The organism is Nocardiopsis sp. FR4 (assembly GCF_009830945.1).
GTDB lineage: Bacteria > Actinomycetota > Actinomycetes > Streptosporangiales > Streptosporangiaceae > Nocardiopsis.
Genome location: NZ_VWVV01000012.1, coordinates 113,957 through 171,627 on the forward strand (window position 1 = coordinate 113,957; position 57,671 = coordinate 171,627).

The following is a 57,671-nucleotide window of genomic DNA, read 5'->3' on the forward strand; positions in this document are numbered from 1 at the left end:
TTCATGGCGTCGACGACCTCCCGGGTCTGCCACGCGGTCGCCTCCAGGACGGCGCGCGCGATGTGCCCCTTGTTGACGTAGCCGGTCAGGCCCGCCATCACGCCGCGCGCGTCGCTGCGCCAGTGCGGGGCGAACAGGCCCGAGAAGGCGGGCACGATGTAGCAGCCGCCGTTGTCCTCCACGGTGCGGGCGAGCGTCTCGATCTCCGGGGCGGTGGAGATCAGGCCCAGGTTGTCGCGGAGCCACTGCACGAGGGAGCCGGTGACGGCGATGGAGCCCTCCAGGGCGTACACCGCGGGCTGGTCGCCGAGCTTGTAGCCCAGGGTGGTGAGCAGGCCGTTCTCGGAGGTCACCGGCTCGGTGCCGGTGTTCATGACGAGGAAGGTACCGGTGCCGTAGGTGCCCTTGACGTCGCCGGGGTCGAAGCAGGTCTGGCCGAACAGGGCGGCGTGCTGGTCGCCGAGGGCGGAGGCGACGGGGGTTCCGGCCAGGTGGCCGCGGGCCTCGCCGTAGACCTCCGAGGAGGAGCGGATCTCGGGCAGGACGGCGGAGGGGATGCCCATGGTGTCCAGGATCTCGGGGTCCCACTCCAGGGTGGACAGGTTCATCAGCATGGTGCGGCTGGCGTTGGTCACGTCGGTGACGTGGCGGCCGGTCAGCTTCCAGATGATCCAGGTGTCCATGGTGCCGAACAGGACCTCGCCGCGTTCGGCGCGCTCGCGCAGGCCCTCGACGTTGTCGAGCAGCCAGCGCAGCTTGGGCCCGGAGAAGTAGGTGGCCAGCGGCAGGCCGCACCGCTCGCGGAAGCGGTCCTGCCCGGCCTCGCCGCCGAGCTCGCGGACCAGTTCGTCGGTGCGGGTGTCCTGCCAGACGATGGCGTTGTGGACCGGCTCGCCCGTCTCGCGGTCCCACACCACGGTGGTCTCGCGCTGGTTGGTGATGCCGATGGCGGCGATCTGGTCGGGGGTGATGTCGTTCTTGTCCAGGGCCTCGCGGATGACCACCTCCACGTTGGCCCAGATCTCCCCGGCGTCGTGTTCGACCCAGCCGGGCCGGGGGAAGATCTGCCTGTGCTCGCGCTGGTCGACCGAGACGATGCGTCCGTCCCGGTCGAAGAGGATGCAGCGGCTCGACGTGGTGCCCTGGTCGATCGCGGCGACGTACTGCTGACTCATCGGGTGTCTCGCCTTCAGGTGGAGGGCTCGGGGCGGGGCCGGACGCACGCGAACTCGGGTTTATACCCGCACGTTGTACGACATTGACGTATGATTAGGCGTTAGTTTCATCCGTCTTTCCTGCCCATGTCAAGGCCGCGTGACGTAATCGTGTCGCGTGCGTCACGCCGTCCGGTGTCCTGGAACCGTAACCCCCGAGGACGGTGCCGGACATGGGGAAACCGCCGGGCGCCGGCGGAATCGGGGGCGCGGGGCCGGTGGGCTCCGTGCGGGGGCAGCACGGAGCGGGCGGCCCGGGAGGGCCCCGTATCCAGGAAAGCGCGTTCGGAACCCCCGGTGAAGGGGTGGCCGGTTCCTGTGGACGGCGCGGCGGAGCCCGGGGCTCAGTAGGGCGTGACGCCCAGGTCTCGGGAGATGGCCCGGGCCGCGTCGCGCACGTAGGAGACCTGCTCCATGTCGGGCTTGCCGTCGTCCCCGCGCAGGCGCTCGACCGCGCCGCGCACCCCGATGGCGCCCACGGTCGTGCCGCGCCGGTCGCGGATGGGCGCGGCGATGGAGACCTCGCCCTCCACGAGTTCCTCCACCTCCCACGCCCAGCCGTTGTCGCGGACCTCCTCCAGTTGGCGCTCCAGCGCGGCGGGGGAGGTGACGGTGCGCCTGGTGAAGGAGGCCAGTACCGCGGCCCCGCCGGCTGAGGCGGAGCCGGGGTCCTCCTCGGGTGCGGCCAGGGGGTCGAAGGCCATGAGCACCTTGCCGAGGGCGGTGGCGTGCAGCGGCAGCAGGGTGCCCACGTCCAGCGTCTGCTGGGAGGCGTCGGGGCGGAACACGTGGTGCACCACGAGTACCTGGTGCTTGTGCAGCGTGCCGATGCGCACGCTCTCACCGCTGCGCGAGGCGAGGCTGTCCGCCCAGTTCAGGGCCCGGGTGCGCAGCTCGTTGCCGTCCAGGTAACGGGTGCCCAGGCTGAGCATCCCCCCGCCCAGGCGGTAGTGCCCCGACTCGGGGTCCTGCTCGACGAAGCCGACGTGTTGCAGGGTGCGCAGGATCCCGAGCACGGTGCCCTTGGGCAGCTCCAGCGACCGGGAGATCTCCGCCAGGCTCAGTCCCCGGGCGCCGGTGGCCAGGAGCCGGAGGATGGCCGCCGCGCGTTCGATCGACTGGATTCTTCCCGGCATTGCGGTGCTACCACTCTCTAGTACGACAATGTCATACGCGAATGCTACTACGCGATGTGACCCGGGGCACGCCCGCGGTTGACCGGCACAGGGGCGATTCGGCCCAGTCTAGCCCTGTGCCCGCCGCTGACCTGGGGCGGGGACGTCACAGCTCCGCGGCGGCCTCGGCCACACCCCGGGCGGCCGCCTCGATGTCGGTGTCGGTGATCTCCAGGTGCACCACCAGGCGCACCGCGTCCCCGATGTCCAGCCCCGCGACCCCGTGCCGGGCGAAGGCCTCGGCGTGGCGCCCGCCGTCCCCGGCCGGGGTCTGGACCAGCACCATGTTGGTCTGGGCCCGCGCGGTCAGCCCGCACCGCTCGGTGATGAGCCGGGCCAGCTCCGCCGCGCGCCCGTGGTCCTCCGCCATCCGCTTCCGGTGGTGGCGCAGCGCGTACAGGGCTCCGGCGGCGATGACGCCCGCCTGGCGCATCCCCGCACCCAGCATCTTGCGCGCGCGTCTGGCCCGCAGCACCGTGTCGGCCTCCCCGGCCAGCGCCGAGCCCACCGGGGCGCCCAGCCCCTTGGAGAAGCACACCGAGACCGTGTCGAACCCCGCGGCGACCTCGGCGGGGGGCACGTCCAGCGCGGCGGCGGCGTTCCACAGGCGGGCGCCGTCCAGGTGCGCGCGCAGACCGTGCCGGTGCGCGAAGCCGGTCACCCGGCGCTGCTCGGACAGCGGAACCACCCGGCCGGTGAAGGTGTTCTCCAGCCACACCAGCGCGGGCTCGGCCCGGTGGATGTCGCCCCGGCCCGCGATCCACGACTCCAGGAGTTCGTCGGATGGCGCGACGCCGTCCGAGTACAGGCGCGGCTGCGCCCGCGCCAGCACGGCCGTGGCGCCCTGCTCGTCCCCGACGAGGTGGTGGTGCTCGTGTGCCCAGACCTCCTCGCCGCTGCGGACGGACACGTACAGGCCCAGCTGGTTGGCCATGTGACCGGAGGGCACGTACAGGGCCGCCTCCGCGCCGAGCAGGCCGGCGGTCTCCTCCTCCAGCTCCCGCACGGTCGGGTCCTCGCCCCACACGTCGTCGCCGACCTCGGCCTCGGCCATGGCCCTGCGCATGGGCGGGGTGGGGCGGGTGACGGTGTCGGAGCGCAGGTCGATCACGGCGGTTTCCTCCTCGTGCGAGCGCGTCCCGGAGCGGGACGGGGCACCGGGACCGGACCGCGGACGCGGAGTCCGGGGCCGCAACCGACGATACTGCCCGCCGCTCAGTCGCCTCCGAGCCGGTCCAGCGCACGTGAGAGCCGCCGCAGCGACTCCAGGGTCCGTTCGGCGTCCTCCTCGCCGAGTTCGGCCACCAGTGCCTTGGCCACCCGGCGGTGGTCGGGGCTGATCCGGCGCAGCGCGGCCAGCCCCGCGCCGGTGGGGGCGAGCAGCTTGGCGCGGCTGTGCGCCGGGTTGGGCCGGTACTCGGCCAGCCCCCGCTCGACCAGGAGGTCGGCGATGCGCTGCACGCTCTGCCGGGTGCTGCCGAAGCGGCGTGCGATCGCCGACACCGGCAGGGGTTCCCTGGCCACCGCGCCGAGCACCTGCCAGCGGGCGGCGGTCAGCCCGGCGATGCGGGCCAGCTCCTCGGCCACCGAAAGGAACTGTCCGTTGAGCCGGAAGACGGTGAGGGCGGCCCCGGTGAGCAGCTCGGCGTCTCTGTCCTCGGAGCGCGCCATCCTCAGGCACCCTCCAACAGGACGTGGTAGGCGTTCGGGTCGTGCTCGGCGTGCAGCCGGTACCAGGCGTCCAGGACGCGGGGGGTGTACAGGCCCAGCGCGGCGAAGATCTCGCGGGCGAACTCCAGGGGCGCGGTGGGCCCGGCGGTGATCAGCCCCTCGTCGGAGACCACGAGCTCGTCGCGGTAGCGCCCGGTGCCGGCGTAGCCGGTGGAGAGCAGGTACTCGGGCGCGGCGCTGGTGTGCTCCCGGTAGTCCAGGAGGCCCTCGCGGGCGAGCCCGGCGGTGGCGCCGCAGATGGCGGCGACGGGTACCCCGGCGTCGAGCCAGATCCCGGCGGCGGAGGCGAAGGGGGACAGGGACTCGGGGTCGGTGTCCCAGCCGTCGGCCCCGGGGAGGATCAGCATCGAGCTGGAGGAGGGCTTGAGCTGCGGAAGGGTGACGTCCGGCAGGAGGGTCAGCCCTCCGGCGGTCGTGACGGGCGCGCCGGTGAGGCCGACGGTCAGCACGTCGTAGCGGCCCGGGTCGCGCTGCCAGTCCCCGCCGCGGATCGTGGCGGTGGCGTGCCCGATCTCCCAGTCGGCGAGCTGGTCGTAGACGGCGAGGTGAACGGTCTTCCTGGTGTCGTCGTTCATGACAGCATGCTGTCAAAATGACAGGATGTTGTCAATGCTGCGGGGTGGCGGATCGCCCTCCGGGCGGGTGGGTGGCTTCTCGCGCTCCTGGGGCGGACGGGCCCTGCCCCGGAGAGGTCAGCTTCCCAGGATCCGGGTGGGGACGGGAGGGTTTTCGCGTCTTTCCAGCTCGATTTCCCGCGTCGTCCCCTTGTGGTCGGGCGTTTCCGGGCGATGGGGTCGTGCCGTAACCCAGGTCACCCTGGGTGTGTGTCCGAGAGCACAACGCAGTGAAATTCAGGAAGTGTGACCTGGATGTTCACAGAACCTCACAAATGGTATTACCATTCTCGGAGCCTGCCCCCGAGCAGGTCGGAGACGTGCTCCCGCACGACTTCAGCACCACCGCACACCGACGGAAGGCTCCGCCGTGGAGAACTTCGAACCCGTCTACGGGACGGGTCCCCTCCTCGGGATCGCTGCGGGCGCCATCGCCCTCCTGCTGTTCCTGATCATCCGCCTCAAGCTGCACGCGTTCATCGCGCTCATCCTGGTCAGCGTCCTGACCGCGCTCGCCGCGGGCATCCCGGTCGCCGGGGTGGTGCCCACCCTCCTGGACGGCTTCGGCGGCACACTGGCCAACGTCGCCCTGCTCGTGGGCCTGGGCGTGATGATCGGCCGCATGCTGGAGGTGACCGGCGGCGCCGCGGTCCTGGCCAGCGTGCTGATCAGGGCGTTCGGGGAGAGGCGGGCGCCCCTGGCGCTCGGCGTGGCCTCCCTGCTGTTCGGCTTCCCGATCTTCTTCGACGTCGGCCTCATCGTCATGCTGCCGATCGTCTTCAGCGTGGCCCGCCGCGTCGGCGGCTCCGTGCTCACGTACGCCCTGCCCACGGCGGGCGCCTTCGCGGTCATGCACGCCTTCGTGCCCCCGCACCCCGGCCCGGTCACCGCGGCCGTGGAGGTCGGCGCCGACATGGGCCTGACCCTGCTCGTCGGCCTGCTCCTGGCCATCCCCACCTGGTACCTGGCCAGCTACCTGTTCGGCCTGTGGGCCGGGCGCCGCTGGGAGCTCCCGGTCCCCGACGACATCATGTCCGACGGCACCGTCAAGCACGAGAACCCGCCGCACCTGGGCACCGTACTGGCCATCCTGCTGCTGCCGATGCTGCTCATCTTCGCCAACACCGGCGTGACCACGCTGGTCTCCACCGGCACCCTCCCCGAGGGCGCCACCTGGGTGGAGACCGCACAGCTGCTCGGCCAGACCCCGATCGCACTGCTCATCACCGTGCTCTTCGCGATGCTCGTGCTCAGCCAGGGCCGCTTCACCCGCCAGCGCGTCGAGGAGATCGTCGGCGGCGCGCTCGGCCCGGTCTGCGCCATCATCCTCATCACCGGCGCGGGCGGCATGTTCGGCGGTGTGCTGCGCACCAGCGGTATCGGCACCGCGCTGGCCGACACCCTGGAGGCCACCGGTCTGCCCGTGATCGTGGCCGCCTTCGTCATCGCCCTGGCGCTGCGCGTGGCCCAGGGCTCGGCGACCGTCGCCATCACCACGGCGGCCGGGCTCATCGCCCCGGCCGTGCAGTCCGCCGACGGCCTGTCCACGATCGACCTGTCCCTGGTCGTCATCGCGATCGCCTCGGGCGCCACCGCGCTGTCGCACGTGAACGACTCCGGGTTCTGGCTCGTCGGCCGCTTCCTGGGTATGGATGTCAAGACGACACTCAAGACCTGGACCGTCATGGAGACCCTGATCGGCTTCATCGGCTTCGGGCTCGCCTTCGGCCTCAGCCTGGTGCTGTAGGCCGCCGGGGGCGGGCGCGCGGCCGTCCGTCCCGTCAGGTCGCCGAGTGCACGCCGCTCGGTTCGTCCTCCAGGGCGACGGCCACCTCGGTCACGATGGAGCGCATCGCGGCCTCGGCGACGTCGGGGAGGCCGTCCCGGATGGCCTGGGCCACGGTCTTGTGCAGCCGCAGCGCCTCCGGACGGGGGTTGCGCGGCATCAGGTGGTAGGAGGTGCGGCCGACCAGCACCTCCGACACCACCTGGGCCAGGCCGAGGAACATCTCGTTGCCGGACAGCTCCAGGATGCGGCGGTGGAAGATGATGTCCAGTTCGAGGAAGGCCTCCAGGTCGCCCGCGCGGCCGGTACGGACCATCTGCTCGGCGACCATCACCAGCTGGGCGCGCTCCTCGGCGCCGCCCCGCTGCGCGGCCAGCGCGGCGGCGCCGGGTTCCAGCGCGGCGCGCAGCTCGTTGAGGGACCGCAGCTGCTCCATGCGCTGGGAGCCCGCCAGGCGCCAGCGGATCAGCTGGGGGTCGAAGACGCTCCAGTCCCGGCTCGGGCGCACCCGGATGCCGGTGCGGGGGCGGCTGACCACGAGCCGCATGGACTCCAGGACGCGAACGGCCTCCCGCGCGACGGTCCGGGACACGCCGAAGTCCCGCTCCAGCCCCTGGAGGGTGAAGGTGTGGCCGGTCGCGTACTCGCCTGCGGCGATGGCGGGCCCGAGCACCGCCAGCACCCGGTTGTGCAGCGTGCGGTGGTCAGTGCCCATCGTTCTCCTCGCGCTCCGGGGCCGTCGGCCGCATCCGGCCGGGGTCAGGCTGAAGCCTAGTCGGATTGATTGATATCACTATTGGTGGTGACGCTTGCGGTCGCGCAGGGGCACCACGACACGGAGAAACCATGCACTTTGTCTTCATGGGCGTCTCGGGCAGTGGCAAGACCACCGTCGCCGAGGGCGTGGCCACACGGCTGGGCCTTCCCTTCGCCGAGGCGGACGAGTTCCACCCGGGCGCCAACATCGACAAGATGGCCGCGGGCATCCCGCTGACCGACCAGGACCGCTGGCCGTGGCTGCGCGAGCTGGCCGCGTGGATCGCCGAGCACGAGGCCCGGGGGGAGTCCACGGCCATGGCGTGCTCGGCCCTGCGGCGCGAGTACCGCGACGTCCTGCGCGAGGCCGCGCCCGGGGTGTACTTCCTGCACATGCACGGCAGCCCCGAGGTGATCTGGGAGCGGCTGGAGGCCCGACAGGACCACTTCATGCCGCCCGCGCTGCTGCGGTCCCAGTTCGAGACCCTGGAGCGGCTGGCGCCGGACGAGCCGGGCCGGGAGTTCGACATCCGCCAGGACGTCGACACGCTCCTGCGCCAGGCCGGGGGGTACGCGGGCGAACTGCTGCGCCAGGCCAGGGAGCCGGTCGCCGGAGAGTGAGCGGCGGGACGGGACACGCCGACGCGCGAAGCCGTGCCGGTGTTGCGCGGGAACGGTCGGCACGCAACCCTGTTCGGCATGCAAGATCCCGTTTCGCCCCCCATTTCCCCCGCCACCCGGGCCCTGACCTCAGCCCGTAACGCCGCCGCGCCCGCGGCCTCCCGGCTCCTGGCCTCGGCCCGCGGCGCCGCGCCCGTCGCCTCCCGGGCGCTCACGTCGGCCCGGAGCGCCGCGACCGGCCTCCTCGCGGCGCGCCATCCCGGTGTGCGCCCGCCGACGGACGTGCGGCAGACCTGCGTCCTGATGTTCGCCGCGGCCCCGGCCCTCGGCCTGCTCGCCTACGTCGCCTGGGAGCGCGCGGCCTCCGGCCTGCCCGAGAGCTACGCCCTGGACCTGCGCGCCCTGGCGGCCTGGGCGGTCGCGACAGGGGTGGTCCTGGCCGCCCTGGCGGTCCCCGTGCGCCGCGGCGGCCGGGTCCCGTGGCGCGCCGCCCGGTGCGGGGCGCTGGTCGCCATGGGCGTGGCGCTGATCGCGCTGCACCAGGCCGCGAGGCTGGCGGACACGCGGCTGGTGCTCGCCGGCTTCCTCGTCGCGGTCGTCGCGATCGCGGTCAACATCGCCCTGTGGAGTACCCGGCTCCGCCGCTGGTGCGCTCCCTGACCCCGGCCGGGGTGACGGAGCCGAACGCGCGGGCGGGAGCGGTGCCGGGCGCGCCGCTCCCGCCCCTCCTACTCCTCGTCGTCCTCACCGTCGGCGATGGCGTGCAGCCTCGCCAGGTGGTCGCTGTCGTCCTCGCCGTGGCGGTCGAGGTAGAGCTCGCGCGCCTCGTCGGCGATGTCGGCCGACTCGTCCTCGAACCCGTAGTCGGCCAGGTCGTCCAGCAGGTCCAGCCCCCGGTGCAGGGCGTCCCCGTCGTCGGGCTCCCGGCCGGACTCCTGCGGGCTGTGCTCGGTGACCAGGGCCAGGAGGGCGGTGCGCGCCTGGTCCACCGCGCTCTCGTCCCCGGCCGCGGCGGTCAGCCGGATCCGGGTGATGGGGTCCTCGTCGGCGACGAGCATGAGCTGCTCGGCCAGCCAGGCGGCCTCCTGGCCTTCGAGGAACGCGGTCAGCGCCGCGTCGTCAAGGGGTGTGGTCATTCGCTGATCATAGGTCCGCCGGAGCCCCGCGCCGACCCCCCCGGACGGTCCCGGAACACGCCCGGAAACCGTTCTTCCGCCGCGCGATTCGTATCGTCCCATGATCGGATAAAGAGCACTGATGGTGTTTCGGCCCCTACGCATAAAGTTACGGGGGTGTTGCTGAAGTGGTGTCCGTGATAGGGGCGCCCGGTTCGACACGGTGTATGCGAAAAAGCGGCTATGGATCGCGGCACAGATATGAAACGGTTGTATTAACACCCAGCCGTCTACCTTCACAGTTCATCTCACGGGGGTCTAGGGTCCACTCAATCCTTCCCGGGACGGCCTACCCCCGGCCCCCACATTGAGGTGGACCATGCTCACGAAGTCTTCCCGAAAACCGCTGGCCCTCCTGGCCTCGGCCGCGGCGCTCACCATGGTGGCCACGGCGTGCGCCGAGAGCACCCGCGAGGACGGCGGAACCGACGAGTCCGAGCCGTTCGTCTTCGCCGCCGCGGGCGACATCAAGACCCTCGACCCCTTCCTCACCAGCGACGGTGAGACCTTCCGCTACAGCCGCCAGGTCTTCGAGACCCTCCTCGAACACGAGTCCGGGGGCACCGAGATCACCGGCGGGCTCGCCGAGGAGTGGGAGCAGTCCGAGGACGGCACCGAATGGACCTTCCACCTCCGCGACGGCGTCGTCTTCCACGACGGCGACGAACTCGACGCCGCGGCGGTGTGCGCCAACTTCGACCGCTGGTACAACCTCAGCGGCGGTTACCAGAGCTCGAACAACTCCTATTACTGGCAGTCGATCTTCGGCGGTTTCGCGGAGAACGAGAGCGAGGACATTCCGGAGCCCCGTTTCGTCTCCTGTGAGGCCCGGGACGACCTGACCGCGGTCATCACGATCGACGAGTACTCCTCGATCTTCCCCGGCGGTTTCAGCCTCGCCGCCTTCGGCATCATGAGCCCCAGCACGCTGGAGGCCATCGCCGACCAGGAGATCACCGGCGAGGAGGGCAACTACACCCTCCCCGAGTACAGCCAGACGGCCGGGACGGTCGCGGGCACCGGGCCCTTCACCGTCCAGGAGTGGGACCACGACCAGGCCGAGGTGACCCTCAAGCGCTTCGACGACTACTGGGGCGACCCCGCGGGCTTCGAGACGATGATCCTGCGGGCCATCCCGGACGAGACCGCCCGCCGCCAGGCGCTGGAGGCCGGGGACATCCACGGCTACGACCTGGTCGCGCCCGCCGACGTGGACCCGCTGCTCGAAGCCGGGTTCCAGGTCCCCACCCGCGACGTGTTCAACATCCTCTACATGGCCTACCAGCAGGAGGCCCACGAGGCCCTCGCCGACGTCCAGGTGCGCGAGGCCCTCGCGCACGCCGTGGACCGCCAGCGCATCGTCGACACGATCCTGCCCGAGGGCGGGGAGGTCGCCACCCAGTTCCACCCCGACACCCTCGACGGCTGGTCCCCGGACGTGCGCACCTTCGAGTACGACCCCGGGCTGGCCGAGGAGATGCTCGCCGAGGCGGGGCAGGAGGACCTCACCCTGGAGTTCTGCTACCCGACCGACGTCACCCGCCCCTACATGCCCGCGCCGCGCGACATCTTCGACGTCATCGCCGCGGACCTGGAGGCGGTCGGCGTCACCGTGGAGCCGGTCACCTACGAGTGGACCGAGTACATCCCGAGGACCAACTCCGGCGAGTGCCCGCTGTACCTGCTCGGCTGGACCGGTGACTACAACGACGCCTACAACTTCATCGGCACCTGGTTCTCCGGCTACAACAGCGAGTTCGGCTTCCGCGACGAGGACCTGTTCGAGGCGATGGAGGAGGCTAGCACCAACCCCGACCAGGAGGAGCGCGTCGCGGCCTACGAGCGGCTCAACGAGCAGATCATGGAGATCCTCCCCGGCCTGCCCATCTCCAGCTCCCCGCCCTCCATCGCCTTCGCCGCCAACGTCAACCCGCCCAACGTCAGCCCGCTGACGCAGGAGCAGTTCGCCGAGGCCTCCTGGAAGTAGGGGCCCGGCACCCTCCCCGCACCCGGGGAGGGGAGGGTCCGGCCGCTCGGCGGCCGGACCCGCGCACCGGCCCGGCGCCCCGGGCCGGTGCGCGGGCCGCGGCACGGCGGCCCGCGGGGAGTGCACGGCACCACCCGCTCCCGTTCCCCGCTCCACCCCCGCGGGGGCGCTTCGCGTCCATCGTTCCCCACCACTGGCGAAAGGCGGCGAAGGTGCTGCGATTCCTCGTCAGGCGTCTCCTCCAGCTGATCCCGACCCTGGGCGGTCTGTCGATCCTGCTGTTCGTCTGGCTGCAACGGCTGCCCGGCGGGCCGGAGTACGCCCTGCTGCCCGACGACGCGACCGCCGAACAGCGGGCGCAGCTGCGGAGGTCCCTGGGCCTGGACCAACCGATCACGGTCCAGTACCTCGCCTTCCTGCGCCGCATCCTCCAGGGCGACCTCGGCACCTCGCTCAACACCGGACGGCCGGTCACCGAGGAGTTCTTCACCCGCTTCCCGGCCACCTTCGAGCTGGCCGTCACCGCGATGCTGATCGCGGTCACCGTGGGCGTCCCCCTCGGCTACCTCGCCGCGCGCAAACGCGGCTCGGTGCTGGACTTCGCCGCCGTCGGCGGCTCCCTGCTCGGCATCTGCACGCCGGTGTTCTTCCTCGCCTTCCTCCTCAAGGTGGTCTTCGCCGAACGCCTCGGCCTGTTCCCCTCGGCCTTCCGGCTCTCACCCGGCATGAGCCGCACCGACCTCAGCGGCTTCGTCGTCCTGGACGGTCTGCGGACCGGGGAGTTCGACGTGGTCCGGGACGCCCTGCTCCACCTGGCGCTGCCCGGGCTCGCCCTGGCCTCGATCCCGCTCGCCGTGATCGTGCGCATGACCCGCGCCAGCGTCCTGGAGGTGGTCGGCGAGGACTACGTGCGCACCGCCAACGCCAAGGGGCTGCACCCCGGCACGGTGCGCACCCGCCACGTGATGCGCAACGCCATGCTCCCCGTGGTGACCGCGATCGGCCTGCTCACCGGAAGCCTCTTCGCCGGGGCGGTGCTCACCGAGAGCGTCTTCGCCTTCCCCGGCGTCGGCTCGTTCGTCTACGCGGCCACGCAGGGGCGCGACTACCCGGTCCTCACCGGGTTCATCCTGCTCATCGCCACCATGTACGTGCTGATCAACCTGCTGGTGGACATCTCCTACAGCCTCCTCGACCCGAGAGTGCGGGCCCAGTGATGCCAACGACACCGAGCTCCGCGGACCGGCCCGGGGCCGCCCGGGAGGGCACGGACGCCCCGGGCGCCCCCGAGACCCCAGGGGCCCCGGACCGGAACACACCCCTCCTCGGCCGCCGGGCGGCCAGGATCGACCGGCTGGCCGAACTCATGGGCGAGCGCGAACAGGGCGGGCACGGCGCCGGGATCTGGCGCACCGCCCTGGCGCGCCTGCGCCGCAGCCCCATGGCCATCACCGGGGCCGCCATCGTGGCGGTCTTCCTGGTCGTGGCGCTGTTCTCCCCGCTCCTGGCCCCCTACAGCCCCACGGCCCAGACCTGGGGCGCGGAGGTCTTCCCCAACCGCAACGTGTTCGTCGGCCCGCGCGCCGAGAACTGGCTGGGCCTGGACAACCTCGGCCGCGACCAGTTCTCCCGCATGGTGATCGGCGCCCGGCAGACCCTCCTGGTCGGCGTGGTCGCCACCCTGGTCGGCTTCGGCCTGGGCGCGGTCCTGGGCGGCGCCGCCGGGGCCGCCGCGGTCCTGGGCGGGCGCTGGGGGCGCCAGGTCGACAACGCCGTCATGCGCGTCATCGACATGATGCTGGCCCTGCCCACCCTGCTACTGGCGGTCACCATCGCCGCCCTCATCGGTCCCAGCCTGACCACGGTCATGATCGCGGTCGGCGTCGCGCAGATCCCGATCTTCGCCCGCCTGCTGCGCGGCGCGATGCTCTCCCAGGGCGGCCGCGACTACGTGCTGGCCGCCCGCGCGCTGGGGGTGCGCCGGCACCGGATCGCGCTGACGCACATCCTGCCGAACTCACTGGGCCCGGTGATCGTGCAGTCCACCCTGACCCTGGCCACCGCCATCATCGACGCGGCGGCCCTGTCCTACCTGGGCCTGGGCAACCCGGACCCGGCCTTCCCCGAGTGGGGGACCATGCTCGCCGACGCCCAGCGGTTCCTGTCCAGCGCACCGCAGCTGGCCGTGTACCCGGCGCTGGCCATCATCGTCACCGCCCTGGGCTTCACCCTGCTGGGCGAGGCCATGCGGGAGGCCCTCGACCCCAAGCTGAGGAGGTGACCATGGGTTCCGACGCGCCGCTGCTGACGGTGGAGGAGCTGTCCGTGGTGTTCCACGGGCGCGGCTCCGACGAGGTGCGGGCCGTGGACGGGGTGTCCTTCACCCTGGAGGAGGGACGGGTGACCGGCCTGGTCGGCGAGTCCGGCTGCGGCAAGAGCGTCACCTCGCTCGCCCTCATGGGCCTGCTCCCGGACCGGGGGGTGCGGGTCGGCGGCAGCGCCGTCATGCGCCTGCCCGAGGGGCCGGTGAACCTGCTGGGGCTGTCCGCCAGGAGGATGCGCGACCTGCGCGGCTCGCGGTTGGCGATGATCTTCCAGGACCCGCTCAGCTCCCTCAACCCCGTCGTGCCGATCGGCCGCCAGGTCACCGAGATCCTGCGGCGCCACCGGGGCATGCGCGGCTCGGCCGCCGAACGCGAGGCCGCCGACCTGCTGTACCGGGTGGGCATCCCCGACCCGCGGCGGCGCCTGCGCGAGTACCCGCACCAGCTCTCGGGAGGGATGCGCCAGCGCGCGCTCATCGCCATGGCGGTGGCCTGCCGTCCCCGGGTGATGATCGCCGACGAGCCCACCACCGCCCTCGACGTCACCATCCAGGCGCAGATCCTGGAGCTGCTCAAGGACCTGGTCACCGAGGAGGGCACCGCCCTGCTGATGATCACCCACGACCTGGGCGTGGTCGCCGGGCTGTGCGACGACATCAACGTCCTGTACGCGGGCCGCGCCGTGGAGCGGGCGCCCCGCGCCCCGCTGTTCGCCGAGCCCACCCACCCCTACACGGTCGGACTGCTGGGCTCCATCCCCCGGCTGGACGCCCCGCGCGGGGAGCCGCTCACCCCCATCCGGGGATCGGTCAACGACAACATCGCCTGGTCGCAGGGGTGTGCGTTCGCGCCCCGCTGCGACCACTACACCCTGGAGTGCCTCCAGGGGCCGCCCGTGCTGGCCCCGGTCGGCGCCGCCGCCGGGGTGGAGGGCGCCGCCGCGCGCACCGCGGCGACGGGGAGGGCGGCCGCCGCGGACGGCGGGCACGTGCACCGGTGCGTGAACCCCCTCCGGGCCGGGGGCGCGTCGGACCGGACCGCGCCGGAGGGCCCGGCCGCGGTCGGCGAGGACGAGGAGGAGCGGGGATGAGCCTGCTGCGGATCAACGACCTCAAGGTGCACTTCCCCCTGAGGCGGGGCGTGCTCTTCGACCGCACCGTCGGGCACGTGCGCGCGGTCGACGGCGTGAGCCTGGAGATCGAGAGGGGGCAGACCTACGGCCTGGTGGGGGAGTCCGGCTGCGGCAAGACCACCCTGGGGCGCGCCGTGCTGCGGCTGGTGGACATCACCGCGGGCGAGGTGCTCTTCGACGGCCGCGACCTGGCCGGGCTGGACGCCGAGTCGATGCGCCGCGAGCGCCGCAACCTGCAGATGGTCTTCCAGGACCCCCTGGGCAGCCTCAACCCCCGGCAGGACATCGGCTCCATCCTCCTGGAGGGGCTGCGGACCCACGGCATCGGCGGCCCCCCGGAGGGCGGGGAGCGCCCCTCGGGAAGGCGGCTGCGCGAACTCGTGCTGCGGGACCAGCGCCGCCGCGTGGTGGAGGCGCTGGAGAGGGTGGGCCTGTCGGACAGGGCGCTCACCCGCTACCCCCACGAGTTCTCCGGCGGGCAGCGCCAGCGCATCGGCATCGCCCGCGCGCTGGTGCTGGAGCCGGACCTGATCATCTGCGACGAGCCGGTCTCCGCGCTGGACGTGTCGATCCAGGCTCAGGTGCTCAACCTGCTGGAGGGCCTGCAGGACGAACTGGGGCTGACCTACCTGGTGATCGCGCACGACCTGGCCGTGGTCCGCCACGTCAGCGACGTGGTCGGGGTGATGTACCTGGGCGCCCTGGTGGAGGAGGCCGCCAGCGACGACCTGTACGAGACTCCGACGCACCCCTACACCCGGTCGCTGATGTCGGCGGTGCCCGTCCCCGACCCGGAGGTGGAGGACACCCGCGAGCGCATCCTGCTCGCAGGGGACCTGCCCTCACCCGCCGCGCCGCCCCCGGGGTGCCGGTTCCACACCCGCTGCCCCTGGCGCCAGGAGGACCGGTGCGACACCGAGCGGCCCGAACTGCGCCCCATCCGGGTCGGCGGGGGATCGGGTACCCACCGGGTGGCCTGCCACCACGCCGAGCGGATCCTCTCGGGTGAGCTGCGGCCCAGGGAGGAGGCGGCCGAGCGCATCGTGCCCGGCGCCGGATGAGCCGCCGCACCGGGTTGGGGACAGCGGGCGCCGCACACCCGGACAGACCGGAACGGGCACGTGTGGGGGCGCTGGTGCTGTTCCTTTCCTGACCGCAGATCGTGTCGTGTCCGTGTACACGCGCTGACCTGGTGTCGAAGATACGGGTGGCGAAAGCTGATCTTTGGTGATCTGTGATGTGTGTATCTATGCGGAAGTTGGGGAAGGAGGGTAGGTTTGACTCGCTCTTTACCCATGAGTCCGCTGCCGTCCCGCAGGCAGCATGAACCAACAGGAGTCCCCCTTGGCCCCTAACCCCGGTGCGGGTGCGCTCGGCGCCCGTCTCCTCCTCAGTGCCGCCCTGGTCGCGGGTACCGTTCTCGGCGCCACCTCTCCGGCGTTCGCCAAGCCGGACAACGCCCCCGGTGACAACGGGACGGTGAAGATCCACGACCCCTCCACCCCGGAGGACGACAACCGCAACGTCCCCAAGGTCTGCGACTTCCAGATCGTCGCGGACAACTTCGACGCGGTCCAGGAGATCTCCTGGGAGATCTTCGTCAAGGCCCAGGGCGGCTGGAGCGAGGAGCCCGTCCTGGAGGGCGAGCTCGTCCTCGACGACCAGGGCTCGGGCAGCACCGAGTTCCTCGACCTCGACAACGGCCACTACAAGCTCTACTGGACCTTCGAGGGCCAGAGGAGCAACGACGCCAAGCACAAGGTCTTCAAGGTCGCGTGCGAGGAGACCCCGGAGCCGACCCCCGGCACCCCGACCGAGGAGCCCTCCGGCGAACCCTCCGAGGAGCCCACCACGGCCCCGAGCGGGGAGCCCACGGAGAACCCGGGCGAGTCCCCGGAGCCGACCGACCCCGGGTCGACCGTCGACCCGACCGACCCGGCCAACCCGACCGACCCGGCCGGGGAGCCCGGCACGGACGCTTCCGTGCCCCCCGCGGCCGACGAGGAGAACGCCCCGGCCGACGAGGCCTCCTCGCCGGGCCTGGCCGTGACCGGTGGCGCCCTGACCGCGCTGGTGGCCGCCGGAGCCGTCGCCGTCGCCGGTGGTGGCGCCGCCGTCTACTTCACCCGCCGCCGCAAGAACGCCGACGTGCAGGAGTAGCCTCCGCGCGCTGAGGGGGGCGGTCCCGGTCGGGGGCCGCCCCCCTTTTTTCCGTGCCCGGCTCCGGAAAATCCGGGGGTGACCGGGAGAGGGCGGCCGAGCCGGGCAGGATGGGGGTATGAGGCCTTCGCTGGACACCGTCCCCGGTACCGGGGTGTTCCTCTACGACCGCGGCTGCGGGTTCTGCAGGCGCTCGGTCGTCTTCGCCCGCGACCGGTTGCGCGTACGCAGCCGCTTCGTGGCCTGGCAGGACTTCGACCTGGACTCGGCGGGCCTGACCCCGGAGCGGACCGGGGCCGCCGCCTGGTTCGTCCACGCGGACGGGCGCCGGTTCTCGGGGGGCGACGCCGTCGCCGAACTCCTGCTCCACGGGCGCCCGCTCACCCGGCCGCTGGGCCGGCTGGCCCGCCTTCCGCTGCTGCGCGTCCTCAACCGGGCCGCCTACCGCTGGGTGGCCGCCAACCGGCACCGCCTGCCCGTGCGCGCCGCCTCCTGCGACCTGCGGCCCCCCGGATCCGGGGAACGCTGACCGGGGCGCACCCGTCACCGGAGCACCGGCCGCCGGGCGCGCTCAGGCCGCGCGCAGGGCCCGGCACACCCGCAGCAGCCGCTCGCGCAGCACCGCGCCGCGCTCGGCGAAGTCCCGCTGCGCCCCCATGTAGGCGGCCTTGCCCTCGGCGGTCTCGATCCGCACCGGCGCGTACCCCCACGCGGTCAGGTCGTAGGGCGAGGCCCGCATGTCCAGCGTCCGGATCTCGCGGGACAGCTCGAAGCAGTCCGCCACCAGCTCCGAGGGCACCGCCGGGGCCAGCTTGTACGCCCACTTGTACAGGTCCATGTTCGCGTGCAGGCACCCCGGCTGGTCCAGGTCCGCCTGCCCCTCCCGGGTGGGCCGCAGCGTGTTGCGCGGGCGCGCGGCGTCGGTGAAGAACCGGAAGGCGTCGAAGTGCGAGCACTGGATCCGGTGCGACTCCACCACGCGGTCGGTACCCTCGCGGCCCAGCCGCAGCGGCACCTGCCCGTGCCGCACCTCCTCGCTCCGGTAGACCATCGCCCACTCGTGCAGACCGAAGCAGCCCAGGTGCGCGGGGCGCGCGGCCACCGACGACAGCAGCCGCTCCACGAAGTCCAGCACCGGCCGCGCCGCCAGGAAGGCCGCCGTGTCCAGGCCCACCGCGCCGCCGGGCAGCTCGGTGTAGAAGCGCTCGGCGAGGCGGGCGCGGGCGCCCCCGCCCAGCAGCACCGTTCCCACTCCCGGGTGCCAGCGGCGCAGCTGCGCGGGCTTGAGGTTGTAGTAGGTGAACAGGAAGTCCTCCACCGGGTGGCGCACGCCCTCCCGGCGGCGCCGCAGGTGGTCGGCGACCAGCGCGTCCACGCGGCGCGCGTGCTCCTCGGCGCGCTCGCGCCACTCCTCCTCGGCCAGGGCGGTCGGCGCCCGGGTGCTCGTTCCCGTCACGGCCCCAGGGTACGCAAGGTCAGTTGGTCTGCTGTACGGGCAGGTGGCGGCCCAGGTAGCCGACGTAGACCCGGTTGGTCGTACCGGGGCCCAGGTGCGGGAAGAAGTACAGCCTGGGGCAGATGCCGTACTCGGTGTCGAGCTTGATGTGCGCGTACATGGGCACCCGGCCGCTCGGCTCGACCTCCTCGGGCACCCGGAACAGGCGCTTGTCGTTGAGCTTGCCCCGGTTGCGCACGTAGTCCGACTCCTGCGAGGCCAGCCGTTTGACCGGGATCACCTGGTACCCGTCGGGGGTCTCCCGCAGGTAGGAGTGGAAGCCCAGGCCCCGGTCGGGGTTGTCGAACTGGTAGCGGGCGTAGTCGTTCAGCGCCAGCAGCGCCTCCCAGGCCCGCGTGACCCACAGCGCCTCCTTGCGGCTGTCGGACAGCTCGTACACCGTCTGGTCCTCGATGGTGAAGTACAGGTGCGGCAGCTCGGAGTCGTCGGTGATCCGCTCCAGCAGTTCGTGCACGCTCGCCGGCGGGCGCCGCTGCGGATCGCGGGGCGCTGGCGCCGCGGCCAGCCGGAACAGTCCGGCCTCGCGCGCCCGCTCGCGCAGCCAGCGGACCTCGTAGCGGGCGGCGCGCAGCTGCTGGCGCGCGGTGTCGAGCTCCTCGCCCAGGTCCGCGGTCTCGGCCAGCAGTTCGTCGCGCTCCTCGGTCAGCCCGCTGATCCGCGAACTGAGCCGGGTGACCTCCTCGCGCAGCCGCTGGGTCTGCTGCTCCAGCGCCTCGCGCTCCTGCGCCAGGGCCGCGGCGCCGTTCGACTGCTGCGCGGCGCGGTGGACGACGGCCGCGCCCCTGGCCGCGGGCACCCGCGGGGTCCCGCCCGCGCCGCCGCGACATCCGCGCCGCACGTCGTCCGCCTCCTCGGCCAGGAGGGCGTCCACCGCCTGGAGCGGTGCGGGCAGGCGCAGGTCCAGGGCGTTGTCGCGCACCCGCCGGGACAGGACGGCGCCCACCCAGTTGCGGACGCGCGCGCCGTCGCGCGCGGTGTCGAGCGTGGCGGGGCTCATCCGGGGGTGGCGGGCGGCGTCGGCCTCGTCGTCCCAGTCCACTCCGGGTAAGAAGGTGCGCACCCCTCCCGTGGGCACGTCCAGGCCCCGGGGCAGCAGCGGGGCCACGCGTTCCTGGGCGGCCGCGTCGAGCACGTACCCGGCGCACATCCCGGTGCAGCGGGACAGCGCCCCGGCCATGGCCTCGCGCCAGTCGGCGACGGTGACGTCACGGGGCGCCCCGGTGGCCACCACCGCCATGCGCCGCAGGGGATCGCGGATCGTGGCCACGAGCCGGTCGACCAGGGAGTCGTCGCGGCCCCGCACGATCCGCGGTGTGGGCGGCAGGGGGTGGTCGCCGTCGTGGGCGTCCACCGCGTCCAGGAGCATGCGGGCGGCCTCGGGCGGCATGACGTCCCAGCGGGGCGCGTCGGAGCCGCTCCCCAACGAGGCGGCCGGGTCCACGGTCATGTCGATCCACACGTACCCCCACGGGGACAGCGCGGGGTCCGCGACGGCGGTGGCCACGGTCCGCCACGTCCCGTCGGCCTTGTCGGACTCGGTGGTCAGCCGCAGGAAGGACAGCCCCTCCTCGGGGTTGTCGTGCCGCACGACCAGCGCCCGGGACCGGTTGCTGAGGTCGAAGCACCCCGACCTCGTGAAGTCCACCCGCGTGCCCGAGCTCCCACGCTTGCTGAGCCACCGGGACAGGACCGTGGAGGTGACGTCGGGGAGGTCACCGTCCCGTTCCGGGACTGAGACGAGCGTGCGGTAGACGAGCGGCAATGAGCACTCCCGGGCTTCCCGTCGGTGGCGGTGGACCCGAGGGTCCGGCCGAAACCCCTGGCAGAGCCCTCTTCACCACTGTGAACGAAGGATCCCGGCGGCGCCAGTGGGGCGCCCGAAGATCCCCGGCCGGGCCGTGGGGCGGGTGCGCGGCGCGGTCCGTTCCGCGCCCGGCCCTGGGACCGGTGGTTCTTCAAGGTACTACCCCGGTGGACGGGGCGTATTTCTCCGGCCGAGAGGTGGGATCGTTGCTCCACCGCGTCCAATACCGGGGGGCGGGTTGGCGATGGTGGACAAGCGCCCGGGGGCGTGGGGGCACTAGCGTCACGGTCATGTCTACGCGTCCGTTCTGGCTGGCCGGCACCGCCGCGACCGGCGACACCGAGATCACCGTCGTCAACCCCTACACCGGCGAGGACGCGGGTGCGGTCGCCGTGCCCACCGTCGAGCAGATCGAGCAGGCCGTGGCCGCCGCGCACGCGGTCGCCGCCGAGGCCGCCGCCCTGCCCGCCCACGTGCGGGCCACCGCCCTCGACCACGTCTCCCGGCGCATCGGCGAGCGCGCCGAGGAGATCGCCCGCACCATCACCGCCGAGAGCGGCAAGCCCCTCAAGTGGGCCCGTGCCGAGGCCGGGCGCGCCGTGTCCGTGTTCCGCTGGGCGGCCGAGGAGGCCCGCCGCGACAGAGGGGAGCTCCAGCGCCTGGACACCGACCCCGGTGGCACCGGGCGCATGGCCCTGGTCCGCCGCGTCCCCAAGGGGCCGGTCCTGGGCATCTCCCCGTTCAACTTCCCGCTGAACCTGGTCGCGCACAAGGTGGCCCCGGCCATCGCCGTCGGCGCCCCGGTGATCCTCAAGCCCGCCCCGGCCACCCCGATGACCGCCCTGATCCTGGGCGAGATCCTCGCCGAGACCGACCTGCCCGGCGGCATGGTGTCGGTGCTGCCCATGCCCAACGAGCGCGCCGCCCCCCTCATCACCGACGAGCGCCTGCCCGTCATCTCCTTCACCGGCGGCCCGTTCGGCTGGAAGCTGCCCGAGCTGGCCCCGCGCAAGCACGTCACCCTGGAGCTGGGCGGCAACGCCGCGGCCGTGGTGCTCGCCGACGCCGACCTGGACTGGGCGGCCGAGCGGATCGCCCTGTTCGGCAACAACCAGGCGGGCCAGGTGTGCATCGGCGTCCAGCGGGTCATCGTCGAGGACTCCGTCTACGACGAGTTCACGGCCCGCCTGGTGGAGCGGGTCGAGGCCCTGGGCGTGGGCGACCCCGCCGATCCGGCCACCGACGTGGGCCCGCTCGTGGACGAGGCCGCCGCCGAGCGCGTGTCCGCGTGGATCGAGGAGGCCCTCACCGACGGGGCCAAGCTGCTGACCGGCGGCACCCGCGAGGGGGTCACCGTGGCGCCGACCGTGCTGGCCGAGGTGCCCGCCGACGCCCGGGTGGTGCGCGAGGAGGTGTTCGGCCCGGTGCTCGTGCTCCAGCGCGTCGCCGACACCGACGCCGCCTTCGCCGCGGTCAACGACAGCGACTTCGGGCTCCAGGCGGGCGTGTTCACCCGTGACCTGCCCACGGCCTTCCGGGCCCACCGCGAACTGGAGGTCGGCGGCGTGGTCATCGGCGACGTGCCCACCTTCCGCGCCGACCAGGTGCCCTACGGCGGCGTCAAGGGCTCGGGCGTGGGCAAGGAGGGCGTGCGCGCGGCCATGACCGACCTGACCTACGAGCGCGTCATGGTGCTCACCGGTATCGACCTGTAACCGCGGGAGCCGGGAAGCGCGGCGCGGTGCCCGGGGGGAGGGGCACCGCGCCGCCGCGCCGTCGGGGACCGGGCCCGGGAAGCCGGCCGGGAGCCGGACCGGGCCCTCGGCGCGTGGCCGTCAGAGCCGGGCCGCGTTCTGGTACAGGTCGCGCGCCTCCTGGCCGAACCGGGGGCCGTACTGGGTGCGGCGGTCGTTGGCGTACTTGAAGCTGACCACCGAGGAGATCGTCCCCCGGCCGGTCGCGGTGTCGAAGCCGGTGAACCAGGGGCCGCCGCTGGAGCCCTGGGTCATGGAGCAGCGCACCCCGTTGGCGCTCGTGCCGCCGGCGTCCGCCTTGGTGCGGCCCGAGCAGTAGTACAGGTGCTTGCCGTTGTAGGGCGAGGCCGCCGGATATCCGAACGTGTACACCTGCGTTCCCTGGCGCACGCGCTCCTCGGTCCAGGTGTCGAACGCGATCCGCTGGGAGCCCACCCGGTCCTGCACGGCCTTGCCGCCGTCGGTGTTGACCACCACCATGGCGAAGTCGTAGCTGTCGTCGGCCCGGCCCGACCACTGGGGCGCCACCAGCAGGTCGCGGGCGGTGTACCTGCCGTACGGGCTCTTGCCGTCGGCGTGGCCGGGCACGAAGGTCCAGTTGCGGGCCCAGGAGCCCCGGCCGTCCTTGGCGCAGTGCCCGGCGGTGACCAGGGTGCTCCGGTTGGCCGCGTCCACCACCGAGGCCGAACAGGTGAAGTCGCGGCCGTCCATGGTCAGGTACACCTTGCCGGTGGTCCGGGTGACCAGCCCGCCCGCGGTCCAGCGCTCCCCGGAGCTGTCGGGGCGCGGCGCGGCCTGACGCTCCACGTCGTCGCCGGGCAGCGGCAGGTCCTGCGGCAGGGGCAGCACCCCCTCCACCGTGCTGGTGATGGGCTTGGCCGCGGCCATGCGCTCCTCGGTCCAGTAGTCCAGGACCGCCTGGTGCTCGGTGCCGGTCACCGCGGCCGCCTGGTGGGAGACCCCCTCCATCCGGGAGAGCGCCTCACGGAGCGGCGCGGCCGACCCGGCCGCGGCGGACTCCTCGGGGGAGTACGCCGTGTGGATGGCCTGGGTGACGGCGGAGGCGGGGGCGGGCAGCTTCTCGGCGAGAGCGAGGCCCCCGAGGGCGACCGCGGCGGCGGTCAGGGGGGCGAGGATCTTGTGCGCGGTGGACGAGGTCATGACCCGCATCCTTGCACACTTTCAGTGACAGCATTACTACTTTGAGTTTGTGTCGTGGTGGCCCAGGGAAAGAAGAGGGGCCGCCTCCGGTGCAGGGGTCCCACCGGAGGCGGCCGTGGTGCCCGGGCCCGCGCAGCGGGAGTCGGCGCGGACCCGGGCACCGGTCAGGCGAGCGGCACCGTGACCTGGGCGGGCGCCTCCTCGGGGGAGGTCACGCTCACCCGGTTGCCGAGGGTGCTCTCGCTCCCGTAGCGCGCGTCGCGGCTGTCCACGACCACGGCCAGGCGGTGCCCGGCGGGCACGTCCCACACCACCGGGGCCAGTTCCGTGGTCACCGTGACCGGTTCACCCGGAACGGCGTCGCGCAGGGTGTGGGGGGCGTGTGAGACCAGGGCGCCGGTTCCCCGGCTGTCCACCGCGTACAGGTACACGAACACCGACTGGTTCGCGGTGGTCGGCGTGAACGTGAACGTGGCCTCCGGGGTGCCCGCCACCCGGGCCCCGTCGGGGTAGGCGGGGCTGGTCCACACGGCCGCGCGGTAGCGGTCCACCAGGGGCAGCAGTACCCCGGTCGGGACGTCGAGGAACTGCTGGAGCGCGCCGGAGAGCAGGAGCGTGCCGCTCTCGGCGGGGGTGTTGATCCCGGTCCGGAAGCCGTACCGCCAGCCGGCGGCGGGCTCGGCGGCCATGCCGCCGCTGCTCTGCCAGCGCAGCCAGTCGGTGCTCGGCTTGTCCAGGTAGTAGCGGTCGGTGCGGGCGGTCACCGAGGGCCAGTCGGGGTGGGAGGTCCAGCCGCCGCGCCCGTTGTTGGGCTTCACGTGCACGGGGCCGCCCGCGTCCACCTCGTTCGGCTCGCCCCTGAGGTGGTGGTCGAACCAGTCGCCCAGGGCCTCCCAGACCTCGTTCGGTAGGCCGAGCGCCCCGAAGGCCTCCTGCGTGGCGTGGTCGCCGGGGGTGAGCATGAGGCGCTTGGGCCCGGTGAGCTCCTCGTAGAAGTCGGTGATGTGGCCGACCGGGAAGATGCCGTCGTTCCAGGCGTGGGCCATCATCACGGCCGTGCCGTTGGCGTTGATCGCGTCGACCTTGGTGGCCGCCGAGCGGTCGGGGGCGATGTCCAGGGCGGGCTGGATGTTGCCCCGCCGGTACTCGCGGCCGACCTCGCGCAGCTCCTCGCCCGGGGTGCCGGTGAGCTCCCCGGCCAACAGGAGCAGTTCGGCCGACTGCACGTCCACGGTCCGGTTGGGGTAGAGCGAGGCCTCCAGGTCGGCCCAGCCGCTCAGGGAGGCCACGGCGCGCACCCGGTCGTCCTCGGCGGCGGTCAGCAGGCTGATGCCGCCGCCGTAGGAGATCCCGGCCATGCCGACGCGCTCGGGGTCGGCGTCGGTGTTGGCCAGGGCCCAGTCGATGACGGCGCTGGCGTCGGCGCGGTCCTCGGGGCCGGCGACCCCGATGCCGCCGCCGGAGTCCCAGAAGCCGCGCGAGGTGTAGGCGACGACCTGGTAGCCGGACTCGTGCGCGAGTCTGGCCGCCGCGCCGACGTAGAGGAGGTGGGGGGTGCCCCATGCCGAGGGCATGACCAGCAGAGGGTGGGGGCCCTCCACGCCGGTGGGGGTGATGACCTTGGCCTTCAGGCGGGTTCCGTCGTGGCTGACGATGGTCTCGTAGCTGACGGTGGCGCCGACCGCGGCCGCCGCCGGGGCGGGGGAGAGCACCGCGGCGCCGAGCACGGCGGCCAGGACGCAGGCCAGCAGGCGGGGCAGGGGGCGGGCGGCGGCGCGCGCGGGGGAGCGGTCGGCCGCGGGCGGTGCTGGACGGGGACTGTTCTCGACAGGGCGCATCGAACGACCTCGGGGTTGCGGGAGGAGGGGGAACCGATGGGTCGTCGCGCCTTCTCGCCATCGGGGGCGGCCGGTGCCCGGGGAACCGGCGGGTCGGGGGTGCGGGGCGTGGCCCCGGGCCTGCGGGGCCTTCGGGGGTCCGCCGGGGGCTTGCTTAACCAGGGGGTAACTTACTCACCGGTTAAGTTAAGCCAGCGGACACCGGTTGTAAAGACCCGCTGACGCCGCGGATTCCGGCGGGCCCTTCCCGCTCCGACCTTCCCGCTGCGGTTCCCGGCGAGGTGGGCGACAATGGGAGCGTGCGAGAAGAACAGCAGCGAACAGTAGTGATCCTCGGCTCCACCGGCTCCATCGGGACCCAGGCCATCGACATCGTCCAGCGCAACCCCGACCGCTTCCGCGTGGTGGGGCTGGCGGCTGGCGGCGGCCGGGTCGACCTGCTCGCCAAGCAGGCCGCCGCGCTGGATGTGGCCCGCGTCGCCGTCGCCGACCCGGACCGCGCCGCGGACCTCTCGCGCTCCCTCGCCGAGAACGGCAGCCGCGCCGCCGTCCTGGCGGGCCCCGACGGGGTGGCCGAACTCGCCGGGAGCGCGTGCGACGTCGTGCTCAACGGCATCACCGGGGCCCTGGGGCTGGAGTCCACCCTCGCCGCGCTGCGGGCGGGGCGCACCCTGGCCCTGGCCAACAAGGAGTCCCTCATCATCGGCGGGCCGCTCGTGCGCGGCCTGGCCCGTCCCGGCCAGATCGTGCCGGTCGACTCCGAGCACTTCGCCATCGCCCAGTGCTTCCCCCACCTGCCCGAGGACCTGCTCGCCAGCCCCGCGCAGGGGCACGTGCACGCCCGCCGCGACGAGGTGCGCCGCCTGGTCGTCACCGCCAGCGGCGGGCCCTTCCGCGGGCGCGGCCGCGACGAGCTGGCCGCGGTCACCCCGGCCGAGGCGCTCAACCACCCCACCTGGAGCATGGGACCGGTCATCACGGTCAACTCCGCCACCCTGGTCAACAAGGGGCTGGAGGTCATCGAGGCCAACCTGCTGTTCGACGTGCCCTTCGACCGCATCGACGTGGTCGTGCACCCGCAGTCGATCGTCCACTCCATGGTCGAGTACGTGGACGGCTCCACCATCGCCAAGGCCAGTCCGCCCAGCATGATGATCCCCATCGCCTACGGCCTCGGCGCGCCCGACCGGGTGCCCGACGCCGCGCCGGGCCTGGACTGGACCCGCGCCCAGACCTGGACCTTCGAGCCCTTGGACGAGCAGGCCTTCCCCGCCGTGCGCCTGGCCGCCGAGGTCGGCGAGGCGGGCGGGACCGCGCCCGCGGTCTACAACGCGGCCAACGAGGAGGCGGTCGGCGCCTTCCTCCGGGGAAACCTCGCGTTTCCGGCGATCATGGACAACGTCTCGCAGGTAGTCTCAGAGCACCAGCGAACGGACCGCCCCTCAGGAGCGTCCCACCCCAGCGGGGAACTGAGCCTGGACGACGTGTACGCCGCTGACACCTGGGCCCGCACCCGTGCGCGCGAGCTGCTCGCGCGCCAGGCCTGACACCGCCTTGAGGAGAGATGCATGGTCGCCCTGATGACCGTGGTCGGGATCGTCCTGTTCGTCTTCGGCCTGCTGTTCTCGATCGCCTGGCACGAGCTGGGGCACCTGGCCACGGCCAAGATGTTCGGCATCAGGTGCACCCAGTTCATGGTGGGGTTCGGCCGGACCCTGTGGTCCTTCCGCGGGGGTGAGACCGAGTACGGCGTCAAGGCCGTGCCGCTGGGCGGTTTCGTGCGGATGGTGGGCATGCTCCCGCCCGCGCGCGTGGACGCCGACGGCAGCGCCCGCAAGCTCTCCCGCTGGCGGGCCATGGCCGAGGACGCCCGCGAGGCCTCCTACGTCGAGCTCGAACCCGGCGACCAGGACCGGCAGTTCTACCAGCGGGCGCCGTGGAAGCGGCTCATCGTGATGTTCGCCGGACCCGGCATGAACGTCGTGCTGGCCGCGATCCTGCTCGGCGTGCTGTTCATGGGCATCGGCGTGCCGCAGAGCACCACCCAGATCGGCCAGGTCAGCGAGTGCGTCGTGTCCGCGGGCAGCACCGCCACCGACTGCGAGGGCGCGCCGCCCACCCCGGCCGCCGAGGCGGGGATGCTCCCCGGCGACACCATCGTCTCGGTCGGCGGGGAGCCCACCCCGGACTGGAGCACCGCCAACCGGCAGATCCGCGAGGCCCTGGGCCCCACCGAGATCGTGGTCGAGCGCGACGGCGAGCGGGTGCCGCTGGACGTGAACATCGTGGAGAACGAGCTCCCGGCCCGCGACGCCGAGGGCGAGTTCGTCTACGCCACCGACGCCGACGGCGACCCCGTCTACGACGAGCAGGGCTACCGCGTCTACGAGACCGAGACCGTGGGCTTCCTCGGCATCGTCTTCGCCACCGAGCGCGCCCCGCTCACCCTCGGCGAGTCCGCCGAGGAGATGGGCGCCATGATGGTCGGCGTCTGGGAGGCGCTCATCGCGCTGCCCAGCAAGGTCCCCGACGTGTTCGCCGCGGCCTTCCTGGGCGAGCAGCGCAACCAGGACTCCCCGGTGGGCATCGTCGGCATCTCCCGCATCGGCGGCGAGATCATGGCCCAGGGGCTGCCCGTCGCGGACACCGCCACGATCATGCTGCAGATCCTGGCCGGGGTGAACCTCTTCCTCTTCGCCTTCAACATGCTGCCGATCCTGCCGCTGGACGGCGGGCACATGGCCGGGGCGCTGTGGGAGTGGGTCAAGCGCGGCTGGGCCAGGCTGACCCGCCGACCCGAGCCCGCACCGGTGGACGTGGCGATGCTGACCCCGGTGGCCTACGTCGTGGTGGCGTGCTTCCTGGTGTTCAGCGTGGTCCTGCTCGTGGCCGACCTGTTCAATCCGGTCCGGCTCTTCGGCTGATTGCGCCTGACCGGGTCGCGACGACATTCCGGGGCAGTCCATCGGGTTCCGGGCCCGATGCCGGACAACTCCCCGATACCGGGTGTTCACGCTGGTCCGCGAGGGAATCCGTGATGCGGGGCATGTCCCCCGATGCGGGTAACCTTGGGGTCGCGGTCCGGGAACGACGGTGCAGCCGAGGCCACCGAGCGCGGTGACCCCCGGACGCGTCTTCCGGGCGCTGCGTCGGACGCCCTTTTCCGCAACGGACGAATCAAGTGCCGCCCCCCTCCGGCGGCAGACGAGGTGAAACAAGCGTGACCGTCGATCTCGGTATTCCCGCCGCCCCGCCGCGCCCGCTGGCGACGCGGCGCAAGTCGAGGCAGATCATGGTCGGAAACGTTCCCGTGGGCGGGGACGCACCGGTGTCCGTGCAGTCGATGACGACAACCCGGACCTCCGACATCAACGCCACCCTCCAGCAGATCGCCGAGCTGACCGCGACCGGCTGCCAGATCGTGCGCGTGGCCGTGCCCACCAACGACGACGCCGACGCGCTGCCGATCATCGCCAAGAAGTCGCAGATCCCGGTGATCGCCGACATCCACTTCCAGCCCAAGTACGTGTTCGCGGCCATCGACGCGGGCTGTGCGGCCGTGCGGGTCAACCCGGGCAACATCAAGAAGTTCGACGACAAGGTCGCCGAGATCGCCAAGGCCGCCGGTGAGGCGGGTGTGCCGATCCGCATCGGCGTCAACGCCGGTTCGCTGGACAAGCGCCTGCTGGCCAAGTACGGCAGGGCCACCCCCGAGGCTCTGGTGGAGTCGGCGCTGTGGGAGTGCTCGCTGTTCGAGGAGCACGGCTTCCGCGACATCAAGATCTCGGTCAAGCACAACGACCCGGTGGTCATGGTCAACGCCTACCGCCAGCTGGCCGCGGCCTGCGACTACCCGCTGCACCTGGGCGTGACCGAGGCCGGGCCGGCCTTCCAGGGCACGATCAAGTCGGCGGTGGCCTTCGGCGCGCTGCTCTCGGAGGGCATCGGCGACACCATCCGCGTGTCGCTGTCGGCGCCCCCGGCCGAGGAGGTCAAGGTCGGCACCCAGATCCTGGAGTCGCTGGGCCTGCGCGAGCGCGGCCTGGAGATCGTCTCCTGCCCGAGCTGCGGCCGGGCCCAGGTGGACGTGTACACCCTCGCCGAGGAGGTCACCGCCGGGCTGGAGGGCATGGAGGTGCCGCTGCGCGTGGCCGTCATGGGCTGCGTGGTGAACGGTCCCGGTGAGGCGCGCGACGCCGACCTGGGTGTGGCCTCCGGCAACGGCAAGGGCCAGATCTTCGTCAAGGGCGAGGTGATCAAGACCGTGCCCGAGTCCAAGATCGTGGAGACCCTCATCGAGGAGGCCATGCGCATCGCCGAGGAGATGGGCGAGGCCGGGGTCGGGTCCGGCGAGCCCACCGTCTCCGTGGCGGGCTGAGCAACCGTTCCTCCGACGGCCGCGCCGGTTCCCGGCGCGGCGGTGGACGGCCCCCCGGGGGGACTGGCGGTCCCTGGAGGTCGCGCTGGCGCGGGTCCCGCCCCCGGACGGGCCCTCCTGACCGCACTGGGACAGCGCCGAGAGCAGGTGGTGGGCCCAGCCTCCGGTCAGCGCCGCCAGGAGGTATCCGGCGGTCCACACCCACCCGTCCGCGTCCCGGAGCCTGCGGTGGCGCGGAGGAGGATCCGGGATACGGGTCCCACGCGGTTTCCCGCCGCGGGTGGCCTCCACCCACGCGGGGAGCGCGCCGTGGGCCAGCCGGTACTCCACCCGGGGGTTGCCGCGCATCTGCGCCAGCAGCCGCTGTTCCCGGGTGGTCGCCCCCGGCCGGGCGAACCTGCGTCCCCGGGGCGCCTCCAGCACCCGCCGCACCCCGGGCGCCACCGCGCTCATCGGGAGCCTCCTCGGGGGTGGCGGAACTCGGCCCACAGGGCGGTGCCCAGGAGGGTGGCGCTGGCCAGGTCGACCATGCGGTAGGTGCCCCACTCACGGGCCAGGCTGTGGATGAGCAGCAGGCCCCGGCCGGACCCGGCGTTCTCCCACTCCTCGGCCGTGCGCTGGGCGGGGACCACAGGGCGGCCGTCGTGGGGTCCGTCGTCGATGACGGCCAGGCGCAGCGTGGCCTCCCGGGTGGTGACCAGGGGAGTGGAGAGCAGGCGCATGACGGTGCCGCCGCGCCTGCCCGGTTGGAGCGGCAGAAACTTCTTCAGGGGGACCTCAACGTCCAGGCCATCGTGGACGAAAGTGCGCTCCTTCGGCTGGTACATGCCCCGGAGACAGCGGTTTCCCAGCTTAGGCACCTGGTCGAGTTGGGGGAGGGGATCAACCGGATCACCTTGCAGATGCTTCCGCTCAGTGCCAGCCTTCACGCCTCGATCGGAGAGGAAGGACGGTGGCCGAGGCGTTCTTGGCGGGCCCGTATCCTCGGACCCTGACCGTTACCCCAGGTGGAAAGCGACGACGCGATGCTGGAGATGCTGCCCGGACTCGTCCGGATCTACGAGGAGTGGGCGGAGCGGTATCCCGACGTGCAGCCGCTGACCATCCAGTTCGCGGCGGACGGGAATGCGGGCGGCGGGCTCGACGGGGTGCTCGCCTACCCCCTGGACGGCCACTGGCTGCTGGTCACCTTCGGGCTGACCGAGCTGGGGGAGAAGACCAGCGGGGAACCCCGGATCTCCGGTTCGGGCTTCGAGTTCACCTGCCGTGTTCCGCGCGAGGACGGTGACGAGGCCGTCCCCGCCTGGATCCTGCGCGTGCTCCACGCGCTGGCCGACCGCTTCCTCGCGGGGACCGACCTGGACGTGGGCCACTGGATCGTCACCCCGTCCCCGCTCGGCGGCGAGCCCTCGAACGGGGACATGACCTCCCTGGCCATCGTCCCCGACGCCGAGGTCCGTGCCATGGACACCCCGAACGGCCTGGTCCTCTTCTTCCAGATCGTCGGGCTGCTGGCCGAGGAGGGCGAGGAGGCCCAGCGCGCGGACACCGTCTCCCCGATCATCGCGGTCCTGCGCGACCGCGACCCGAAGATGGTCAGCGACCCCAAGCGGGAGCCCGTCCGCCTGGCCTCCTAACGGGCTGGCCGGAAACGTTTCCGGTGTGACGCGAGGGCCCCGACTCCCGGTGAACCTTTCTGGTCAGCGCCCTGGACTGGTGCTCCACCGGACTCTTCGGAGTCTTCGCCTGCCCGTTGGCCTGTCACCTCAGCCAAGTGGTGGGCGCGCTCTTCCTCCTCCAGTCGGGTCCGCGCCGCGCGCGCACGTTCCTCGCCGAGCCCGGCCGAGGAGGTCACCTCGGCTCGGATCTCCCGCCAGTTCCTCGGCGTCTGTGTCCGTCCCTCGTCGTGTCAGACGGGGCAGCGGGGCCTTCTCAGCACGGGGAGGACGGTCGTTCCGGGAGAAGCCCGGCGGACGCCGCGGGGAAGTCCGCGAAGCTGGTACGCCAGGTGTGACCTGGGCGCTTGTCGTGGCGGGGCGTGGAAATCACCGCCGGTGGGTGCGCACCGTGACCGGAGCGGAGCTGAGCGCGGCGTTCCGGTCGCGTGCGCCCCGCCCCCTTCCGCGCCGTGAGGAGACCGCCACGCCCATGACCTACACCGACTTCCATCGGGAGCTGAGGGACCTCGGCGACCCGAAGGCCGACGCGGTGGTCCAGGAGCTGTTGGACGAGGGCCAGGTCAACGCCGTCAACCAGCTCTTCCGTCAGATCAGTACCGCGGACACACCCGTCCCACGACAGGCACCCGCGGTCCTGCGCGAGTTCATGGACTCCACCCGCGCCTTTCCCGACTGGATGGACGGCGGTCTGATCCAGCAGGCCCGCGCCTTCTTCCGGCACCACCACCTGGAGGCGTCGGCCATGCGGGCCACCGTGGGCCTGGTGGGCACCTACCTGTCCCCGGTGGGCGCCTACACCCTGCACTCCACCCACCAGCTCGCCGACAACCCCCACCGCCGCCTGTCCCAGTCCACGCGGCTGTTCATGGGCATGGGCGACTCCGACGCCTTCACCGAACACTCCAAGCTCGTCCCCACCTGCCAGAAGGTCCGCCTCGTCCACGCGGCCATCCGGGAGCTGCACCGCCGGTCGGGTCGGTGGAACTACGGGGAGATGGGCACGCCGGTCTCCCAGCTCTACACCGCCGGGGCCGCCCTGGTCTTCTCCGTACAGGTCCTGGAGGGCATGAGCAACCTCGGCCGCACGGCGGACTCCGGCGAGGCCGGAGGCCGACGGCTTCTTCCACGCCTGGATGGTCATCGCGCACTTCCTGGGCGTGCCCGACGAGTACATCCGGCAGGTCGGCGACAGGCGGGAGGCCACCGACCTGTGGCACGAGGGCCGCAAGACCGAGTGGGCGCCCAGCGAATCCGGGGTGATCCTGACCCGCGAGTGCGTCGAGCCGTACCAGCGCGAGGTGGCCAGGGACCTCCCCAAGTCGAAGGACGCGGGGAGGCGCCCTGAGGGGCGCCTCCCGGCCCCTTTTCGTGTTCGCGGGCCTGTGACCAGCGTGTTCGCTCTCCGACGTGGCGGTCGTCACGCAGGGTGATTTTATGTGGCATCACTCACAGGAGTGTGCGTTCCTTTGCGTCGATACGCATGAAACCGCTGTTTTGCCCGGACAAACGCAATGTATGTGGGTCATGTTACGCAGATAACGCGGCTACCGTTGCCAAGGGCATTTTCAGCCGCTACCGGCGCCCCCAGCCCCCACCGTGTTCCCTCCGGGGGACGGGTGTGCCCATGTACGGAAACGAGGAGTGAACACGTGGTGGACCAGAAGAGCCCGGCGGGCGGCCGCGGGCTGGCCAGCCCGGGCGGTGCGCCCGCGCTGAGGGAGCGCCTCACCCGGCGCAAGCCGATCGAGAAGCTCGTCGCCGAGACCCAGGACGGCGAGGCCAGCGGCCTGCGGCGGCACATGGGCTTCTGGCAGTTGTCCATGATCGGCATCGGCGCCACCCTGGGCACCGGCATCTTCGTGGTGCTGGGCGAAGCCGTCCCCATCGCCGGACCGGCGGTCATCCTGGCCTTCGTGCTCGCCGGGGTCACCGCTCTGTTCTCCGCGCTCGCCTACGCCGAGATGGCCGGGATGATCCCCGCCTCCGGGTCCGCCTACTCCTACAGCTACGCCACCATCGGCGAGTTCATGGCCTGGGTGTGCGGCTGGTGCCTCATGCTCACCTACGGGGTGTCCGTCGCCGCCGTGGGCGTGGGCTGGGGCCAGTACATCAACGAGCTGCTGTACCTGACCACCGGCCTGTCCCTGCCCGGCGCCGTGCTCGCCGGTCCGCTGGAGGGCGGCGTGGTCAACCTGCCCGCCGCCATCGTGGTCGTGCTCTCCATGTTCGCCCTGCTCGCCGGGGTCCGCGAGAGCAGCCGGGTCAACGCCGTCATGGTCGCCATCAAGGTGGCCATCCTGGTGATGTTCGTGGCCATCGCCATCACCGCCGTCCAGGACGGCAACTTCGCCCCGTTCATGCCGATGGGCATGGCCGGTGTCAGTGCCGCGGGCGCCACCCTGTTCTTCTCCTACATCGGCTTCGACTCGGTCTCCACCGCGAGTGAGGAGGCCAAGAACCCGCAGCGCGACCTGCCCCGCGCGATCATGTTCTCGATGGTCCTGGTGACGGCGCTGTACTGCCTGGTCGCCTTCGCCGCGGTCGGCGCCCTGGACTGGACCGGCTTCGTCGACGGCGAGACCTCCCTCGCGGGTATCCTCACCCGTGTCACCGGCACCCCCGTGTGGGCGGTCATCTTCGCCGCCGGTGCGGTCCTGGCCCTGGCCAGCGTGGTCCTGGTCGTCCTCTACAGCCAGACCCGCATCCTCTACGCGATGTCGCGCGACGGCCTCATCCCCCGGGCCTTCTCCACGGTGGACGCCAAGGGCACCCCGCGCGCGAACACCCTCATCACCTCCCTGTTCATCGCGGTGCTCGCCGCCCTGGTCCCGCTCGGCCCGCTCGCCGACGCCACCGCCATCGGTACGCTCTTCGCCTTCGCCCTGGTCAACGTGGCCGTCCTGGTGCTGCGCCACCGCAGGCCCGACCTGCCGCGCGCCTTCCGTGTGCCCGGAGCCCCGGTCACCCCGGTCCTGGGCGTGCTCGCCTGCGCCTACCTCATGTTCAGCATGTCGCTGAGCGTGTGGGCGGCCTTCCTGGTCTGGCTGGCCGTGGGCCTGGCCGTCTACTTCGGCTACGGCATGCGCCGCTCCGCGCTGGAGACCGAACCGGTCGTGCCCGACGTCGAGGTCCGCTCCTAGCGGCACGGCCGGGGAGGGGGTCCGGGGAATGCCCCGGACCCCCTCGCGCGTTCGGGGAGGGCGCACTGATTCGCGCGCATCGCTCCGCTCGCACGCAAGAAACAGTGGTGGAAGCGCGGAAATACGCACGTTCGCTCTGGTGTAACGCAGTTTTTCGGCGCCTTCGTGCGCCTAGAGTGGACCCGGCCCCGAGACGACCGAGAAAGCGGAGGTGAGGAGTGGCACGCGGACCCCTGCGCGTGGCCCTGGACCAGGGCAGCGGACACAGCGGCGACCCCGCCGACGCCCTCGACCGGCTGGCGGAGCGCGCCAGGGAGGCGGCCGAGGCCGGAGCCCGGCTCCTCGTCGGCCCCGAGATGTCGCTGACCGGCTACAACATCGGCGCTCCGGCGCTGGCCCGGCTCGCCGAACCCGCGGACGGACCCCTCAGCCGGGCCGTCGCCGCGATCGCAGCCGACACCGGTGTGGCCATCGTGCACGGCTTCCCCGAGCGCGCGGGCGACGCGGTGTACAACGCCGTCCAGCTCGTGGACGCCGCCGGCGCCCGACTGGCCACCTACCGCAAGGCGCACCTGTTCGGCGACCTGGACCGCGGCGCCTTCACCCCGGGTCCGGAGCCGGTGGTGCAGGCCGACCTCGGCGGCCTGCGGGTGGGCCTGCTCGTGTGCTACGACGTCGAGTTCCCCGAGGCCGTGCGCGCCCACGCCCTGGCCGGAACCGAACTGCTCGTGGTGCCCACCGCGCTCATGCTGCCCTTCACCGAGGTGCCCGAACGGATCGTTCCGGTGCGCGCGCTGGAGAACCAGCTCCACCTGGCCTACGTCAACCGCTGCGACACCGAGGGCGACCTGCGCTACGCGGGCCGCAGCGCGCTGATCGCCCCCGACGGCTCCGAGCTCCTGCGGGCCGGGGCGGAGGAGGAACTCCTGGTCGGCGAGGTCGATCCCGAGGCGCTCGCGCGCGTGCGCGCCGAGCAGTCCTACCTGTGCGACCGCCGACCGGACCTGTACCGCGCGCTCACCGTGTGACCCCGAGAACCCGACGGCCGCCCGGAAACCCCGGACGGCCCGCGACCCCGCGAACACCATCCGCGACACCGCACCGGCTTCCCCGCCGGACGAGACCCATCGAAGGAGGGGCCTGATGACGTCTGCCGTGCCCACGGCCGCCGGCGCCGCACCCGAGCAGAGCACGCCGCTGAACATGTGCGGGCCGGACTTCCCGTTCGCCTACGACGCCTACCTGGCGCACCCCGCCGGACTCGGGCAGGTCCCGGCCGGGCGGCACGGCACCGAGGTCGCCGTCATCGGCGGCGGCCTGTCCGGGATCGTCACCGCCTACGAGCTCATGAAGATGGGCCTGAAGCCGGTGGTCTACGAGGCCGACCAGATCGGCGGACGGCTGCGTACGGAGAAGCTCGCGGGCTGCCCCGACGACGTGGTGGCCGAGATGGGCGCCATGCGCTTCCCGCCCTCCTCCACCGCCTTCTGGCACTACGTGGACCGGGTCGGGCTGCGCACCACGCCCTTCCCCAACCCGCTCTCCCCGGCCACCCCCAGCACCGTGGTCGACCTCAAGGGCCGGAGCCACTACGCCACCACCCTCGACGACCTGCCCGAGGTCTACCGCGAGGTGGCGCGCGCGTGGGAGGCCACCCTGGAGCGGGCCCAGCACACCCGGATGCAGAAGGCCATCCGCGAGCGCGACGCGGCCACGCAGAAGGAGATCTGGAACGAGCTGGTCGCCAGGCTCGACAACCAGACCTTCTACGGCTTCCTGTGCGAGTCCCCGGCCTTCGCCTCCTTCCGCCACCGCGAGATCTTCGGCCAGGTGGGCTTCGGCACCGGCGGCTGGGACACCGACTTCCCCAACTCCATCCTGGAGATTTTGAGGGTCACCTACACCGGAGCCGACGACGACCACATGGGCATCGTCGGCGGCGTGCAGCAGCTGCCGCTGCGCCTGTGGGAGGACGCCCCGGACAAGCTCGTGTACTGGGCCCAGGGCACCACCCTGGCCTCCCTGCACGGCGGCGCCCCGCGCCCGGCGGTCACCGCGCTGCGCCGCACGGCCGCCAAGGGCTCGCCCGCGGGCAACATCACGGTCACCGACGCCGGAGGCTCCACCCGCACCTACGCGGCGGCCGTGTTCACCGCGCAGAGCTGGATGATGCTGTCCAAGATCGACTGCGACGAGGACCTGCTGCCCATCGACCACTGGACCGCCATCGAGCGCACCCACTACATGGAGTCCTCGAAGCTGTTCGTGCCGGTGGACCGCGCGTTCTGGCGGGACAAGGACCCCGAGACCGGCCGGGACCTCATGAGCATGACGCTCACCGACCGCATGACCCGGGGCACCTACCTGCTGGAGGGCTCCGACCCGGACGGCCCCGCGGCGATCTGCATGTCCTACACCTGGTGCGACGACTCGCTCAAGTGGCTGCCGCTGTCGGCCAACGAGCGCCTGGAGGTCATGCTCGCGTCGCTGTCCAAGATCTACCCGGGCGTGGACATCCGGTCGCACATCACCGGCGACCCGGTGACGGTCTCCTGGGAGGACGAGCCCTACTTCATGGGCGCCTTCAAGGCCAACCTGCCGGGCCACTACCGCTACCAGCGCCGCCTGTTCACGCACTTCCACCAGGACGACCTGGCCGAGCGCCACCGCGGCCTGTTCCTGGCGGGGGACGACGTCTCCTGGACGGCGGGCTGGGCCGAGGGCGCCGTGCAGACCGCGCTGAACGCCGTGTGGGGCGTGGTACACCACCTCGGCGGCGGCACCGACCCCGCCAACCCGGGGCCGGGCGACCTGTTCGACGAGCTCGCACCCGTGACCCTTCCGGAGGACTGAAGGCTCCTCCCGGGCCGAGGCCCCGGACGCACGGCGCCGTGCGTCCGGGACCGTCCGCCGGTCAGGGCAGGTCGGCCGTCCCGGCGAGGATGGGCTGGTCCACCAGGCGTGAGAGCACCAGCGTGCTCTTGGTGCGCACCACGAACGGCTCGGCGCCCAGGCGCTCGATGACCTCCTCCAGGTGGTGGGTGTCGCGGGCGCGGACCTGCACGATGGCGTCCGCCTCCCCGGTGACCGTGCACGCGGAGGTGATCTCGGCGTAGCCCGCCAGTCCGGAGCGGATCTCCCCCGGCGAGGTGCGGGCGCGGCAGTAGAGCTCGATGAACGCCTCGGTGGTCCACCCGACGGCCTGGGGCTCGACCACCACCGTGAACCCGCGCACCGCGCCGGAGTCCACCAGGCGGTCCACCCGGCGCTTGACGGCGGAGGGGCTCAGCCCGACCTGCCCGCCGATCTCGGCGAAGCTCATCCGCGCGTCCGCGCCGAGTATCGCGATGATCCGCTCATCGACACGATCGAGCCGCATGACGCCCTTCGCCTCCGTGTGTTTTGTCCGCTTCTACTCAAGGCTGGGCACATGTTACCGGGCGTGCCCACCTGCACTCGGTGTCACCCCGTGTCGCTTCCGTTCTTGACTCTCAGAAGTGATATCAATTCACAGAGTAGTAAAATCGGGGGGAAGGGCAGACAAGTGCGAGCACGAACCTGGGTCGCGGCATCGGTGGTCCTGGCCTCCCTGGCCACGGCGGCCCCCGCGCAGACCCCACCGGCGCAGGCGGCCCCCGGCGTCACCCGGGTCGACCAGAAGGCCCTGGACTGGGGCCCCTGCGAGGACCTGCGGCCCCTGGCCGACGAGGAACTGGAGTGCGCCACCCTCACCGTGCCCATGGCGCGCACCTCCGGCGGCGGCCGGGTCAACGGACTCAACGACACCGTCCGGATCGCTCTGTCCCGGGTCCCCGCCACCGGCGAGGCCCGCCACACGCTCCTGGTGAACCCGGGCGGGCCCGGCAGCGCAGGACGCGCCTGGGCGTCCCACACCGCCCTGCGCATGCCCGCGAACCTGCGCGAGGTCTACGACGTCGTCGCCTTCGACCCGCGCGGCGTCGGCGCCTCCACCCCCGCCATCGCCTGCGATCCCGAGTACTTCACCCCGGTGCGCCCCGGCACCGTGCCGGCCGACGCCACCGGCGAGGCCGTCCTGCGCGCCGACGCCATGGACTACGCCCAGGCATGCGCGGACAACACCGGGGCCCTGCTCAGCCACACCCGCACCGAGGACACCGCGCACGACATGGACGCCATCCGGGCGGCCCTGGACCTGGAGCGCTTCGACTACCTCGGCTACTCCTACGGCACCTACATCGGCACCGTCTACTCCGCGCTCTACCCCGACCGCGTGCGCGCCCTGGTCCTGGACAGCGTCGTCAACCCCGACAACCCCTGGTACGAGAGCAACCTCGTGCAGAGCCGCGCCCTGGACCGCGCGGCCCGCAACTTCTTCGACTGGACGGCCCGCCACGACGCCGCCTACGGGCTCGGCACCACCGGCGAGGAGGTCGCCGCGGCCTACTACGCGCTGCGCTCGGAACTGGGCCGGGCACCGATCCAGGACACCGTCGGCCCCACGGAGCTGGAGAACGCCGCCATCGTCGTCGCCTACAGCGGCTCCGCCTGGCCCGCGGTGGCCGAGGCGCTCTCGGCCCGGATCACCCGCGGGGACGACGCCCCGCTGCTCGCCCTGCACGAGCGCTTCGGCGACGACGCCGACTCCGACAACGGCTACGGGGGCTACCTCGCCGTCCAGTGCACCGACACGCACTGGCCCCGGAACTGGAACACCTGGCGCTCCGACACTCGGGAGACGCACCGGGAGGCGCCCTTCATGGCGTGGAACAACACCTGGTACAACGCCCCGTGCATCACCTGGGAGGCGGACTCCGGCGACTGGTTCCAGGTCGGCGACGGCCCCGGGGAGCACACCCCCTACGACGGGGACGTCCTCCTCGTCCACGCCACCGAGGACGGCGCCACCCCGGTGGAGGGAGCCTTCGCCCTGCGCGAGCGCCTGCCCCGATCGTCCCTGGTGATCGAGGAGGGCGGTATCACCCACGGGGTCGCCCTCGGCGGCAACACCTGCGTGGACGAGGCCGTGGCCGCCTACCTCCGGGACGGCAGGCTGCCCGAGCGCGCCGAGGGCGGGGGCCCCGACCTCACCTGCCAGGCGCGTCCCGAGCCGAGTCCGCACACCGTGCGCGAGGAGAGCGGGGACGGGTCGGAGGCGGCTACCCCGGCCCGGCCAGGGACAGCGGGGCAAGCGGTCGAATAGTCTGGAACCGGCGCGAACAGGCTGAGCCAGTCGTCCCCCGGCGTCCGCCTGAGGGCACCGGGAAGATGGGGGAGATGCGATGCTGCGAACCTCGCCGGTACGGATCCTCGGAGAACGCGACCGGGAGGCCGTCCGCGCGCTCCTGGACGCCGACCCCGTCGGCAACGTGTTCGTCGCCTCCCGCCTGATGGCCACCGGTATCTCCGGCGGACCCAGCGGCGCCGAGGTGTGGGGACACATGGAACGCGGACGCCTGACCGCCCTGTGCTACTCCGGCGCCAACATGGTGCCCGTCAACGCCGGTCCGGACGCCGTCCGCAGCTTCGCCGACCACGCCCGCTGGCGGGGCCGCCGCTGCTCCTCGATCGTCGGGCCGGTCGAGGCGGTCAGCGACTTCTGGCAGCAGGTCACCCCCGCGTGGGGTCCGGCCCGGGCCATCCGCGCCTGCCAGCCCGTGCTGGAGATCAGCGGCCCGCCCGCCGTGCCCGCCGACCCCCTGGTGCGCCGGGTCCGCCTGTCCGAGCTCAACATCCTCGTTCCCGCCTGCGTGGCCATGTTCACCGAGGAGGTCGGCGTGCCGCCGGACTCGGGCGACGGCGGCGCGCTCTACCGCGCCCGGGTGGAGGAACTGGTCCGCACCGGACGGGCCTTCGCGCGGATCGAGGACGGCCGGGTGGTGTTCAAGGCCGAGATCGGCGCGGTCACCCAGCACGCCTGCCAGGTCCAGGGCGTGTGGGTCCACCCCGACCTGCGCGGACGCGGCCACTCCACGGCCGGGATGGCGGCGGTGGTCGAGTACGCGCTGGCGGAGATCGCCCCGCGGGTGACCCTCTACGTCAACGACTACAACACGGCGGCCCGCGCCGCCTACGGCAGAGTCGGCTTCCGCCAGGTGGGCGAGGTCATGTCGGTGCTCTTCTAGCCCGCCCCGCCCTTCGCCGCCCCGGAGGCACCGCCCCACCCGTCTCACGCGCCCCGAGCCGGGCGCTTTCTGACGAACCCGTGTCAGTCCCGCGCCCGGGGAGCCGGATCGGGAGGGAGCCCCGGTTAGCCTGGCCGGAGGTCAGCGGCGCGCAGCGCCCTCCACCCCCGACGAGAGAGCGCCATGCAGCACAACCCGACCGGCCGGGCCCGCCTGGGCCTGGCCCTCCTCCTCGGCATGCTCGCCGTCCTGGGGCCGCTCAACGTCGACATGTACCTGCCGGGCTTCCCCGACATCGCCGCCGACCTCGGAGCCAGCGCCTCCCACGTGCAGCTGAGCCTGACCACCTGCCTGGTGGGCCTGGCCGTGGGCCAGGTGGTCGTCGGCCCGATCAGCGACGCCCGGGGGCGCCGCGGCCCGCTGGTCGCCTCCCTGGTCCTGTTCGTGCTCTCCTCGCTGCTGTGCGCGCTGGCCCCCGACATCACCGTCCTGGCGGCGGCGCGCTTCCTCCAGGGGATCACCGCCTCGGCCGGGGTCGTGCTCTCCCGCGCGGTCGTGCGCGACGTGTTCGACGGAGCCGAGCTGACCAGGTTCTTCGCGCTCCTGATGGTGATCAACGCGGTGGCGCCCCTGGTCGCGCCGGTCGCGGGCGGCGCCCTGCTCTGGCCCCCCTTCGCGGGGTGGCGGGCGATCTTCCTGGCCCTGGCGCTGCTCGGCGCGGCCATCGCCCTCACCGTGGCCCTGCGTCTGGAGGAGACCCTGCCGGCGGAGCGGCGCATCCCCGGCACGGTCGGCGGCACCCTGCGCACGATGGGCGCGCTGCTGCGCGACCGCTCCTTCCTCGGCTACGCCCTGGTGGTCGGCCTCGTGCACGGCGGCAGCTTCGCCTACGTCGCCGGGACGCCGTTCGTCTACCAGGACCTGCACGGGGTGTCCCCGCAGGTCTTCGGGGTGCTGTTCGGCGTCAACGGCGCCGCCATCATCACCGGGAGCTGGGCCGTGGGCCGCTTCGGCCCCCGGTTCGGTGAGCGCCGCCTGCTGGTGGGCGCGGTGACCGCGGCCACGGCGGCGACCGGGGTCCTGCTCGCGGCGACTCTGCTGGACGGCCCGCTGATCACCCTGGTGGCGCCCATCTTCGTGTACATGACGTGCATGGGGGTGATCCTCACCGGCTCCTTCGCGCTGGCCATGCACGGGCAGGAGCGTCGCGCGGGCAGCGCCAGCGCGCTGCTGGGCGCGCTGTCCCCGCTCTTCGGCGCGGCCGTGGCCCCGCTGGTGGGACTGGACGAGAGCACCGCCGTGCCCATGGGCGCCGCCCTGTTCGCCACATCCGCCCTGGGCCTGGGGGCCCTGCTGGCCCTGACCCCGGCGCGCGTGCGCCGGCCCCAGCCCGACCTGGCGGGCTGAGTCCCGCCGGGCCCGGGCGGGGCCGCCCGACCGCGGTGCCCTGAGGCCCGTCGCGCGGACCGGGTCAGGAGGCGAGGGCGGTGGGGCCCATGAGGAAGTCGGGGTCCAGCTGGGCGGCCAGGTCCGCCCCCTTGGCCTCGTTGGCCCAGGCCCGCGCGTTGCGCAGGTGGAACTCCGCCGACTGCCGGGTGAACTTCTCCCAGTCCTTGGGCGCGCCGTCCACCATGTCCCGCATCAGGGCCAGGGCCTTGACGTTGTCCTCCTCCAGCTCCGACAGCTCGGGGTGGCGCCCCTTCTCCATCGCGCGCACGAACCCCGAGTGCGTCATCCAGCCCGAGAGCTCCTCGCCCACGTGCTCGCGCAGGAACTCCACGTCCGCCGTGTCCTGGACCTTGTTGCCGATCACCCGGATGGCCACGTCGTGGTCGCGGGCGTACTCGGCGTACTGGCGGTAGACGCCCACCCCGCGCACGGTGGGCTCGGCGACCAGGAAGGTCATGTCGAAGCGGGTGAACATCCCCGAGGCGAAGGAGTCGGCGCCCGCGGTCATGTCCACGACCACGTACTCGCCCGGGCCGTCCACGAGGTGGTTGAGGTACATCTCGGCCGCACCCACCTTGGAGTGGTAGCAGGACACGCCCAGGTCGCCCTCCGCGAAGGGGCCGGTGACCATGAGCGTGGCCCCCGCGGCGGGGACGCCGAAGCGGGCGTGCAGCGGGTTGTCACCGGTCACCGTGAGCAGGCGCGACCCCCGGCCCGGGGGAGTGGTCTTGATCATCGCCTCGGCGGAGTGGATGCGCGGGTTGTCGCCGCGCAGCACCTCCTTGATCTCGTGCAGGTGCGCGCCCAGCGGGACGAGCCGGGCCAGGCGCTCCCCGTCCAGGCCCAGGGCCGCGCCCAGGTTCTGGTTGATGTCGGCGTCGATGGCCACCACGGGCACGTGCTGTGCGGCCAGGTAGCGGGTGAACAGCGCGGAGAGAGTGGTCTTGCCGCTGCCGCCCTTGCCCGCGAACGCGATCTTCATGTGAGCCCTTCCGTCGGTGTGTGGACGGGTCCGCGCGAGGGCCCGGTCCGGACACGGGACGGGCTGGGCGCGGCCCGGTATGGAAACGATTATCGTTCCTCTTCAGCGCACTGTCAGCGAAAAAGCCGCTTCGGAGCGCGCATTGCCAACGTGTTACACCTCACATGGGCGACTCTGGAGTCCGGACTGTTTCCTTTGTCCACATCGGGGATGACACGTGACGGCGTTTTGGCGCCAATCCCGGGCAGGGGGAACTCGGGTGTGCTGTTCTGGAGCCAGCACACCCTTGTCTAAGGTGAGTGCAGGCGGCGCAACCCGCGCTCGTCGCGGGTGATTGGAGTGACCGGATGGCTGAGGCGAGGCAACTCCGGGAATACGTGCCCGCGGAAGTACCGGAGAGTGCGGCGGCGACCACACCGCCGATCGAGGCGGCGGAGTGGACCGGCGGGGTCACCGACCACACCGTGTGGAGCTGCGCCGGGAACCTGACCGCGGTGCGCTCCATCCGCGCCCGCGTCCGCAACTTCCTCGCCCGCACGGGCCACTCCGAGAGCGCTCTGGACGACGCCGAGCTGGCGGTCAGCGAGCTGGCGACCAACGCCCTGCTGCACTCGCGCTCGGGGCAGAGCGGCGGGGTCATGACGCTGTTCATCCGCTCCGACGCCGGGCGCCTGCGGGTGGCGGTGGCCGACCAGGGGGCCCGGGACGGCGAGGGCCTGCACACCCGCGAGGACGGCGACGACTTCGGCCGCGGCAAGCTCATCGTCGACAGCTGCGCCACCCGCAGCGGCGAGTACTGGAGCGACGCCGCCCACGTGGCCTGGTTCGAGATCGACGACCACACGCCCGGCGCCGACGCCGAGGTCCCGACCGCCGAGCTGGCGGTCGAGGACTGAACGGCCCCGTCCACCCGGACGGGCGGCCACGACTCCGCAGGCCCTGCGCCGATCGGCGCGCCTCCCCCGCCGCCACCCGCGGTGCTCCGGACCCGGCACCCCCTCCGTACCGCCCCCGACGGCCCGCCCCGCGCCGGTCCCGCGGACCCCCGCCGGGCTCACAGCACCCGGGGCCGCGCGATTCGCTCCGGCTCGGGGGCGCAGTGCACGGTCACCTGGCGTCCCTCCGGGGGAGGGCAGTCCGCCCCGGTCAGCACACAGGAACCCGTCCACAGGGCCAGCGCCACCAGCGCCACCCGGGTGGCCTCGTCGCCCCGCTCGTCCACCGCCACCACGTCGTCGGCGGTCAGATCCAGCGCCTCGCGCAGCTCCGAGAAGCGCGCCATCAGGTGGTTGTGCGGGTACAGGGTGGTCAGCAGCCCGGCGCTGGTGTGCTCGTAGCCCAGGATGCCGTTGTCGAACAGTCCGCGCGTGGGGCTGTACCCGCTGCCGTCGGGGCTGGGCTGCAGCAGCTCCTCGAAGGGTGTCGTCCCCAGCACGTGACCGAAGGCGATCACCTGCCGCACCCTGGAGTGCTCCGCCAGCTCCAGCGCGGTCGGCACCAGTTCCTCGCTGACCAGCAGCAGGCGGGCGTCGGTCTCGGCGAGCACGGCGCACTGGGTGTCGGCGCCGGAGGCGGTCGACAGCGGAAGCGCCCGCCCGCCCACGGACATCACCGTGTAGGTGGCCAGGAAGCGGTCGGGCGAGACCGGCGCCAGCACCCCCACCACGTCGCCGAAGCACATGCCCCGGCGGCTGAGCCCGGCGGCGGCCTGCTCCACCGTGGCGGCGAAGGACAGGGCGTCCACCCGGTGCCCCGCCCCGCGGATCGAACCACCGCGCCCGGTGCGCAGCCGGAGCCGCTCGTACAGGCCTCCGGTCAGCGAGCCGATCGGGTCGTCGCGGCGCGGTAGGTGGCGCCCCGGTCGTCCGGTTCCTGAAGACAGTCCTACCCCCATGCGTACCCCCAGTTCGCCCATCCGTCGGTGGCACCGTCGCCCGGGTTCGTCACGCCCCCTCCACGTGGCGAACCCGGGAGCGACGCTCCGGTCGGCGGATGCGGTCTCCCTCCCCAGGACGCACTCCGCGCCGACGCGGTCTTCCACCGGCCCCGAGAACCTCCCCGGGGCTGACGGGCCGTCACGGAACCGGTCCTGCGGCCGGGTCTCGACGGCCGTTCACGGGACCCGTGCGAACGTGCCACCGCGGTGCCACGAACGTGGTGTCCCATGGCTTGAAGCCTAGCGCGTTCACAGTCAGATGCACATGCATATTGCTATGCACATGCATATGTAGATTCAGCTCGTACCAGCTTGTGGAGGCCGTGATCCGTACGCAAACGGGCAGAAGGGACGGGTGTCAGTCCGAGGTCCCGTGCAGGCGCAGCCAGGAGGCGATCTGGGTACGCGAGTGGAAGCCCATCTTGCGGTTGATGTTGGCCACGTGCCGCGCGGCGGTCGACGGCGTGATGAACAGCGTGCGGGCGATCTCGGGGTTGCTCTCCCCGCGGCTCACCAGACGGGCCACCTCCAGTTCGCGCCGGGTCAGCAGTTGTTCGGGGGTGACCGACTCGGGTGCGGGCGGCGGCCCCTGCCGGGTTCCCCGCCCCCGCTGCGGCCTCCTGGCCTGGCTCTGGGCTCCGCGGCGCGGCTGCGGGCGCCGGCCCTCCTCGACCAGGCGCTCGCCCTCGCGGACCGCCTCCGACAGGCTCAGGCCCCGGCCCCGCTCCCACCAGTTCACCAGGTGGCGGCGGCGCCGACGCGTGTCCTCCGTACCGCCGAACGGCCACGGAGCCGGGTGCGTGGACAGCCCCAGCCGCTGGCGCGCGCTCGCCGCCGCGCCCACCAGGCGGCAGGCGGGCTCGCGTAGTCCCGCGGCGAAGGCCACCCGCGCGATCGCGGTCAGGGCGCGCGCCGCGTCCGCCCGCTGCCCCGTCGAGTGGCTCAGCAGCAGGCCCTCGCTGAGGTAGTCGTAGGCCTGCCCGGTGGAGCCCAGGGCGTGCGCCACCCGGCCGATCCCGGCCAGGCAGCGCGCCTCCTCGGCCGCGGCGCCGATCAGCCGCTGGGTGTCCAGCGCCTCCCGGTAGCAGCGGTCCGCCGTCAGCAGGTCACCGCTGGCCTCGGCCGTGCAGGCCTGCCCCATGAGGGTGACGCCCACGCCCCACCGGTGGTCGATGCCGCGCAACAGGGTCAGCGCGGCGTTGTAGTGCTGGTCGGCCGTGGGGTGGTCGCCCTGCTGGGCCACCAGGGCGGCCCGCGTGCCCAGGGCGATCGCCTCGCCCCACAGGTCGCCCGCCTCACGGCACAGCCGCAGCGCCTCCTCCACCCGCACCGCGGCCTGGTCCGGAACGCGGTCGCGTACCTCCACCAGGGCGAGCAGGTTCAGCGCGGTGCGCACGAACACGTCGTCCCCGGCCTCGCGGCACAGCCGCAGGCCCTCCTCGCCCAGTGCCAGCGCCAGCGCGTGGGCGCGCTGCACCCGCGCCAGCTGGGCCCGGCCCACCAGGGCACGGGCGCGCGAGGCGGCCTTGGCCGACTCGTCCGATTCCAGCAGGCGGTCCATCCACTGGGCGCCCTCGGCGTAGCACTGGTGGCTCACCCAGTGCGCGACCAGGCTGACGCACAGCCGCAGCCCGGGTTCCGCCGCGCCGTGGTCCAGCGACCAGCGCAGCAGGGAGCGCAGGGTGTCGTACTCGGCGATCACCCGCTGGCGGCCCGACTCGCGCTCGCTCCAGGGCATGGACCGGCTCGACTCCAGCTTCTGGCCCAGGTCCTCCACCAGGACCATCATCCGCTCCAGGAGCCGCTCCTGGAACAGCTCCGCCTCGCCCTCGGCGGCCAGCCGGGCGTGCGCGAACCGCCGCACCGCCTCGGGCATCCGGTAGCGCACGCGTCCCTCGAACTCACCGGTCACGGTGATCAGCGAACGGTTCAGCAGCGACGTCACCAGGTCCAGGATGGACGACTCCGGCAGTGCCTCGTCGGCGCACACCTGCTCGGCCAGCTCCAGGTCCCAGCCGCGGAACACCGACAGGCGGCGCAGCAGCGTCCGCTCGGTTTCCGGCAGCTCGCCGTAGACGAAGTCCAGGACCAGCGGCAGCATCTGGATCCGCGAGACCGCCTGCCCCGGGCCCGGCCGGGCCGCGGGGGAGTCCAGGTAGGCGCGCAGGCTCCGGGCCAGGGTCCTGGGCCCGGCGTCGGGCGCGCTCGCGCCCAGCACCTCGATGCCCAGCGGGATCCCCCCGGCCATGTCGCACAGCTCCGTGACGGTCTCCAACTCCTCGCGCGAGACCGAGAAACGGGGGTCGCGCGTGCGGGCGCGGTCCAGGAACAGGCGCACCGCCTCCGAACCGGAGGGGTCGGGCGGCGGCCCCTTGCGCGCGGGCAGCGGCAGCGCCATCGGGGTCACCCGCCACACCGTTCCGCCGGTCAGCCGGATCGGGTCCTCACTGGTGAGCAGGATCGACACGGCGGGGCAGGCGGACAGCAGGGCCTCGCCGACCTCCACCACCTCCTCGGCCACGTGCTCGCAGGCGTCCAGCACCAGCAGCAGGCGGCGGTCGCGCAGCGCCTCGGTCACCGTGGCCGCCAGGGGCTGTCCGGGTTCCTCGACCACCCCCACGGCGGCGCACACCCGCGCGTAGACCTCCAGCGTCGTGCGCGCGTCCGTCAGCTCGGCCATCCACACCCCGTCGGGGAAGGACACGGTGGACTGCTCGGCCAGACGCAGGGCCAGACGGGTCTTGCCCATCCCGTCGGTTCCGCTCAGTGTGACGCAACGACTGGAGTCGAGCAGGCGCAGCAAATCGCTCAGGTCCCGCTCGCGGCCCACGAATCCGGTGCCCGGACGGGGGAGGTTGTGCCGCGCGGGCGCGGTCAAAGGTGCCATGGCCTTCACATGTAGGGGTGGTCGGAGGAGGTCGTCACCAGGAACGGGGGAAGGGAGGCAGGGCGGACGTGGTCGGGTGGGCGGGTGGTACCTGGAGTTCCTGTCTTAGCGGGTGCACGCGCACTGTGCAAGTGCTTCCCGGCCCGGCGGGGCCTGTTACCCACCGTCCCTAGAGGAAGCCCAGCCGGTCAACTGCGTCCTCGACGAAATCGAGAGTTTTCTGAAGATGTTCGCGATATGTCGGGCCGCGGTGGCCTGGCTGATGGTCAGCCGCTCGGCGATCTCCCGGTTGGACAGGCCGCGCTCGGCGAGCTCGGCCACCTCCCTCTCCCTCGGGGTCAGCGAGTCCGGTCCCGAGGGGCCGGGGGAGGCGGGGCGCGGGAAGGCCAGCGCCCGGTCGAGCACCTGCTCCAGGGGCAGGGCGCGCCACGCGCTCCACGCCTCGGCGGTGCGGGCCCCGCCCACCGCGCGCTCGGCCGCCGACCGCAGCCGCAGCGTCTCCGCAGAGGGCCGGTCCAACGACGTGCGCAGGTCGGCGGCGACCCCCGCCAGGGCCGCGGCACGCTCCGCCTCCTCCTCGGCCAGCGCCAGGTCCGCGAGCGCCTCCAGGGCGCGCGCCACCGCGATCCGCTGGCCGGAGGTGAAGCTGACCCGCAGGCACGTGGCCAGGGGCTCGCGGGCCAGGAGGGTCTCGTCCTGGGACAGGTACAGGCGGCCCAGGTCCCGGGCGCAGTGCGCGGTGGCCGGAGCGGCCTCCAGCTCCCCGAAGACCGACAGCGCCTCGGTGAACAGCTCGCGCGCCCGTTCGAAGTCCCGCCGCTCGGCCGCGAGCGAACCCAGGCCGTGCAGGCAGCGCGCCACGCTCCACCGGTCGCCCAGGTCCTGCGCCAGCGCGATGCTCTGCTCCAGGTACCCGCCCGCCAGATCCGGTTCGCCCCGGCGGCGGGCCAGCCGCGCCATCACCTCCAGCGTGGTCGCCTCGGTGATGGGGTCGCCGGACCGGGCGACCCAGGCCCTGGCCCGGTCGGCGTGCCGCTGCCCCTCCTCGGGCGTGCCGGTGCGCAGCGCGAGCGCCGCCAGGGTCGCCAGCGCCGAGGCCGCCGCCCCCGCCTCACGGCAGGCCCGGGCGGCCTCCAGGGCGCACGTGGCCAGCTGGCGCACGCGCGGGACCGTGTCCAGGTCCAGCCGAAGCTCGGCGTGCAGCGCCAGGGCGCGCGCCCGCAGGTGCGGGGACTGGCCGTCGGGGTCGGTGTCCAGGGCCCGCTCCAGCACGCGGCTGCCCTCGGCGGCCAGGTCGCGCACCATCCAGTACGGGCGCAGCGCCACGCACACCCGCAGGGCCTCGTCCACGCGGCCCCGCGACAGGGCCCAGTCCACCACCCGGGCGTGGTTCTCCCGGTGGTGGTCGAGCAGCCTCAGCTGCGCGAGGCGCTCGTTCCAGGCCAGGGGGGCGCAGCAGGCCTTGGCCCACTCCTCCAGCCGGGTGACGCAGAAGCGCAGGTACCTCTCCCAGCGCTGGTCGCGGCCCCCGTCCTGGGCCAGGCGCTCGGCGGCGTAGGCGCGCACCGTCTCGGTCAGCCGGTAGTGCGTGGTGCCGTCGATCTCGGCGTCCATCACCACCAGCGACTTGTCGAGCAGGGAGAAGTGCAGCCGCAGGATGTCGGAGGGGTCGACGCCCTCGCCCGAGCACACGTCCTCGGCGGCCTCCAGGTACCACGTGGAGAACACCGAAAGCCGGTGCAGCAGCAGCCGCTCCGGTTCGGTGAGCAGGTCGTGGCTCCACTCCAGGACCGCGCGCAGGGTGCGCTGGCGCGGCGGCAGGTCCTCGGAGCCGTCGCTGGTCAGCAGCTGGAAGCGGTCGTCCAGGCGGCGCAGGATCTGCTGTACCGACAGCACACGCACCCGGGCGGCCGCCAGCTCGATGGCCAGCGGCATGCCGTCCAGCATGCGGCAGATCTCCGCGGCGTAGCCGGAGTTCTCCCGGGTCATCTCGAACCCCGAGCGCGCGGCGTGCGCCCGGGTGACGAACAGGCGCACCGACTCGTAGCGCTGGGTGTCCCGCCGGGGGATGGGCGCGGGGTCGGCGGCGTAGGGGTCGGTGGGGGTGGGCCGCGCGGGCAGGGACAGCGGGGGCACGCGCCAGATGCTCTCCTGCGGCACGTGCAGCGGCTGGCGGCTGGTGGCCAGGATGCGCACCCGCGGACAGTCGCGCAGCACCGCCCGGCACAGCTGCTCCATCGGACCCACCGCGTGCTCGCAGGTGTCCAGGAGCAGCAGCAGGTTGCGGGTGCGCAGCGAGGTGATGATGGCGTCCGTCATCGTGCGCGCGTCGTCCTCCACCGCCTGCAGGCCGACCGCCACCGCGCGCAGCGCCTGGTCGTGGGTGTTGGCCTCGCTCAGGTCGACGAAGCGCACCCCGTCGGGGAAACGCCGCATGACCCGCTCGGCCAGGTGCAGGGCCAGGCGCGTCTTGCCGATGCCGCCGGTGCCGGTCAGGGTCACCATCCTGGAGTTGGCCAGGAGGTGGCCCAGGTCGACGATGTCGCGCTCACGGCCGACGAAGCTGACGAACTCGCCGGCGGACAGGGGCAGGTTGTGGCGGGGAGGGGACATGGCCTCGATCACTAGCCTGTGCTTGTGTGGGACCTCCGCCGCGCTTCGGTCCGTGTTCGGGAGCCCGGGGCACGGGGACCCCGCGGGCACCCCGACAAACCCCAGCGGCTGAGGCTCAGTCCACGCACGGCCCCAGGGCGGCGGAGGCCCGCTCCGCCGCGCCCGTGGAAGGCGCGGCGGAGCGGGGAACGCTGTTCCCAGTGTCGCACCCGGGGGCCGGAGTTGTCCCCCGAATGGCCGGTTCCGGCACGAGCGGCCGGAAACCGCCCATGCCGGCCGCGGTGCGGACTCCCGGCGGACGGGGAGGGCTACTCCGCCTTCTCCGGGGACCAGGTGGACGGGTCGGCCGGCCCCTGCTCACCCGAGCCCATGTCCTTGACCTCGTGCGCGCCGTCCTCGCCGAAGGGCGGGAACCACACGAAGGGGATGCCCTTCTTGGCGGCGTACTGGATCTGCTTGCCGACCTTGGCGGTGGAGTGGAACACCTCGGTGTTGAACCCGCGCCCGCGCAACAGCTCACCCGTGCGCAGGGCCTCCCGGCGGCGCTCGGCGCTCGGCACCACGACCATCACGTCGGTGGGGCAGACCCGCCCCTCCCGGATCCGCCCCTCGGCGACGAGCTTGGCGAAGATGCGGGTGAGGCCGATGGAGATGCCCACGCCCGGCAGGCGCCTGCGGATGAACTGCCCGGCCAGGTCCTCGTACCTGCCGCCCGCGCAGATGCTCCCGTAACCGGGGTCGTCGTCGAAGGAGGCCTCGTAGACCGTCCCGGTGTAGTAGTCCAGGCCGCGGGCGATGGACAGGTCGGCGACGACGGCGCCCTCGGGCAGGTCGGCCAGATCGTCCAGGACGAACCCCAGCTCCTCCAGGCCCTCGTCGAGCAGGGCCGAGGACACGCCCAGCGCGCGGACCCGGTCGGCCACGTCGGCGCCGGTGCCCCGCACGCGGGCCAGCTCCAGGCACGGGGCGACCTGGTCCTCGGACAGGCCCTCCTCCAGCAGGATCGCGCGCACGCCCTCGTCGCCGATCTTGTGCAGCTTGTCCACGGCGCGGATGACCGCGACGGGGTCCTTGATGCCCAGGCCCTCGTAGAAGCCCTGGAGCACCTTGCGGTTGTTGACGTTGAGCGTCCAGGCGGGGATGTCCAGGCCGCTGAGCACCCGGTGCACGATGCGCGGCAGTTCGGCGTCGAAGTGCAGCGGCACGGAGTCGACGTTGATGACGTCGATGTCGCACTGGGTGAACTCGCGGAAGCGTCCCTCCTGGGGGCGCTCGCCCCGCCACACGCGCTGCATCTGGTAGCGCTTGAAGGGGAAGGACAGCTCGTTGAAGTGCTGGGCGACGTAGCGCGCGAAGGGCACGGTCAGGTCGAAGTGCAGTCCGAGCCTGGCGTCGGAGTCGTCCTTGGCGTCGGCCTGGAGGCGGTGCAGGGTGTAGACCTCCTGGGAGGTCTCGCCCTTGGCCATGAGCACGTCCAGGTTCTCCACGCTCGGGGTCTCCACCGACGCGAAGCCGAAGGACTCGAACCCCGCGCGGATATGGTCCAGCCAGCGCTGCTCCACGGCCCGGACCTGGGGGGTCCACTCGGGGAAACCGCTGATGGGAGTGGGGCGGACGACGCGCTGATCGGACATGTGGGGTTCTCGGCTCACAGTTTCGTGTCGGACTCGCTGGCCCCCGCGGCTCGTCTCCCGCAGCACGCGCGTGCGCGGGCGGGTCACACGGGGAAGGGCCAGCCCATACTACGTCCAACGCGGCCGGCGGGGGCGGGTACGCCTTCGCCCCGGCCTCCGGACGGGCCGTTCCGCGGTGTGTCCGGTCGGGTCCCGGCCGTCGGGGGTCGTCCGGGCCCGCGGGGCTCCCGCGTCCGGAAGGACGCCCGGGCCGAGGCGCGGCGGAGTTCCGGAGGCGACACGGCCCCGAAGGCCGCCACCGGCCCACGTGGACGGTTGTGGGCCGGTGGGGCGCCGAGGCACCGACCGGGGGTGCCGACCGGTCGACGCCGAAGAGTGAGACGTCGACGGGCGGTCGCCCACCCCGGGACGAGGCCGGGGCTCCCGCGCAGGGGTCGCGTCCTCGTGCCAGGAGTCTTCTCCGCGACCGCACGTGCCAGTGCGGGGGCCCTGTCTCCACCGTAGACTCCGGGGCGCGCGGCGGACAGGGATTGGCGCGGCCGAAAGCGGCCGAAAACGGCCGCTCACAATGTCGTAAAGTCGCCCCTCCGGGGTACAGGTGTGTGCTTACCTTGTCACGGTCAGTCCCGGGCAGGGGACTCACCGCCACGGGGCCGCCAGGGCACCCGTGGCTCCCCACGCTGCCCCGGCCCGAGAACCCCACGTGTTCCCCAGGTGTGTTCTGTTGCACCAGTGCCCGGAAACGCCTTAACCATCGGCCGTCCGGTGTTAGGTTCCAGGGACGGTGCCTCTCGCGGCGGTGCCAACGCCGACGAGTCCCGTACCCCTCAGGACCGGGTCGTGCGAGCCCCGTCGCCCCTCCGGCCCGGCACTCCCGCTAGGACTAACTGTGATCGATCCAGCCAACAGCACGAACCACGACCACGCATCCACCGGGCTGTCCACCAAGATCATCGTCGCCGGTGGCTTCGGGGTCGGCAAGACCACGTTCGTCGGCGCGGTCTCGGAGATCCCACCCGTACGCACCGAAGCCGCGGTCACCACCGCCAGCGCGGACGTGGACGACCTCTCCCACACCCCGGACAAGACGAGCACCACGGTCGCGATGGACTTCGGCCGTATCTCGCTGGACACCGACCTGACCCTCTTCCTGTTCGGCACCCCGGGCCAGCAACGCTTCTGGTTCATGTGGGACGACCTGGTGCGCGGCGCTCTGGGCGCGGTGATCCTCGCCGACACCCGCCGCCTGGAGGACACCTTCCAGGCGCTGGACTACTTCGAGCGCCAGTACCGGCTGCCCTTCGTGGTGGCCGTCAACGAGTTCGACCCCGAGGCGTTCTACAGCGCGGACGAACTGCGAGACGCCCTGGACCTGCCCCCCGAGGTCCCGGTCGTCTACTGCGACGCCCGCGAGCGCAACTCGGTCGTGCGGGTCCTGGTGACCCTGGTCAAGCACGCCATGGCCCTGGAGGCCCGCCAGCGCCACCAGCGCCAGCTCGCCTGAGGGACCCGGGTGCCGCGGGGCGCGGCGCCTCGCCGTCCGCGTCCGCCGGGCGCCCGGGTTTCCTCCGCGGGCGGTTTCGGGGGGTTCCCCCGGGGGCTGTGTCCGGCGTTACTCTGTGGTGGTGTTCGGACGAATGGCGGAAAGCGTCCGCCGCTTCCTGGGTAAGCCCGGTGCGGTGGATCTGCGGCCTTATACCAAGCTCCTGTCGGCGATCGAGGCCGAGGAGGATGGTCTGCGTGAGCTCAGCGACACCGAGCTGACGGACAAGGCCATCGAACTCGGCAACGCCGAACTCCCCTACGAGCGCGACGACCTCGTGTCGCTGTGCGCGGTCGGCCGCGAGGCCGCCCGGCGCGCCCTCGACGAGCGGCCGTTCGACGTGCAGCTCCTCGGCGTCATGGCCCTGCTCGACGGCCACGTCGCCGAGATGGCCACGGGCGAGGGCAAGACCCTGGCGGGCGCCCTGGCCGCGGCCGGGTTCGCGCTGCGCGGCAAGCGCGTGCACGTGCTGAGCGTCAACGACTACCTGGCCAGGCGCGACGCCGAGTGGATGCGCCCCCTCTACGACATGCTCGGCGTCACCGTGGGCTGGATCAACGAGGACTCCACGCCGGGGGAGCGCCGGGCCGCCTACTCCCGGGACGTCACCTACGCCTCCGTCAGCGAGCTGGGCTTCGACGTCCTGCGCGACCGGATGGTGACCGACATCGAGGACCGCGTCGTGCCGCCGCCCAGCGTCGCCATCATCGACGAGGCCGACTCGGTGCTCGTCGACGAGGCGCGCGTGCCGCTGGTGCTCGCCGGAGCCGCGGAGAGCGTGGCCGCCGACGTGCGGATGGCCGACGTCGTCCGCTCGCTCAAGCCCCGCCTGCACTACGAGGTCGACGGCGAGGGGCGCAACGTCCAGCTCACCGACGCCGGGATCGACGTGGTGGAGAAGGAGCTCGGCGGGGTCGACCTGTACTCCGAGGACGACACCTCCGTCCTGCCGCAGGTCAACCTGGCCCTGCACGCCCACGTGCTGCTCCAGCGCGACGTCCACTACGTGGTGCGCGACGGCGAGGTGCGCATCATCAACGAGTCGCGCGGCCGCATCGCCCTGCTCCAGCGCTGGCCGGACGGCCTGCAGGCCGCGGTCGAGGCCAAGGAGAAGGTGGCGGTCAGCGAGACCGGCGAGGTGCTGGACTCCATCACCGTGCAGTCGCTCGTCCTGCGCTACCCCACCCGCGGCGGCATGACCGGCACCGCCATGGCCGTGGCCGAACAGCTCCGTGAGTTCTACGAGCTGGAGGTCGCGGTCATTCCCTCCAACAAGCCCAACATCCGCCAGGACCACGGCACGCGCCTGTACGCCACGCGCGAGGAGAAGGAGGACGCCCTCATCGCCAGGGTGGAGGAGGTCCACAAGTCCGGGCGGCCGATCCTCATCGGCACCCAGGACGTGGCCGAGTCCGAGCTCCTGGCCGGGCGCCTGCGCGAGGCCGGGCTGGAGTGCGTGGTCCTCAACGCCAAGAACGACGCGGACGAGGCCTCCATCATCGCCGAGGCGGGCACCTACGGGGCGATCACCGTCTCCACGCAGATGGCCGGACGCGGTACCGACATCCGCCTCGGCGGCAGCGACATGGCCGACCGGGAGCGGGTGGTGGACGCCGGCGGACTGTACGTGATGGGCTTCGGCCGCTACCCCAGCAGCCGTCTGGACGGACAGCTGCGCGGCCGGGCCGGACGCCAGGGCGACCCGGGCGACTCCGTCTTCTTCGTGAGCATGGACGACGACCTCGTGGTCAACCACGCCCCCGAGACGACCGGGTACACGACCACCGCCGAGGGCGAGATCACCGACGAGGGCTGGCTGAACATGGTGGACCACGCCCAGCGGGTCGCCGAGGGGCAGCTGCTGGAGGTGCACCGCAACACCTGGCGCTACAACCAGCTGATCGACGTGCAGCGCGACGTGGTGCTGGAGCACCGGGAGATGGTGCTCACCGGCGACCAGGGCGACCGCCAGGTCAGGGCCGACCGCGGAGAACGGCACGCGGAGCTGGTCGAGGAGGTCGGCGAGGAGAAGGTGGCCCAGGCGGCGCGCCTGATCACCCTCTACCACCTGGACCGGGGCTGGACCGACCACAACGCCTTCCTGGCGGAGCTGCGGGAGGGCATCCACCTGCGCTTCCTGGGCCGCCGCGACCCGCTGGACGAGTTCAACCGCGAGGCGGTGCCGGTCTTCAAGGGCTTCCTCGACGAGGCGCGCGCCCGCGCCGCGGAGAGCTTCGAGGAGCTGGAGGTGCGCGACGGCGAGCTCGACGTCTCCGACGTGGGCGTCAAGCGCCCCTCCATGACGTGGACGTACATGGTGCACGACCACCCGTTCAGCTCGGCGTTGGAGACCCTGGTGGGCAGGCTGAAGGGCGTCCGGGGGTCCGCTGACGGCGGCTGATAATTCCAATATTCCCTTATGTGCGGGTCGGGACTTTGGTCCCGGCTCGCACATTACCTTTGTCAGTTGCTCTGTCCGGTTCTGCGGATGGGCCCGAAAACGGCGTCCTCAATAGCTCTGTCCGGGTTAGCATGGCTGCGCTTTCAACGGAATCCGAGACGATGGGGACTGAAACCACTGTGGTCCACGAGATCGGTGAGCAGGAAAAGATCAGCTATGGGCGCAACGACCGCTTCGCGGGAGGCCCGATCGGCGGTGGGAGTTTCTGGATCGGTGAGGACGGTCGACCGGTGGCCAAGATCGGGGGGCCCAAGGAGTGGCGTCCCACACCCATGATCGACGTCAGGGTGGGTGACGTGTTCAGTGTGGGAGGACAGGTGTGGAGGGTGACCGACATCGTCGACGCGGACTCCCCCTCCGCGTATCTGCTGGCCACGCGAATAAGTTGACCTCCAGCCCCGGGTGGCAGGCCCGGGGCCTTTGATTTTCTTGCTTGCGCCGGGAAACGCAACCTCGTGCAACCTTTCACCGACGTGGTGACACATGGTGTTTCCCGGTTTCTCCTCCGGCGGATTCCCCGGTCGCGGTAAACGCTCCGCACCGGGGTTTCCGTTACCCCTGGGTTGTGTGCGAAACCTGCTTTTCCAGGAGGCCGGTGTTCGCGGAGTGGCTATCGGTGCAGGTCAGGAAGGGCGCCCGGCGCGCCCCGCCGACGGGAATCGAGACGTTCCGGTTATCTGTTGGGGGGTGTTCGCGTTACCGGTGCGTCGTTAACGTCTGTGGTGCAAGGCGCGCCCCGGCGCACCGGGAGGCCCCCGCTCCCGGCGGTCCACGGGCAGCCGCGCCCTGCCGCCCCCGAGGTCGGTCCCAGGGGCTGTCCCCCGCCCCTGGGCCTGACCGCCCCGCCTCGGCGGGGCGGATGTTCCCTCGCCTCCCCGGTCTCCGTTGTCCGGCTTCCTCGCGCGGGCGGCCTCGGAGAGACTTCCCCCGACTCCGAGTGGATCCTGTTCTATTCTCGCTTTTCAGTCAGCATGTCATGTTTGGCTGGGTTTTCCTTGCCGAGCTGGGCCTTGCGGTAGAACGCGTTCCAGTATTACTCTCGGGTAAGCCTGACCCGGTGAGGGCGTCGCGCGGTTCGGCCGCGGGGCGCCAGCGGACGGCAGGCGAGAACCGCCGTCCGTCGAAGTCGGATCGCGCCCCGGCTTCGGCGGGCGGCGGACCGATGCGCGGGCGCGGGCGCTCCCGCCCCGTTCAGGCCAGCAGGCGGCAGAGCTCCGCGAAGGTGGGGCAGGGCCAGCTCTGGCGGCAGCCCTCGCAGCGGTGCTCGCCGTGCTCGTCCCCCTCGTCGGGGGCGTGCAGGTGCAGCAGGTCCACGCACACTCCGGCCAGGGCGGACACCTCCTCGCGCGCGGTCGCGTAGAAGGCGACGTCGTTGATCCGGGACAGGGCGCTGGAGGATCTGTCGGCCGGGATCCCGACCGTGTCCGGCTCCCACGGCACCGCCCGCGCCGAGCGCTCCCGGATGCCCAGTACGCATCGCAACAGCCTCGCGTGTTCGGAGGGGTGGCCTCTCTCCGACGCTGGTCTGGTGAACGGCGGCATCGCTGATCTCCCCCAACGGGTGGATACGCAGCATCACGTAGTGACACAGCGTATACCTACCGTCGCCCATTGTCGCGACACGCGGGGGCTGGTGTGGGAAGGGGTGCGGGCCGCCCGGGGAGGGCGGCCCGCGCGGAAGGGGGATTCGGTTTTCTCGGCACTTCAGGGTGTCGGGCGCGTGGCGCCCCCGGACCCGCTAGCTGCAGCTGCCGCCGCAGTTGCAGGAGCCGCCGCTCTGGCAACCGCAGCTACAGCCCGATCCGCAGCTGCATCCGCGCAGATCGGGGGTTGTGGTCGGGGAATGAGTCACAGTCCCTCCTCAAGGGGCTCGACAGCGCCCGTGCGCGATCACGCCGGAGCCTCCCCTGGTGGGAGGGGGCGTCACGGGCGTGTCTCCCGGACATGGGCTTGCCCGCTGGTCCGCGCTCCCAATCCGTGGCCGGCCCGCGATGCGGTGCGGGCCGGGGTGTCCGGTGCGGGCCGGGGTGTCGCGGAACCGTTGTGAACTGCGTTTTTCCCGAACTCGGGGGTCAGGCGAAGAAGGTCGGGCTTGCCGCCGGGCGGCGTGTTATTCG

The 57,671-nt window shown here is 72.5% G+C and carries 47 protein-coding genes (2 of these 47 running past the window's edge); 27 read left to right on the forward strand and 20 right to left on the reverse strand.

Translation table 11 applies throughout. The features are described 5' to 3' along the window. From glpK to FYW95_RS13685, 5 genes are all read right to left on the reverse strand, one after another. Positions 1–1,175, reverse strand: the 5' portion of a protein-coding gene (glpK, locus tag FYW95_RS13665; protein ID WP_159940768.1) for a glycerol kinase GlpK. It extends 325 nt beyond the left edge of the window; the window shows 1,175 of its 1,500 coding nt (coding positions 1–1,175); it begins with the start codon at positions 1,173–1,175; the stop codon falls past the left edge of the window. A 383-nt stretch (positions 1,176–1,558) separates the two neighbouring features. Further along, the gene (locus FYW95_RS13670) at positions 1,559–2,350 is read right to left on the reverse strand and encodes an IclR family transcriptional regulator (RefSeq protein WP_159940770.1); all 792 of its coding nucleotides are present in this window, start codon (positions 2,348–2,350) and stop codon (positions 1,559–1,561) included. Positions 2,351–2,495: 145 nt separating this feature from the next. Next, entirely contained in the window at positions 2,496–3,500 is a 1,005-nt protein-coding gene (locus FYW95_RS13675; protein WP_159940772.1) for a threonine aldolase family protein, read from the reverse strand. A 104-nt stretch (positions 3,501–3,604) separates the two neighbouring features. Next, positions 3,605–4,060, reverse strand: a complete 456-nt coding sequence (locus FYW95_RS13680) for a MarR family winged helix-turn-helix transcriptional regulator (protein WP_160050384.1) — start codon at positions 4,058–4,060, stop codon at positions 3,605–3,607. Between the two features lie 2 nt (positions 4,061–4,062). Then, positions 4,063–4,695 carry a DJ-1/PfpI family protein gene (locus FYW95_RS13685; RefSeq protein ID WP_159940776.1) on the reverse strand — a complete coding sequence of 211 codons (633 nt, stop codon included), beginning with the start codon at positions 4,693–4,695 and terminating at the stop codon, positions 4,063–4,065. Between the two features lie 409 nt (positions 4,696–5,104). Between FYW95_RS13685 and FYW95_RS13690 the strand changes: the two genes are divergently transcribed. Next, on the forward strand, positions 5,105–6,481 hold the full coding sequence (locus FYW95_RS13690) for a GntP family permease (RefSeq protein WP_159940778.1): 1,377 nt from the start codon (positions 5,105–5,107) through the stop codon (positions 6,479–6,481). 34 nt (positions 6,482–6,515) lie between these two features. Here FYW95_RS13690 and FYW95_RS13695 read toward each other — a convergent pair whose 3' ends face one another. Continuing rightward, positions 6,516–7,235 (reverse strand): FadR/GntR family transcriptional regulator, encoded by a 720-nt coding sequence (locus FYW95_RS13695; RefSeq protein WP_159940780.1) that lies wholly within the window; start codon positions 7,233–7,235, stop codon positions 6,516–6,518. A gap of 131 nt (positions 7,236–7,366) precedes the next feature. On the opposite strand from FYW95_RS13695, the gene FYW95_RS13700 reads away from it, so the two are divergent. Both FYW95_RS13700 and FYW95_RS28185 read left to right on the forward strand, forming a co-directional pair. Next, a complete protein-coding gene (locus tag FYW95_RS13700) occupies positions 7,367–7,897 on the forward strand; it encodes a gluconokinase (protein WP_159940782.1) in 531 nt (176 codons plus the stop codon). A 78-nt stretch (positions 7,898–7,975) separates the two neighbouring features. Next, positions 7,976–8,557 (forward strand): hypothetical protein, encoded by a 582-nt coding sequence (locus FYW95_RS28185; protein WP_236567611.1) that lies wholly within the window; start codon positions 7,976–7,978, stop codon positions 8,555–8,557. Positions 8,558–8,625: 68 nt separating this feature from the next. Here FYW95_RS28185 and FYW95_RS13710 read toward each other — a convergent pair whose 3' ends face one another. Further along, positions 8,626–9,033 (reverse strand): hypothetical protein, encoded by a 408-nt coding sequence (locus FYW95_RS13710; RefSeq protein WP_159940784.1) that lies wholly within the window; start codon positions 9,031–9,033, stop codon positions 8,626–8,628. Positions 9,034–9,391: 358 nt separating this feature from the next. Between FYW95_RS13710 and FYW95_RS13715 the strand changes: the two genes are divergently transcribed. The 7 genes from FYW95_RS13715 to FYW95_RS13745 all read left to right on the forward strand — a co-directional run bounded on the left by FYW95_RS13715 (position 9,392) and on the right by FYW95_RS13745 (position 17,204). Further along, positions 9,392–11,059, forward strand: a complete 1,668-nt coding sequence (locus FYW95_RS13715; protein ID WP_159940786.1) for an ABC transporter substrate-binding protein — start codon at positions 9,392–9,394, stop codon at positions 11,057–11,059. A 212-nt stretch (positions 11,060–11,271) separates the two neighbouring features. After that, positions 11,272–12,276 (forward strand): ABC transporter permease, encoded by a 1,005-nt coding sequence (locus FYW95_RS13720; RefSeq protein WP_159940788.1) that lies wholly within the window; start codon positions 11,272–11,274, stop codon positions 12,274–12,276. Then, positions 12,276–13,340 carry an ABC transporter permease gene (locus FYW95_RS13725; protein ID WP_159940790.1) on the forward strand — a complete coding sequence of 355 codons (1,065 nt, stop codon included), beginning with the start codon at positions 12,276–12,278 and terminating at the stop codon, positions 13,338–13,340. Before FYW95_RS13720 ends, FYW95_RS13725 begins: the two co-directional genes overlap by 1 nt. Positions 13,341–13,342: 2 nt before the next feature. Next, on the forward strand, positions 13,343–14,473 hold the full coding sequence (locus FYW95_RS13730; RefSeq protein ID WP_159940792.1) for an ABC transporter ATP-binding protein: 1,131 nt from the start codon (positions 13,343–13,345) through the stop codon (positions 14,471–14,473). After that, positions 14,470–15,576, forward strand: coding sequence for an ABC transporter ATP-binding protein (locus FYW95_RS13735; protein ID WP_159940794.1), 1,107 nt, complete (start codon positions 14,470–14,472; stop codon positions 15,574–15,576). The genes FYW95_RS13730 and FYW95_RS13735 overlap by 4 nt, the downstream gene beginning before the upstream one ends. 283 nt (positions 15,577–15,859) lie before the next feature. Then, entirely contained in the window at positions 15,860–16,675 is an 816-nt protein-coding gene (locus tag FYW95_RS13740; protein ID WP_159940796.1) for a hypothetical protein, read from the forward strand. Positions 16,676–16,793: 118 nt separating this feature from the next. Further along, the gene (locus tag FYW95_RS13745; RefSeq protein WP_160050385.1) at positions 16,794–17,204 is read left to right on the forward strand and encodes a thiol-disulfide oxidoreductase DCC family protein; all 411 of its coding nucleotides are present in this window, start codon (positions 16,794–16,796) and stop codon (positions 17,202–17,204) included. A gap of 42 nt (positions 17,205–17,246) precedes the next feature. On the opposite strand, the gene FYW95_RS13750 is transcribed toward FYW95_RS13745, so the two are convergent. Both FYW95_RS13750 and FYW95_RS13755 read right to left on the reverse strand, forming a co-directional pair. Beyond that, positions 17,247–18,131, reverse strand: coding sequence for a 3-methyladenine DNA glycosylase (locus FYW95_RS13750; protein ID WP_159940800.1), 885 nt, complete (start codon positions 18,129–18,131; stop codon positions 17,247–17,249). Between the two features lie 19 nt (positions 18,132–18,150). Further along, positions 18,151–19,953, reverse strand: a complete 1,803-nt coding sequence (locus tag FYW95_RS13755) for a coiled-coil domain-containing protein (protein WP_159940802.1) — start codon at positions 19,951–19,953, stop codon at positions 18,151–18,153. Positions 19,954–20,285: 332 nt separating this feature from the next. Here FYW95_RS13755 and FYW95_RS13760 point away from each other — a divergent pair, with 332 nt between their 5' ends. Next, positions 20,286–21,710 (forward strand): aldehyde dehydrogenase family protein, encoded by a 1,425-nt coding sequence (locus FYW95_RS13760; protein ID WP_160050386.1) that lies wholly within the window; start codon positions 20,286–20,288, stop codon positions 21,708–21,710. Positions 21,711–21,830: 120 nt separating this feature from the next. On the opposite strand, the gene FYW95_RS13765 is transcribed toward FYW95_RS13760, so the two are convergent. Beyond that, a complete protein-coding gene (locus FYW95_RS13765; RefSeq protein WP_159940805.1) occupies positions 21,831–22,910 on the reverse strand; it encodes a trypsin-like serine peptidase in 1,080 nt (359 codons plus the stop codon). A gap of 164 nt (positions 22,911–23,074) precedes the next feature. Then, positions 23,075–24,748 (reverse strand): CocE/NonD family hydrolase, encoded by a 1,674-nt coding sequence (locus FYW95_RS13770; RefSeq protein ID WP_160050387.1) that lies wholly within the window; start codon positions 24,746–24,748, stop codon positions 23,075–23,077. Between the two features lie 326 nt (positions 24,749–25,074). Here FYW95_RS13770 and dxr point away from each other — a divergent pair, with 326 nt between their 5' ends. From dxr to ispG, 3 genes are all read left to right on the forward strand, one after another. Beyond that, complete coding sequence (dxr, locus tag FYW95_RS13775) at positions 25,075–26,295, forward strand: 1-deoxy-D-xylulose-5-phosphate reductoisomerase (protein WP_236572186.1); 1,221 nt, start codon at positions 25,075–25,077, stop codon at positions 26,293–26,295. Between the two features lie 21 nt (positions 26,296–26,316). After that, the gene (locus tag FYW95_RS13780; RefSeq protein WP_159940811.1) at positions 26,317–27,672 is read left to right on the forward strand and encodes a M50 family metallopeptidase; all 1,356 of its coding nucleotides are present in this window, start codon (positions 26,317–26,319) and stop codon (positions 27,670–27,672) included. Between the two features lie 296 nt (positions 27,673–27,968). Beyond that, complete coding sequence (gene ispG / locus FYW95_RS13785) at positions 27,969–29,126, forward strand: flavodoxin-dependent (E)-4-hydroxy-3-methylbut-2-enyl-diphosphate synthase (protein WP_159940813.1); 1,158 nt, start codon at positions 27,969–27,971, stop codon at positions 29,124–29,126. Between the two features lie 449 nt (positions 29,127–29,575). Here ispG and FYW95_RS13790 read toward each other — a convergent pair whose 3' ends face one another. Beyond that, positions 29,576–29,953 (reverse strand): ATP-binding protein, encoded by a 378-nt coding sequence (locus FYW95_RS13790; RefSeq protein ID WP_159940815.1) that lies wholly within the window; start codon positions 29,951–29,953, stop codon positions 29,576–29,578. On the opposite strand from FYW95_RS13790, the gene FYW95_RS28190 reads away from it, so the two are divergent. The 6 genes from FYW95_RS28190 to FYW95_RS13815 all read left to right on the forward strand — a co-directional run bounded on the left by FYW95_RS28190 (position 29,873) and on the right by FYW95_RS13815 (position 36,798). Then, a complete protein-coding gene (locus FYW95_RS28190; RefSeq protein WP_236567612.1) occupies positions 29,873–30,121 on the forward strand; it encodes a Scr1 family TA system antitoxin-like transcriptional regulator in 249 nt (82 codons plus the stop codon). The two genes, FYW95_RS13790 and FYW95_RS28190, sit on opposite strands and share 81 nt — an antisense overlap. Positions 30,122–30,151: 30 nt before the next feature. Then, positions 30,152–30,763, forward strand: coding sequence for a suppressor of fused domain protein (locus tag FYW95_RS13795; RefSeq protein WP_159940921.1), 612 nt, complete (start codon positions 30,152–30,154; stop codon positions 30,761–30,763). Between the two features lie 1,175 nt (positions 30,764–31,938). Continuing rightward, complete coding sequence (locus FYW95_RS28910; RefSeq protein WP_370462349.1) at positions 31,939–32,235, forward strand: hypothetical protein; 297 nt, start codon at positions 31,939–31,941, stop codon at positions 32,233–32,235. 219 nt (positions 32,236–32,454) lie between these two features. Then, positions 32,455–33,945, forward strand: coding sequence for an amino acid permease (locus FYW95_RS13805; RefSeq protein WP_159940817.1), 1,491 nt, complete (start codon positions 32,455–32,457; stop codon positions 33,943–33,945). 218 nt (positions 33,946–34,163) lie between these two features. Continuing rightward, positions 34,164–34,973 (forward strand): carbon-nitrogen hydrolase family protein, encoded by an 810-nt coding sequence (locus FYW95_RS13810; protein ID WP_159940819.1) that lies wholly within the window; start codon positions 34,164–34,166, stop codon positions 34,971–34,973. Positions 34,974–35,088: 115 nt separating this feature from the next. Further along, on the forward strand, positions 35,089–36,798 hold the full coding sequence (locus FYW95_RS13815; protein ID WP_159940821.1) for a flavin monoamine oxidase family protein: 1,710 nt from the start codon (positions 35,089–35,091) through the stop codon (positions 36,796–36,798). Positions 36,799–36,859: 61 nt separating this feature from the next. Here FYW95_RS13815 and FYW95_RS13820 read toward each other — a convergent pair whose 3' ends face one another. Continuing rightward, positions 36,860–37,324, reverse strand: coding sequence for an Lrp/AsnC family transcriptional regulator (locus tag FYW95_RS13820; RefSeq protein WP_159940823.1), 465 nt, complete (start codon positions 37,322–37,324; stop codon positions 36,860–36,862). Positions 37,325–37,489: 165 nt separating this feature from the next. Between FYW95_RS13820 and FYW95_RS13825 the strand changes: the two genes are divergently transcribed. From FYW95_RS13825 to FYW95_RS13835, 3 genes are all read left to right on the forward strand, one after another. Then, positions 37,490–39,127: an alpha/beta hydrolase gene (locus FYW95_RS13825; RefSeq protein WP_370462350.1), complete on the forward strand. Its 1,638-nt coding sequence runs from the start codon at positions 37,490–37,492 to the stop codon at positions 39,125–39,127. Positions 39,128–39,206: 79 nt separating this feature from the next. Continuing rightward, the gene (locus FYW95_RS13830; protein ID WP_159940827.1) at positions 39,207–40,049 is read left to right on the forward strand and encodes a GNAT family N-acetyltransferase; all 843 of its coding nucleotides are present in this window, start codon (positions 39,207–39,209) and stop codon (positions 40,047–40,049) included. A gap of 183 nt (positions 40,050–40,232) precedes the next feature. Continuing rightward, positions 40,233–41,456 carry a Bcr/CflA family efflux MFS transporter gene (locus tag FYW95_RS13835; protein ID WP_159940829.1) on the forward strand — a complete coding sequence of 408 codons (1,224 nt, stop codon included), beginning with the start codon at positions 40,233–40,235 and terminating at the stop codon, positions 41,454–41,456. A 64-nt stretch (positions 41,457–41,520) separates the two neighbouring features. Here the strand turns inward: FYW95_RS13835 and FYW95_RS13840 are convergent, their stop codons facing one another. Beyond that, positions 41,521–42,480 carry an ATP-binding protein gene (locus FYW95_RS13840; RefSeq protein ID WP_159940831.1) on the reverse strand — a complete coding sequence of 320 codons (960 nt, stop codon included), beginning with the start codon at positions 42,478–42,480 and terminating at the stop codon, positions 41,521–41,523. Positions 42,481–42,827: 347 nt separating this feature from the next. Between FYW95_RS13840 and FYW95_RS13845 the strand changes: the two genes are divergently transcribed. Further along, entirely contained in the window at positions 42,828–43,376 is a 549-nt protein-coding gene (locus FYW95_RS13845; RefSeq protein ID WP_159940833.1) for an ATP-binding protein, read from the forward strand. Between the two features lie 158 nt (positions 43,377–43,534). Here the strand turns inward: FYW95_RS13845 and FYW95_RS13850 are convergent, their stop codons facing one another. The 4 genes from FYW95_RS13850 to hisS form a co-directional block, all read right to left on the reverse strand. Beyond that, positions 43,535–44,374, reverse strand: coding sequence for an AMP-binding protein (locus FYW95_RS13850; RefSeq protein ID WP_201294849.1), 840 nt, complete (start codon positions 44,372–44,374; stop codon positions 43,535–43,537). 400 nt (positions 44,375–44,774) lie between these two features. Then, positions 44,775–47,294 carry a LuxR C-terminal-related transcriptional regulator gene (locus tag FYW95_RS13855; RefSeq protein WP_159940923.1) on the reverse strand — a complete coding sequence of 840 codons (2,520 nt, stop codon included), beginning with the start codon at positions 47,292–47,294 and terminating at the stop codon, positions 44,775–44,777. 165 nt (positions 47,295–47,459) lie between these two features. Then, positions 47,460–49,916, reverse strand: coding sequence for an ATP-binding protein (locus FYW95_RS13860; protein WP_160050389.1), 2,457 nt, complete (start codon positions 49,914–49,916; stop codon positions 47,460–47,462). A 308-nt stretch (positions 49,917–50,224) separates the two neighbouring features. Continuing rightward, positions 50,225–51,550: a histidine--tRNA ligase gene (gene hisS / locus FYW95_RS13865; protein WP_159940839.1), complete on the reverse strand. Its 1,326-nt coding sequence runs from the start codon at positions 51,548–51,550 to the stop codon at positions 50,225–50,227. An 889-nt stretch (positions 51,551–52,439) separates the two neighbouring features. On the opposite strand from hisS, the gene FYW95_RS13870 reads away from it, so the two are divergent. From FYW95_RS13870 to FYW95_RS13880, 3 genes are all read left to right on the forward strand, one after another. Continuing rightward, positions 52,440–53,054, forward strand: coding sequence for a GTP-binding protein (locus FYW95_RS13870; RefSeq protein WP_159940841.1), 615 nt, complete (start codon positions 52,440–52,442; stop codon positions 53,052–53,054). 133 nt (positions 53,055–53,187) lie between these two features. After that, complete coding sequence (gene secA2, locus FYW95_RS13875) at positions 53,188–55,494, forward strand: accessory Sec system translocase SecA2 (protein WP_159940843.1); 2,307 nt, start codon at positions 53,188–53,190, stop codon at positions 55,492–55,494. Positions 55,495–55,673: 179 nt separating this feature from the next. Continuing rightward, positions 55,674–55,943: a DUF6406 domain-containing protein gene (locus tag FYW95_RS13880; RefSeq protein WP_159940925.1), complete on the forward strand. Its 270-nt coding sequence runs from the start codon at positions 55,674–55,676 to the stop codon at positions 55,941–55,943. An 802-nt stretch (positions 55,944–56,745) separates the two neighbouring features. Here the strand turns inward: FYW95_RS13880 and FYW95_RS13885 are convergent. Continuing rightward, positions 56,746–57,096 carry a hypothetical protein gene (locus tag FYW95_RS13885; RefSeq protein WP_159940845.1) on the reverse strand — a complete coding sequence of 117 codons (351 nt, stop codon included), beginning with the start codon at positions 57,094–57,096 and terminating at the stop codon, positions 56,746–56,748. A gap of 530 nt (positions 57,097–57,626) precedes the next feature. Further along, positions 57,627–57,671: the 3' portion of a cytochrome d ubiquinol oxidase subunit II gene (locus FYW95_RS13890; protein ID WP_159940847.1), read on the reverse strand. Its footprint extends 876 nt past the window's final position; the window shows 45 of its 921 coding nt (coding positions 877–921); its start codon lies off the right edge, out of view; its stop codon occupies positions 57,627–57,629.

What these genes read in the sequence shown, in the direction of transcription:
- FYW95_RS13735 (WP_159940794.1), top strand. Translation starts at nt 14,470, where the DNA reads ATGAGCCTGCTGCGGATCAACGACCTCAAGGTGCACTTCCCCCTGAGG.
- FYW95_RS13700 (WP_159940782.1), top strand. Translation starts at nt 7,367, where the DNA reads ATGCACTTTGTCTTCATGGGCGTCTCGGGCAGTGGCAAGACCACCGTC.
- FYW95_RS13730 (WP_159940792.1), top strand. Translation starts at nt 13,343, where the DNA reads ATGGGTTCCGACGCGCCGCTGCTGACGGTGGAGGAGCTGTCCGTGGTG.
- FYW95_RS13885 (WP_159940845.1), bottom strand. Translation starts at nt 57,096, where the DNA reads ATGCCGCCGTTCACCAGACCAGCGTCGGAGAGAGGCCACCCCTCCGAA.
- FYW95_RS13725 (WP_159940790.1), top strand. Translation starts at nt 12,276, where the DNA reads ATGCCAACGACACCGAGCTCCGCGGACCGGCCCGGGGCCGCCCGGGAG.
- FYW95_RS13795 (WP_159940921.1), top strand. Translation starts at nt 30,152, where the DNA reads ATGCTGGAGATGCTGCCCGGACTCGTCCGGATCTACGAGGAGTGGGCG.
- FYW95_RS13710 (WP_159940784.1), bottom strand. Translation starts at nt 9,033, where the DNA reads ATGACCACACCCCTTGACGACGCGGCGCTGACCGCGTTCCTCGAAGGC.
- FYW95_RS13715 (WP_159940786.1), top strand. Translation starts at nt 9,392, where the DNA reads ATGCTCACGAAGTCTTCCCGAAAACCGCTGGCCCTCCTGGCCTCGGCC.
- FYW95_RS13840 (WP_159940831.1), bottom strand. Translation starts at nt 42,480, where the DNA reads ATGAAGATCGCGTTCGCGGGCAAGGGCGGCAGCGGCAAGACCACTCTC.
- FYW95_RS13745 (WP_160050385.1), top strand. Translation starts at nt 16,794, where the DNA reads ATGAGGCCTTCGCTGGACACCGTCCCCGGTACCGGGGTGTTCCTCTAC.
- FYW95_RS13820 (WP_159940823.1), bottom strand. Translation starts at nt 37,324, where the DNA reads ATGCGGCTCGATCGTGTCGATGAGCGGATCATCGCGATACTCGGCGCG.
- FYW95_RS13670 (WP_159940770.1), bottom strand. Translation starts at nt 2,350, where the DNA reads ATGCCGGGAAGAATCCAGTCGATCGAACGCGCGGCGGCCATCCTCCGG.
- secA2 (WP_159940843.1), top strand. Translation starts at nt 53,188, where the DNA reads ATGGCGGAAAGCGTCCGCCGCTTCCTGGGTAAGCCCGGTGCGGTGGAT.
- FYW95_RS28910 (WP_370462349.1), top strand. Translation starts at nt 31,939, where the DNA reads ATGGTCATCGCGCACTTCCTGGGCGTGCCCGACGAGTACATCCGGCAG.
- FYW95_RS13835 (WP_159940829.1), top strand. Translation starts at nt 40,233, where the DNA reads ATGCAGCACAACCCGACCGGCCGGGCCCGCCTGGGCCTGGCCCTCCTC.
- FYW95_RS13765 (WP_159940805.1), bottom strand. Translation starts at nt 22,910, where the DNA reads ATGACCTCGTCCACCGCGCACAAGATCCTCGCCCCCCTGACCGCCGCC.
- FYW95_RS13790 (WP_159940815.1), bottom strand. Translation starts at nt 29,953, where the DNA reads ATGTACCAGCCGAAGGAGCGCACTTTCGTCCACGATGGCCTGGACGTT.
- hisS (WP_159940839.1), bottom strand. Translation starts at nt 51,550, where the DNA reads ATGTCCGATCAGCGCGTCGTCCGCCCCACTCCCATCAGCGGTTTCCCC.
- FYW95_RS13695 (WP_159940780.1), bottom strand. Translation starts at nt 7,235, where the DNA reads ATGGGCACTGACCACCGCACGCTGCACAACCGGGTGCTGGCGGTGCTC.
- FYW95_RS13770 (WP_160050387.1), bottom strand. Translation starts at nt 24,748, where the DNA reads ATGCGCCCTGTCGAGAACAGTCCCCGTCCAGCACCGCCCGCGGCCGAC.
- FYW95_RS13850 (WP_201294849.1), bottom strand. Translation starts at nt 44,374, where the DNA reads ATGGGGGTAGGACTGTCTTCAGGAACCGGACGACCGGGGCGCCACCTA.
- FYW95_RS13780 (WP_159940811.1), top strand. Translation starts at nt 26,317, where the DNA reads ATGGTCGCCCTGATGACCGTGGTCGGGATCGTCCTGTTCGTCTTCGGC.
- FYW95_RS13860 (WP_160050389.1), bottom strand. Translation starts at nt 49,916, where the DNA reads ATGTCCCCTCCCCGCCACAACCTGCCCCTGTCCGCCGGCGAGTTCGTC.
- FYW95_RS13845 (WP_159940833.1), top strand. Translation starts at nt 42,828, where the DNA reads ATGGCTGAGGCGAGGCAACTCCGGGAATACGTGCCCGCGGAAGTACCG.
- FYW95_RS13815 (WP_159940821.1), top strand. Translation starts at nt 35,089, where the DNA reads ATGACGTCTGCCGTGCCCACGGCCGCCGGCGCCGCACCCGAGCAGAGC.
- FYW95_RS13830 (WP_159940827.1), top strand. Translation starts at nt 39,207, where the DNA reads ATGCTGCGAACCTCGCCGGTACGGATCCTCGGAGAACGCGACCGGGAG.
- FYW95_RS28185 (WP_236567611.1), top strand. Translation starts at nt 7,976, where the DNA reads ATGCAAGATCCCGTTTCGCCCCCCATTTCCCCCGCCACCCGGGCCCTG.
- FYW95_RS13680 (WP_160050384.1), bottom strand. Translation starts at nt 4,060, where the DNA reads ATGGCGCGCTCCGAGGACAGAGACGCCGAGCTGCTCACCGGGGCCGCC.
- FYW95_RS13685 (WP_159940776.1), bottom strand. Translation starts at nt 4,695, where the DNA reads ATGAACGACGACACCAGGAAGACCGTTCACCTCGCCGTCTACGACCAG.
- FYW95_RS13760 (WP_160050386.1), top strand. Translation starts at nt 20,286, where the DNA reads ATGTCTACGCGTCCGTTCTGGCTGGCCGGCACCGCCGCGACCGGCGAC.